This window comes from Mesorhizobium sp. C120A, assembly GCF_030323105.1.
GTDB lineage: Bacteria > Pseudomonadota > Alphaproteobacteria > Rhizobiales > Rhizobiaceae > Mesorhizobium.
In genome coordinates, this window is sequence record NZ_CP100476.1 from 2,162,725 (window position 1) to 2,217,864 (window position 55,140).

The window sequence follows — 55,140 nt, forward strand, 5'->3', positions numbered from 1 at the left end:
AGTCGCGTCGGCTCGAGCGTTTCGATGCCTGCGGCAGTTGCCGCGCCAACATCCAGCACGTCGACCGAGATACCGTCGAGATCAAGCACGATCGTATCATGCACGGTTACGATCCGGCCGCGGCCCGGTTCGTCGAGCGCGGCCCGCAGCTTGCTCAGGCACCAGCGAAGCTCACCCCTGGGATCATTTGGAACGTCCCACAGCAACTCGCAGAGCTTGCCACGTCCGACCGGATGGGGCGCCAGCGCCAGATAGGCCAGCAGCGCGCGCAGCTTGCGCGATGCCGGCAAGGCCACCGGAGCGGCGTCGCGCACAATCGCCAGCGGGCCGAAAAGCCGCAGAGACAGGCCTTTCCGGCTGCTTGCCTGGCTCGATTCCACGCCTGTTTCCACGCCTTTTCCCACGCTTGCCCACCGGACCTTGTTTTATCACCGAACGCGACAAAGTGCACACCCGGCTCGCAGATTGTGTGCCGAATGTGGTGCTTTCCACATTGTGGCACTTCAAAGACCTGTAGTGCGGCAAGGTGTCGAAACCTCGTCGCCCAAACCGCCGGTGTGTAACCGGCCCGTGAGCAAGAACCAGGAGTTTACCCATGTTGCATCAGCAGAAAATCAGAACCACGGCAGGCCGCGGCCGCCTTTTCGACAGCATTCTCGACACGGTCGGCGACACGCCGGTCATCCGCGTCAACAATCTCGGCCCGGCGCATGCGACCATCTACGTCAAGGCCGAGTTCTTCAATCCGGCTGCGTCGGTGAAGGACCGGCTGGCGCTCAACATCATCGAGGAAGGTGAACGCACCGGCGCGCTCAAGCCGGGACAGACCATCGTCGAGGCGACCAGCGGCAACACGGGCATCGGTCTTGCCATGGTCTGTGCGCAGAAGGGCTACAAGCTGGTGGTGACGATGGCCGACAGTTTCTCGGTCGAGCGCCGCAAGCTGATGCGGATGCTGGGCGCCAAGGTGGTGCTGACGCCGCGCGCCGAGAAAGGCTTCGGCATGTACAAGAAGGCGGTGGAACTGGCCGAAGCCAATGGCTGGTTCCTGGCCCGCCAGTTCGAGACCAAGGCCAACGCCGACATCCATGAAGCAACCACGGGACGCGAGATCGTCAACGATTTCGCCGGCTCGCGGCTCGACTATTTCGTCACCGGCTACGGCACCGGCGGCACCGTCGCCGGCGTGGCGCGGGTGCTGCGCCGCGAGCGGCCTGAGACCCGGATCGTGCTCACCGAACCGGCCAACGCGCAGCTTGTCGGCAGCGGCAAGCCGCAGATGCGTGGCGCCGGCGGAGCGCCGGCCGCCAGCCATCCGTCCTTCGAACCGCACCCGATCCAGGGCTGGACGCCGGATTTCATCCCGCACGTCCTGCAGGAGGCCATCGATGGCAACTTCTATGACGAGGTGATGCCGATCGCCGGGCCGGAGGGCATGAAATGGGCCAAGGCGCTGGCGCAGCAGGAAGGCATCTTCACCGGCATTTCCGGCGGTTCGGCTTTTGCCGTGGCGCGCCAGATCGCCGGCACGGCACCGGCCGGATCGGTGATCCTGTGCATGCTTCCCGATACCGGTGAACGCTACATGACCACGCCTTTGTTCGACGGCATCGAGGCCGAGATGAATGCGGAAGAGCTTGCTCTCTCGCGCTCGACGCCCGGTTGCCAGTTCCCGGCATGATGACGCGGGAGCAAATTGCATGGACGCGATGCCTGGACACTCGGCTACCAGTGCCGAGGAAACGCTTGACCCCTCGGACTGGGCCGATGTGCAAAGCCTGTCGCATCGGATCGTTGACGATGCCGTCGCTTACCTGCGCGATGTCAGGCAACGGCCGGTGTGGCAGGAGATGCCTGGAGATGTGAGGGATTTCTTCACCGCCTCGCTGCCGCAATCGCCGACCCCGCTTGCCGACATCTATGGCGATGTCGTGGACAAGGTGATGCCCTATCCGATGGGCAACATCCATCCGCGCTTCTGGTCCTGGTATATGGGGTCGAGCAATTTTACCGGCGCGATCGGCGATTTCCTGGCGGCAATCCAGGGCTCCAATCTCGGCGGCGGCAACCATGCCGCCGCCCTGATGGACGGCCAGGTGGTCGACTGGTGCAAGCAGATGATGGGCATGCCGGCTTCGGCCAGCGGTACGCTGGTCAGCGGCGGCTCGATGGCCAACATCATCGGGCTCACCGTGGCGCGCAACACCAAGGCCGGCATCGACGTGCGCGAGCACGGCGTTGGAGCAATCGAAAAGCCTTTGCGTTTCTATGGCTCGGACCAGGTCCATTCCTGTCACCGCAAGGGGATGGAAGCGCTCGGTCTCGGCAACAAGGCGCTGCGCCGCATTGCCAGCGACACCGGCCTGCGCATCGACATTGAAGGTTTGAGGACTGCGATATCGGAAGATCGCGCGGCCGGGTTCAAGCCGGCCTGCATCATCGGCAATGCCGGCACTGTCAACACCGGCGCCATCGACGATCTGCAGGCACTGGCCAAGCTGGCGCATGAGGAGGATCTCTGGTTCCATGTCGACGGCTGCATCGGCGCGCTGATCGCGATCGCGCCCGAGAATGCGCGTCGTGTCGCCGGCATCGAATGGGCCGATTCCATCGCGCTCGACCCCCACAAATGGCTGCACGCTCCGTTCGAGGCAGGCTGCGCGCTGGTCAGGGATGCCTCGGCGCATCGCAAGACCTTCGCGGTGACGCCGGAATATCTGGAATCGACACCGCGCGGCCTCGCCTCCGGCCAATGGCTGCACGATTATGGCCTGCAGACGTCACGCGGCTTCAAGGCACTCAAAGTGTGGATGGCGTTGCGAGAACACGGCGTCGAAAAATTCGGCCGCCTGATCGACCAGAACATTGCGCAGGGGCACTATCTCTCGGGCCTGATCGCGGCCGATCCAGCGCTCGAACTGACGGCGCCGACCAGCATCAATATCGTCTGCTTCCGCTATCGCGCGGATGGTCTCGATAGCGAGCGCGCGAAGGCGCTCAACACCGAGATCATGCTGACGCTGCAGGAAGAGGGCATCGCCGCCATTTCCGATACCACGGTGCAAGGCCAGCATTGCCTGAGGGTGGCGATCAACAACCACCGGACCCGGCGCGAGGACCTCGACCTTCTGGTCGCCGAAACGGTTCGCCTGGGCAACGAGATCGCTTCTGCCTGACCGGCCATGGGGTAGTTCTCAGCCGCTGGCGGCCTCCTTTAAATCGCCCTCCGTAGCGGGAAACGTCACGCCGGGAAGGTAAAATGTGATCGGCCGGATTTCGTAGACTGCCGAGGGATTCACGCGGCGCAAGTCGCGCGCAGCCGCAATCGCCGCCTCCTGCGTGGCGCAGTCGAGGACATAAAGACCCAGCAATTGTTCCTTGGTCTCGGCAAACGGCCCGTCGATGACGATGCCGTCTCCCGGACCACGCAGCGTGACGGCGTCGGCGGTCGCGCCCAGTCTTGCCGCCGGCCCGAGCTTGCCTTCGCGGGTCAATCTGGCATTGACCTCGAGCAGGTCGTGCATCAGCGCCGCATCCTGCTGCGGCGTCAGGGACTGGATGGTCTGTTCGACGTGATAGGCCAGGATGGCGTAAAACATGCGGCGATCTCCTCCTGTTCGAGCGGCCGCACTATTGCAAGGGCAGGTTGGTTGATCCACCCCCGGTGCCCAGCGAGACGCTAGTCTGCTGCCTTATGCCGCCAGCGGCAGGCTGAGCTCCGTCAGGAGGCCGCCGCGAGGATGGTTGGACAGGTTGACATCGCCGCCGGCGGCACGCGCAATGTTGCGGGCAATGGTCAGGCCTAGCCCGAGACCGCCGGTCTGGCGGTTGCGCGATTGCTCCAGCCGCACGAAGGAACCGAACACCTGGTCGAGCTGCGCCTGCGGTATGCCCGGCCCCTCGTCGCGGATAACCAGCGTGACCGTGCCGTCCGACTGCCGCAGGCTGACATGGGCTTTCTTGCCGTAGGTCACGGCATTCTGGACCAGATTGTTGACGCAGCGCTTGAGCGCCACCGGCCGCGCCATGCAGATCATGCCACGCGGCCTGGCGCCGTCATGGTCGAACGTGACGTCCTCGAAACTGTCGGCGATCGATTCCACCAGCGACCAGAAATCGATCCGCTCGCTCTTCTCCTCGGTGACTTCGAAGGTGGCGAAGTCGATGACGGAGCTGGCGATGCTCTCGATGTCGGCGAGGTCGTGGGCGAGCGCCTCGCGCGCCGTCGATCTGCGCAACAGTTCCAGGCGCAGCCGCATGCGGGTCAGCGGCGTGCGCAGATCGTGGGCGAGCGCGGCGGCCAGATGTTCGCGGTCCTCGACATAGTCGCGCAGCCTCACCTGCATGGCGTTGACGGCTTTGGCCGCGGCGCGGATTTCGCGGCTGCCGGTCTCGGCGATCGGCGGGCTCTTCAGGTCCGTGCCGATCCGGTTGACCGCCGTTTCCATCATCCGATAGGGCGCCGTCAGCCGGCGCAGCGACCAGATCGACATGATCACCACCAGGGCCGCGATCAGCGAATAGAGCGGCAGGCTGTCGAAGCTCAATATCGGTCCGACCGGCGTGTTGGGCTCGGTGAAATTCAGCCATTGGCCGTCGGCGAAGCGGACAGAGGCCGTCAGCTTGTCGCTTTGGGCGAAGCTGGCCGCCAGCGATAACAGGTCGCGCTCCACCGCGCCAACATCCTTGGTCACGGCCACACCGCCAGGCGCGTTGGCTGCCTGGGTTGCCGGATCGCGCCGGACGCGGGCGTCGGTGATGCCGAATTTCGACAGCCGCCCGACCAGAATGTCCTCGAGCTCGGCCAGTTCGTCGTCGCCGGCGATCGACGAGGTGACCGCGGGCGTGTCCGAAACAGTGAGCGCATAGGTGGCGTTGAACAGACCGGAGGCCGTCAGCTTGCGCTGCTCCGGCGTGTCGTCATGCATCAGCTGCACCAGCGAATAGGCGCGGTCGTTAAGCCGGTAGAGATCGACCTCGTCATTGGCGACGGCACGATCGCGCGAGACGATGTAGAGCGTGGCGACCTGGCTGATCAGCAGGCCGGCAATGACGATGAGCAAAACCCAGACCGGCAGGGTTTGCGGCAGGAAACGTCTCATTCGGAGGTGGTCTCGGGCAGGAACTGGTAGCCGCCGCTGCGCACAGTCAGGATCAGTTTCGGCGTCTTGGGGTCGTCTTCCATCTTGCGCCTGAGACGGCTGACCAGGATGTCGATGCTGCGGTCGAAGGAATAGTCGCTGTCACCGCCGGAAAGCTCGATGAGCTGGTCACGGGTGAGGACGCGCTGCGCGCTTTTGACGAAGGTCTGCAACAGGTTGAACTCCGCCATCGTCAGCTCGACCCTGACGTCGCCCGGCGCCATCAGCCGGCGGCGCGAGCAGTCCATCGTCCAGCCGGCGAAATGATAGATCTGCTTGGTGGTGGCCCGCTTCGGCTCGGCAGCACCATTGCGCCTCAAAACGGCGCGGATACGGGCCAGCAGCTCGCGCGGATCGAAGGGTTTGGGCACATAGTCGTCGGCGCCCATTTCCAGGCCGACGACGCGGTCGGTGGTCTCGGTCACCGCCGTCAGCATGATGATCGGCGTCGAGTAGCTGGCCCGCAGGTCGCGGCAGAGCTCCAGCCCGCTCTTTCCTGGCAGCATCACATCAAGCACGATCAGGTCTACCTGCGTGCGGCGCAGTATGTCTTCCATCTCGACGCCGTCGGCGGCAACCGTGGTGCGCAGGCCGCGCTTCTGGAAGAATTCCTGAAGCAGGTCGCGAATGCCCTTGTCGTCGTCGACGATCAGTATGTGCGCATCGGATTTCACGGCTATCCTGTCATTGCTGGCGGCCGGTCGGCGGCTGCCTTCTGAGTCTGCTTCTGTGGCGTCACCCACACGATAGAATTCTGGCCACATGTTGGCCAGCGGCGATGATCGCCCGCAAAGCCGATTTGCCAGAAACAATCCAGAAACAAAATTCTATAGTCCGGAAAAACTCCCGAAAAAAATCAAGGGCATAAAGGGTGTCGTGGCGGTCAGGACATCGGCTGCGACGCGAAGTCTCCGGAGTAACGGACATTACCGATGCACAGGTTCACGATCAGCTTGATGGGTGCGCTGCTCAGCATTCCGCTCGTCACAGCCGCGATCGGAGCCACAACCGCAAAGGTGACGCCGATCACAAGGAGCGAGCGCTGCATCGATCTCAATCGCCAGGTAGACGAAGCCCTCGACACCCATGCCGCGGCAACGCAGGTCACCGCGGCGAAAGCACTGCAAAGAAAGGGAAACCGGTTCTGCGCCAACAAGAAACAGGCACAGGGTATCCGGATGCTCGCGAACGCTTTGAAGCTGCTTGGAGTGACACCGATCGACCCGGTTCAGTGACACTCGAAACTCGACCCGCACAAAGAAGGAAATGAAGCCATGAAAAAGTCCATCCTCTCCGCCACCGGTCTCGCCGTCGCTCTCGCTTTCGCAATGCCGGCTCTGGGCAATGCCGCTGCCACCACGACCGCTGCTCCGGCTGCTTCCACGACCACCGCTCCGGCGACCACGACCGCCAAGCCCCCGGTGAAGAAGGTCGTCGCCAAGAAGCCCGTCAAGAAGCACAAGAAGGCGAAGAAGGTCGTCAAGACGGACGCCCCGAAGGCCTGATCCAGACAGCCAACAGGCTTGTCTGTAACAAGGCCGCTCCAGCACCCCCCGGCTGGAGCGGCCTTGTCGTGTGAGAGCATGATTACCCGTTGATGGGTGCCGGCCACCCAGGACTTTAACCCGTTTGCAATGCCGGTCCGGTAGGACAGCCCGCATGAAGAAGCGGCTTTCATCCATTCTGCGCTCGATGGCCATCGGCGGCCTTGTCGCCTCGGCAATGGTCAGGGTGCTGGTCCAGTTTACCGCCAGCCCGGTGCCCGATCCGGTGAGCGGGCGCACGGAGCCGTCGCTGTTTGCACCGGCAATCTCCAGCAGCTGGCAATACATCACACCATGGCAAAGCCTACTGCTTACCGTGATCACCGGCGCGGCGCTGGCCTGCTTCTTCGGCTGGCTCGCGGTCGCCGGGGTCGAATACAAGGCGGCCGGATCAAGGCCGGATGCGGCATCCAGCGCACGGCAATTCCAGGCTCGTCGCGTCGCCAATCGCCAGGGCCGTTGAACCGCAGCATACACTTCCTAAATTTGTGAACGGCAGCACTTCCGGGAAGCCGGTTTGGCGCGCCGATCAAAATGGACGACGGCTTTCCCCCATGACAAAGTGAGAGCGACCCCTCGCGCGATACCGGTTCCCGATGCCTGAAATCAGTTCCAAACCCCGCACCAAGACCAAGCCGCAGACCGAGCGGCCGAAGCTCTACAAGGTCATCCTCATCAATGACGATTTTACGCCGCGCGAATTCGTGGTGACGGTGCTGAAGGGCGAGTTCAAGCTCAGCGAAGACCAGGCTAACCGGGTGATGATCACCGCGCACCGGCTCGGCGTTTGCGTCGTTGCCGTCTTCACCAGGGATGTCGCCGAGACCAAGGCGACACGGGCCGTCGACGCGGCCAAGGCCAAGGGGTACCCGCTGCTGTTTACGACGGAGCCGGAGGAGTAGGTTGAGCGTCTTTCTCCCCGTATAGTGACGGGCAGAAGGGATCCTTACCTTCCCTCTCTGTACCACATCGCGCCCATGGCCAGCAGCAGCAGGCAAAGGCCGAGGAAGCCGCCGAACAGGGGTACGCGCGAGACGGCTTTGAGCACGCTGTCGTCGGTGCTGCGCAGGCCGATCCAATCTGCGCCCGAGGCCGCACCGGAGGCGCGGACCGGGACGATGGAGGGCAGGGTGACGCTGCCGGTGAGCTGGCCAAGGGTGGAGGAGGCCGCCAGCCGGCGCACGCTGCCGCCGGTGGCCTCAGTCGGAGCCTTCAACCGGTCCTCGGTAGAGACGACGTCGGAGAATTCCGGCGCGTTGACCGGGCCGACATGGGCGAGTGCGGTCAGGTCACCATTGCCGATCTGGTAGAGGCCGATCTCCTTGGTCTCGATGCTGCCCAGGAAAACGCCGGGTTCGGACTTCTCCAGCTTGATGATCAGCGCCTTGCCCGAAGGGGTGATCACCTGCGCCGGGCCGGGATCGTCGCTCATCGTCTGGCGGCGGATTTCCAGCATCATGCCGCGGCCGTCGGCGGTCAGCCGCTCTTCCTCGAGTTCAGGTTCCTTCATCAGCCAGTGGGCGATGCGGCGGTAAAGCTGGACATGCGGCCCGCCACCCTCGAAGCCGCGCGCCCATAGCCAGCCCTGATCGGACAGAAGCATGCCGACGCGGCCTTCGCCCTTATGATCGAGCAGAAGCAGCGGGCGGTTGTCGGCGCCCTTCATCACCACTTCGCCTTCGGGGTTCTGCACGCCGATGGTGCGGAACCAGCGGCTCCAGCGCGGCGGCTCGGTCGCCGAGCCGTCGAGGCCGCGCGTCACCGGATGGCGCTGGCCGAGATCGGTGAGGCGCGGATAGAAGGCCTTGTCGATGACTTCGCCGGTCGGCATTGCCGGCAGCGACGACATTAGCGGGGTGCGGGCGATCGAGGCGTCGCCGGCATATTCCGGCCCGGCGGCAATCAGCAGCGCGCCGCCCTTTTCGACATATTCGGAGATGTAGTCGTAATAGAGGATCGGCAGCACGTCGCGGTGCTGGTAGCGGTCGAAGATGATGAGATCGAAATCCTTGATCTTCTCGACGAACAACTCGCGGGTCGGGAAGGCGATCAGCGACAGTTCGTTGATCGGCGTGCCGTCCTGCTTTTCCGGCGGCCGCAAAATGGTGAAATGGACGAGATCGACCGAGGCGTCGGATTTCAGCAGATTGCGCCACGTGCGCTCGCCGGCATGCGGTTCGCCGGAAACCAAAAGCACGCGCAAGTTCTCGCGGATGCCGTCGATCAGCGCGATGGCGCGGTTGTTGGCGTCGGTCAGTTCGCCCGGCTCGCGGTCGATGGAGAGTTCAACGATGTTCCGGCCGGCGCCGGGGATGGTCACCTGCAGCGGCATCGCCTGGCCGATGGTCGCCTCTTCGACCGCGACCTGCTCGCCATTGACCGAGACGCGGACATCGACCGGGCCGGTTTCGCCGTCGGTGGCGATGACGCGGTAGGTCATGTCGAGCGGCTTGCCGACGAGGCCGAAGCGCGGCGCGTTCTCGAAGCGGATGCGGCGGTCCTTCTCGTGCTCGTTGCCGGTGATCAGCGCGTGCAGCGGCGCATTGAAGTCGGGGGCGGCCGGTGCGTCATGCACCTCGCCATCGGTGATCATGATGGCGCCACCGATGCGCGAGGGCGGCACGTCGCGGAAGGCGCCTTCAAGCGCTGCAAAAAGCTTGGTCTCGGTGCGCTCGTCGGCGGCTTCCGACTTGCCGGCCTCGACGACGCGGACGTCGAACTGCTTGAAGCGGCCAAGGCGCTGCTGCAAACCGGCAAGCGCTTCGTCGGTCTGTTTGGTCCGGTCGCCGATATCCTGGCTCTGGCTGCGGTCGACGATGACGGCAACGACGCTCTTCAGCGCCTCGCGCTCCTCATCGAGGAAGACCGGATTGAGGAGTGCTGCGCCCAGCGCAATCAGCGCCGCGAAGCGGAAGATCGCGCCGCGCTGGCGAAACCACAAGCCGACAGCCGCCAGCACCAGCAGCGGTGCGAGCACCAAAGCCAGCAAGGGCCAGGACAGCAGCGGTTCGAAGGAAATCGACCAGTTCATAGGCTTACTGCCCCAGCCGTTCGAGCAGGATCGGCACGTGCACCTGGTCGGATTTGTAGTTGCCGGTCAGCATGTACATCATGATGTTGACGCCGGCGCGCAGCGCATAGATGCGCTGCATCGGATCCGATGGCACGGTCGGCAAAAGCGGGTCACCATTCTCGTCGACGGCCCAGGCGCCGGCAAAATCATTGGCGGTGATCAGGATCGGCGAGACGCCGTCGCCGACGCGTACCGGCCGATTCTCGGCATTGCTGGCCTCCAGCGAGGCTTCCACCCAGAGCGGGCTGCCGGAGAAGCGGCCGGGAAATTCGGGCAGGATGAAGAAGGATTTGGTCAGCACATGGTCGGCGGGCACCGGCTCCAGCGGCGGCACGTTGAGATTGCCGAGAATGTCGCGCAACCGTTCCGTCGCCGGGCTCGCCGAATCCGCACCGATGCCGTTGGCGAACTGGTCGCGCGTGTCGAACAGCACCGTGCCGCCCTGCTGCATATAGGCGTCGATGCGGGCGATCGCGGCTTGGCTCGGCATCGGCGCGGAAGGATCGATCGGCCAGTAGATCAGCGGATAGAAGGAAAGCTCGTCCTTCGAGATATCGACGCCCGCCGGCGCGCCCGGCTCGAGCGCGGTCTTCTCGATCAGGAAGCGGGTCAGGCCTTCGAGCCCGGCGCGGCTGATCGAATCGTCACCGGGCACACCGGTCAGCACATAGGCGATGCGGGTCTTGGCAATATCCTCGATAGCCGCGGCATCGCCGGGCTTGGCATCGTCGGCGCGGGCGAGGTCGGCATGGCCAAACAGCATGCCGAGGCCAAGCAGCAGCGCAGCCGTCGTTGCCGCAGCCGAGCGGGCGCGGCGCGGCCGGCGCGACATCAGCCCGCCCATCCAGAACACCGCCAGCGTGTCGAGTAGCATAAGCACAAGTGCCGCTGTGACCAGCGATCCCTTGAGGTCGCGCGATTCATCGAAAGCGTACTGGATATTGGTCACCGGCACTGTGAATTGCGGGCGCACCAGCGGCGCGAAGGCGGTGGCCGGGTCGAGCAGATTGTGGGCGAAAACGCCGGTTTCCGAGCCATAGAGGCCGGGCGGGTTCTCGAACGTCACCGGCAGCGAGCCGGCGCCGGGGACCAGCGGTCGTGCGTCCGGCGTCGGCGGCACCAAAGTGCCGTCGGCGGCTATCATGCGATAAGGCGCCAGCGACGTAGCAGCGGCTTCAGCGTTGGCGACCGCCGCACCCTGGTTGCGCGACAGCTGCACGATGCGCCGCAGCATCTCGACGAAGCTGCCGGAGATCGGCAGCGTCGACCATGTCGCTTCCGGGGTGATGTGGAACAGAACCAGCGTGCCCTTGCCCTTCTTCAACCCGGTCACCAGCGGGGTGCCATCGGCAAGGGTTGCCCAGGTGCGTTCGACGATGTCCGGGGTCGGTTCGGCCAACACCTGCCGGCTCACCGTGACCTCGGCCGGCGGTGCGAGGTCGGCGAACGGGCCGTTCTTCGGGAATTCGGTCACCGCTTGCGGCGTTGTCCATGACAGCGCGCCGCCAAGCGAGCGCTCGCCGGTGCGCAGCCTGACCGGCAACAGATCATCGTCATTGCCGGCGGCGGCCAGCCGCGAACCGGCAAAGCGCACCAGCGTGCCGCCATTGTCGACCCAGTCGACCAGCCGCTGATGGACCTGCGGCGGAATGGTACCGATATCGGCCATGACGATCATCGCCGGTTTCTGGTCGAGAAGCTGCGGGATGGCGTCGGCGAGATCGACGCTCGACGGTTCGACCAGATCGGCGAAAGGCTGCAGCGCGCGCCTGATGTAATAGAGCGGCGACAGAAGCGGCTGCGCCTGGTCGGCCTCGGCCTGCGATAAAAGTCCGACGCGGCGGCGCTTGGAGCTTTCGTCGAGCACGCGCACCGCACCTGCCTGGCGTTCGCCGTCGAGCGCGATCGAGGCGAACTCGTTGCGCAGTTCGAACGGCACCGCCATCGTGCCGGTGGCGGTGGTCTCACCCGGCGCGAAGGTCAGCGTCGCGTCGGCGATGCGGCGGCCCTTGTCGTCGAAGGCGCCGGCTGTGACTTGTGCCGGCGCCGGATCGCCGGGCGCGCGAATGGCGGTCAGGGCGAAGCCGTCGACCTCGTTCTCGGCGCCGGTGAGCCCAGTCAGCGCCAGCCGGTCGGAATTGGCCCAGACGACACGGGCGGCATTTTTCGACAGCAGTGTGTTGAAGGCGGCCTCGTCGCCCTTTGCCGCAAGGCCGTCGGCGAGAACGGCAACGCTGGCGCCGGGCAAGGCTTCCAGCACGCCGGCGACGCGGGCATAGACAGCGGGTCGGTCGGTCGGGATCGGCCTCGGCTTGGCGGCGCGCAGCCGGTCGAGGGCAGCCGCCGCATCGAAGGGGCCGATCTCGGCGTTCGGCTTTTCGGCGGTGAAGGCGATGACGACCGGTACGCCGTTCGAACCGGCATCGGCGATCAGCCGCTGGGCGGTGGCGACGCGCTTGCCCCAGTCGGCGGCACTCGCCCAGTCATTGTCGATGACCAGCGCCAGGGCGGCGCCCTCGGCCGGCAATTTTTCGCGCGGATTGAAGACGGGTTCGGCCAAAGCGGCGACGACAAGGGCTGCCATCAGCAGCCGCAGCAGCGTCAGCCACCACGGGCTCTGCTGCGGCGTTTCCTCGCGCTTCAGCACGCGAGCGAGGATCTTCAGCGGCGGAAAGATTTCGGACTGCGGCTTGGGCGGCGTGAGCCTGAGCAGCCACCAGATCACCGGCAGCGCCAGCAGGCCCCACAACACGATGGGAGCGCCAAAGGAGAGCGGCAGCCAGCTCATGCGCCGGCCCTTCCCACGAATGCGCCATCGGCGGTCATCGCCATGTGGATGCGCACCAGCGCCTCGGAAGCGAGGCGGTCGGTGTGGTTGACGGTATAGCTCCAGCCGAGGCGCTTGCACCAGCTGGCCAGCTCCTGGCGGCGGGCGGTGTAGAGCAGGCGATATTCGTCGCCGAGCATTTCGGCGCGGCCGGCGGTCAGCTTGTCGCCGGTCTCGGGATCGGTGAATTCGGTGCGGCCGGCATAGGGAAAGGTCTCCTCCGCCGGATCGGCAACCTCGATCAGATGCGCACGCACGCCATGCCGCGCCAGCACATCGAGCCATTCCATGGTCTCCTCGACCGGGTCGAGGAAATCGCTGACGACGACGATGTCGCAGAAGCGGCGGACGGCGGACAGGTCAGGCTTTGCCGGCGGGTCGGCGGCGTGCATCAATTGCGCCGCGATGCGCTCGGCGCCGTTGCGGGCGGTGAACGGATCGGTCAGGCCGGGCCACGCGATGCGCTCGCCGCTGCGCGACAAAAGTTCGGCCATGGCCAGTGCCAGCACCAGCGCGCGCGATTCCTTGGAAACGCTGGCGCCAGTCGATTTGTAGAGCATGGAGGGCGATGGGTCGGCCCAAAGCCACACCGTGTGGGCTGCTTCCCATTCGCGGTCGCGCACATAGGTGTGGTCGTCGCGGGCCGAACGGCGCCAGTCGATGCGCGAGGAATCGCCTTCGACATAGGGGCGGAACTGCCAGAAATTCTCGCCGATGCCGCGCTTGCGGCGGCCATGCCAGCCGGCAATTACCGTATTGACGATACGGCGTGCCTCGACCAGCAGGTCCGGCACCAGCGAAGCCCGCAACCGGCCCCTGGCGAGCGCGTCGCGCGTCGCTGCCGGTGCCTGGACTTCGCCGATACGCGCCATCAGATTCCTTTGGCCAGTTTCGCTACCACGTCGCGCACGGTCGTGCCCTCGGCGCGGGCGGCAAAGGTCAGCGCCATGCGGTGCTGCAGCACCGGTTCGGCCAGCGCGCGGATATCGTCCACCGACGGCGCCAGCCGCCCGTCATAAAGCGCGCGCGCACGGGCGCACAGCGTCAGCGCCTGGCTGGCGCGCGGGCCGGGACCCCAGGCGACATGCTTGTCGGTCTCGGCATTGCCCTGGCCGGGACGCGCCGAACGCACCAGTTTGAGGATGGCGTCGACGACGCTTTCGGGCACCGGCATACGGCGGATCAGCGTCTGGATTTCCCTCAGCCGCGCCGGCTGCAGGACGTTTTGCGCCTTGGCGTCCTCGATGCCGGTGGTTTCGAGCAGGATGCGCCGCTCGGCCTCGATTTCAGGATAAAGGATATCGACCTGCATCAGGAAGCGGTCGAGTTGCGCTTCGGGCAGGGGGTAGGTGCCTTCCTGCTCCAGCGGGTTTTGCGTCGCCAGCACATGGAAGGGCGCGGGCAGGTCGTGGCGAATGCCGGCGATGGTGACGTGATATTCCTGCATCGCCTGCAGCAGCGCCGACTGGGTGCGCGGCGAGGCGCGGTTGATCTCGTCGGCCATCAGCAATTGCGCGAAGATCGGGCCGGAGATGAAGCGGAAGGAGCGCCGGCCGGCCTCGTCCTGCTCCATCACCTCTGAGCCGAGAATGTCCGACGGCATCAGGTCGGGTGTGAACTGGATGCGGCGCGAATCGAGGCCGAGCACGACACCGAGCGTTTCGACCAGCTTGGTCTTGGCAAGGCCGGGCACGCCGACCAGCAGCGCATGGCCGCCGGCAAGCAGCGCCACCAGCGTGCGCTCGACCACCACTTCCTGGCCGAAAATGACGCGGCCGACGCCGTCGCGCACCCTGGAAATATCGGCCAGCGCCGTCTCGGCCTGGGCGATCATGTCCTTTTCGCTGATTGGGCTTTCCTTGACCATTACGCTCATGCCGCATCGATCCTTGTGCTGGAAGTACCGGCTTGCACTGTAGTGCCTTAGAATGCCGCGATTCGGCTTCGCCTGGCGCCTACGAATGAATTTAAATCACAGCCTTAGGCTGACAAGCGGAACAACAGTGACTATTTCGTGACCATGACGGAACGCTCCGAACATCGCGAGCACAGCCTTACTGCCGCAACCGAGGCGCGCGGTCTCGAAGCGTTGATCTCGCGTGCGGCTCGCGCCGGCAAGGGCGCGGCGCCGGTGGAGCGCTGGAATCCCGACTTTTGCGGCGATCTAGACATGGAGATCAAACAGGACGGAACGTGGTTCTATCTCGGCACGCCGATCGGCCGCATGCCGCTGGTGCAGCTGTTTTCCAGCGTGCTGCGCAAGGACGAGGATGGCAGGACCTATCTGGTGACGCCGGTCGAACGGGTCGGCATCCGCGTCGTGGACGCGCCTTTCATCGCGGTTGAAATGGATGTTTCCGGCGCCGGCGCCGAGCAGACCATCACTTTCCGCACCAATGTCGGCGATGTCGTCGAGGCCGGACCTGGCCATCCGCTGCGCTTCGTCGACGAGAACGAGACCGGCGGGCTAAAACCCTATGTGCTTGTGCGCGGGCGGCTGGAAGCGCTGGTGGCGCGGCCGGTGATGTACGAACTGGTCGAGCATGGCGAGGAGATCGATATCGGCGGCAAGACGATGTTTGCCGTGCGCTCGAAAGGCGAAATCTATCCGATCATGCCGGCGGAAAAACTGAAGCGGCTGAGCGCATGATGGATCAGGTGAGGCCGCCGCCGTTTTCCACAGCGGATTTTCGCGCGCGGGTCGCGGCGCAAGCTGAAGTCCATGCCGGCGACGATTATGGCGATCATCGCTTCAACCCCGGCCATCCACGGTTGACGCAGCTCAAAGCGCTGCGCGACGCCGCGGTGCTGATCCCGGTCGTCGATCATGGACGCGATGCGACCGTGCTTTTGACCAAGCGGGCGGAAAAACTGCGCAGCCATTCCGGGCAGGTGGCTTTTCCTGGCGGCACCATTGATCCCACCGATGCGACCCCGGAAGCAGCGGCCTTGCGCGAGACCTTCGAGGAGATCGGCCTCGGCCATGACCGCATCGAGATCATCGGCCGCATGCCCGATTATGTCGCCGGCAGCGGCTATCGCATCGCGCCGGTGCTGGCGATCGTCGAGCCCGGTTTTACGCTGTCGCTCAATTCCGACGAGGTCGACGCCGCCTTCGAAGTACCGCTTTCGTTCCTGATGGATCCGGCCAACCACACCAGGGACAGCCGCATGTGGAACGACCTGGAATGGTTCTTCTACGATATGCCCTATGGCGGCCAGCGCATCTGGGGCGTCACCGCCGGCATCATCCGCACGCTCTATGAAAGGCTCTATGCTTGAGTGATCCGGTATCGCTGGCGGGCAGAGCCGACTGGCTGGGTGAAAAGCATCTGCAGCGGCTGCTTGCCGTGCTGGCGCAAGGCGGCGAGGAAGCCCGCATCGCGGGCGGTGCGGTGCGCAATGCACTGATTGGGCAGCCGGTCGCCGATATCGACGTTGCTACCACTTGCCTGCCCGAGGAAACCGTTCGCCGCGCCGAGGCGGCGGGCTTCAAGGCGGTGCCGACCGGCATCGAGCACGGCACGATCACGGTGATTGCCGGCGGCGCGCCCTATGAGGTCACCACGCTGCGCGCCGACATCGAGACCGATGGCCGCCGCGCCAAAGTGTCGTTCGGCCGCGACTGGAAGGCCGACGCCGAACGGCGCGATTTCACCATCAACGCGCTCTATGCGGAGGCTGACGGGACGGTCGTCGACCTGGTCGGCGGCGTCGGCGATATCGAGGCACGAAGGCTGCGCTTCATTGGCGATGCCGAGCAGCGGATCCGCGAAGACTATCTGCGCATCCTGCGTTTCTTCCGCTTTTTCGCCTGGTACGGCGAGGGTCGGCCCGATGCCGAGGGATTGAAGGCCTGCGCCCGGCTCAAGGACGGTCTCGCCCATCTCTCGGCCGAACGCATCTGGTCCGAGCTGAAGAAGTTGTTATCGGCCCCAGATCCGTCGCGCGCCTTGCTGTGGATGCGCCAGGCCGGCGGGCTCACCAGCGCCCTGCCGGAAAGCGAGAAATGGGGCATCGATGCCATTCATGGGCTGATCAAGACAGAAAAGGATCTGGGCTGGGCGCCGGACCCGCTGCTCAGGCTGGAGGCGATCGTGCCGCCCGATGCGGCGAGGATGAAGACACTGGCCGAGCGGCTGAAACTTTCGACCACTGAGGCGGAGCGCCTGCGCCACTGGGCGCTGACGGCTGCCGTCGAGCCCAAGACAAGCGAAGCGGAACTGGCCAAGAAACTCTATTCCGGCGAGCGCCAGGGTTTTCTCGATCGCCTGCGGCTGTCGCTGGCGTCGGCGCGAGCGCGGGCTCTCGAGGACAATGACGCGCTGGTTCAGGCCGGCGGGTTTTCGCGCCTGCTCGCTTTTGCGCTGAAATGGGAAAAACCGGTGTTCCCAGTCAAGGGCGGCGATCTGACGGCGCTTGGCGCGTCGCCGGGGCCAATGCTCGGTGCGATTCTGAAAAACCTGGAAAAGGAATGGATCGGGTCCGGCTTTGCGCTCGATCGCGACGCGCTGCTGGAGCGCGCCGCGGAAGCCTTGAAGGCCAGATAGGACTGCTCAGGCCGCGTCGCGAACTTTCTCGATGCGCGAGCGGATCGCCTCGATCATCGTCTCGCGAATGACCGTTTCGCCATGTGTCTCGCGCATATGGTCGACGGCGCGGCGCATGACCTCGGCTTCCTCACCGGCACGCGTGTGCCACTCACAGCCGGGAACCAGCGAGCCGCAATGGAATTCCTTCATGGGATTTTCTCCTTTTCCTCCTTGGAGCCTGTGCCTCTCATGGGCACACGAAGCTCCGCCATCTCTGTTCCGCGCCCTGTCACAGCAGTCGGTTTCGGGGGCGCGCACGGGGGAGTTAGCATAACACGGTTCCACGAGTTTGGTTGCCGTGGGGGCGAAAAAGGCGGAGCAGCGCTGCTCCGCCCCCTCTTGCCAGGCTAAGCCAAGGCGAGAACGTTCGGTCTTGTCCCGATCACTTCTCGATCTTGACGGACTCGGCAACCTTGTTCTTGCCGCTCATGTCCCAGGAAACGCGGACCTTTTCGCCTGCCTTCAGGCCAGGATCCTTGAAGGTCTTGGGCAGCGTAAAGGTCGATCCATCGTCCAGAACGAGGCTCATGGCCGTGCCATCATAGGTCTTGACCGTGCCCGTGGTGTGCTTGACCGCGGCAAAGGCAATCGAGCCGGAAGCGAGAAGGGCAGCGGCGGCTGCCGAAACAATGAGCTTTCGCATGTAATACTCCTGGAAATGCGGGCATCCGTTTGGAAAATGCTCCGCCTTGTTCAGGGCCGTCCGGTAGCGTCGTGTCGCGGTTCGGGACTGAACCGCCGGCGCTTCCCGGCCCGAAACGACAAATAGTCGTTTTATTTCAATTGCCTATTAGACGAAAAAGATAATGGCGATGCCACATTGGCTGCCCAGATTCGGCGAATGGGACGTCAATGCGGCTCACGTTTCGCTCACCGATTTTTTACGGCCACCTGACCTCCGGCGGCAGGCTGGACAGGATCGAAGCGACATTGCCGCCGGTCTTCAGGCCGAAAATGGTGCCGCGATCGTGAAGCAAGTTGAATTCTACGTAACGGCCGCGGCGAATGAGCTGCTCGTCGCGGTCGTCGTCGGTCCAGTTCTCGTTGAAATGGGCGCGAACCAGGTGTCCGTAGACGACAAGGAAAGAACGCCCTACATCCTGGACGAAGTTCAAATCGGCATTCCAGCCGCCTTTCTCCTCCCCCGAATGCAGCCAGTCGAAAAAGATGCCGCCGACGCCGCGCGGCTCGTGGCGATGCGGCAGATAGAAATACTCGTCGCACCAGGCCTTGAATTTGGGGTGGTCGGCGATCGCAGCGTTCTTCTCGCAGGCGAACTGCATGGCTCGATGGAAGGCGACCGTGTCGGGGTGATCTTCCGTGCGGTTGCGGTCGAGCACCGGCGTCAGATCGGCGCCGCCGCCAAACCAGTGGCGCGACGTCACGACCATGCGGGTGTTCATGTGCACGGCCGGCACGTTGGGGTTCCAGGGATGCGCGATCAACGAAATGCCTGATGCCCAGAAGCTCGGGTCTTCCTCGGCGCCGGGCATCTGCTTCCTGAATTCGGGCGAGAATTCGCCATAGACGGTCGAAGTATGGACGCCGACCTTCTCGAAGACGCGGCCGCGCATCATCGCCATGGCGCCGCCGCCGCCCTTTCCATTGTCGCGTTCCCACGGCGTCTTCTCGAAGCTGCCGGGCGACCATTCGGCCAGTGGTCCCTGCAGTTCCTGTTCGATCTGCTCGAAGGTTGTGCAAATGCGCTCGCGCAGCGTCTCGAACCAGAGCCTAGCCTTCATTTTCTTCTGTTCGATGTCGGGTGGCAGGCCTGCCGGTATTTCTGGTCGTTCCAAAATGCTGTCTCCGGTCGCGGCCGACAAAGGACCTAGTGGAGTGAATTTGACATTTGCACACAGCGTGGCGCAGGGCACGATGCAAATGTCAAATTCGAAAACTCCACCAGAAACATAAACTTGCTAGTGGTCCTTGTGATTCCAACATTCGCAACGGCGCCTGGGGATTAGGGAGGCGAATGTTGGAATCGGACCACTAGCCTTTTCCGGGCGCGATCCCTAATCTCTTAGGGGCAAGGGTCAAGTGTCATCTGGTTCGGCCCAGGAGTTCTTTCATGCGCACGCCGGCAAGACCGCCGCTGCATGGCCTGAAGAAAAGGCTCGATCGTTCACGCGCCGAGCGCGAGCGCATGCCGCGTGACGGGTTTTTGCGCGAGACCTTCGTCCTGCCGCGCCCGGATGCGCGGCTCAAGGCCAAGGAATGGTTCGAGCGTTTTCCCAAGCAGGCCTACTGGACCGAGATCGAAAGCTGGTTCGAGCGGCCGGGCGACGTAATCGAATTCACCATACGGCGGCTGCCCGCGGCGGATTAGGATTCCACAAGCAGTCGCCTTGCGCCCGGCCCTTGCGCACTCAAGCGATCTTCCCTGTTTCGCAGCGGGCATTTGTCGATCGACATGCAGCCGCAGCCGATGCAGTCGGTAAGGCCGTCGCGCAGCTTCTTTAGCTGAGTGATCTTGCGATCGAGGTCGTCGCGCCAGCCGGTCGACAACAGGTTCCAGTCCTCGCGCGTCGGGGTACGGCCTTCTGGCAGCGATTCAAGTGCGGCGCCGATCTCGGCCAGCGAGATGCCGACCTCCTGGGCGATCCGGATGATCGCCACCCGCCGCAGCACGTCGCGGCCATAGCGCCGCTGGTTGCCCGACGTGCGGTGGCTGCGGATCAGCCCGCGCGCCTCGTAGAAATGCAGCGCCGACACCGCCACGCCGCTGCGCATGGCCAACTGGCCGACCGTCAATTCCTTTACCGGAGCCATCTCGATTTTCCGCTTGACCTCAACTTAAGTTGAGCTTGTAGCCAGGAAATGTCGATAGGGCAATTGAGGAGAAGGCGATGTGCGCCTGGGTGAGAATGATGCAAGACGCAAGGGCCGTTGGCGATGACGACAACGCGTTGAAGGTTCTAGCCGAGTTGCCGGATGGCTTCACCGGCGACCATGGCGACGGACAGCGCGACGTTGATGCTGCGCGTGCCCGGCTGCATCGGGATCGTCAGCCGCGCATCCGCCGCCTGATGGACAGGATCCGGCACGCCGGCGGATTCGCGGCCGAACAGCAGGATGTCGCCTTGGGCGAAGCTGAAGCCCGTATAGGGGGTCGCGGCTTTGGTGGTGAGCAGCACCAGCCGGCAGGCTTGGCCCTTGCGCCAATCCTCGAAGGCGTTCCAGTCGACATGCCGGGTCAGGGCAGCCATTTCGAGGTAGTCCATCCCGGCGCGCTTGAGCGCTTTGTCGGAGAGCGGAAAGCCGGCTGGTTCGATAATGTCGACGCCAAGGCCGAGGCAGGCGGCGAAGCGCAGGATTGTTCCGGTGTTGCCGGCGATGTCAGGCTGGTAGAGGGCGATGCGGAGACGGTGGTTCATTTCCGCGTCTTTCTAATAAGTGGCAGATCGGCCACAGCGGGTGGCTGGTTTTGGAAATTGCTGGACCTGCGGGTGGCCATTTTCTGCGAAGTCGATTATACCGCACGCATTGTCAACCCGAACCGATGGAGGGGTATTTCATGATGACCATGCACATCCAGCGCCCCTCCCGTGGGCTTACCTGCCTGCTGGCGGTTTCGGTACGACGATTTACCTGATTTCTTAGATCTGATCGCACCGATTCCCGCCGAACCCAATTTTCGGCTCTCGAAGGAATCCTGCGATGTTTTTCAAACGGTCAAAGGGGCCAAGCGCCCCAGCTGAGCATGTCGCGACCGAGGCCTATCCTCGTGTCCCGACGGATGCAATCCGTGCCTCCGGCCGAAGGCCGGCGCACGACATTGCTTCGCCTTTTTATGTCTATTTTCACACGGAGGACGGACCGATGTTCGATCCCTATAAGATACCTGGTTCAAGAAGCCTGCACGAACGCAAGACGGCGACCTGGGCGTTGCTAGTCGGCGAGACCTATTCGTCGGCGGTTCATGCCGAGACGCGCCGGCGTCCGCATCGCGGCATGTTGCCGGATGTCGATTTCTCGCGTGCGGTTCCCGACCACAGCCGGCCGTCGCTGGTGCGCCGGATCATCCGGCTGATCCGGCCGGGCGCGAAAAACCGGACTGGCGGCGGCGTGCCGTCAGCTCAGTCGAAGGCTTCTGTCGGTGAAAAGCCCGCAAGTCCCTATATTGCGCGAAGCAGGACCGATGGCCCGGGTGATTCCGGGCCGTCAGTCCCCGCCGACGTACGGTCTGGGGACGCGGAGCGCCCCGGGGATTTTTCCCGCGCCGCATGAGCGGACAACAGTTTTGTGAGCATCACTATGTTTAGCTGGTTTGAAAGAAGGCTCGATCCGTTCCCCGCAGCGGAACCGGTCGAGCCGCCGAAGACGCTGGTTGCCTTCTGCGTGCATTATACGCGCGGCGCCTGGCCATACATCATCGTCGACGCGGTGCTGGTGACGGCGATTGCCATCGCGGAAGTGTGGATGTTCGGCTTCATGGGCCACATCGTCGACTGGCTGTCCGGGCAGAACCGCGAAACCTTCCTGCAGACCGAGAGCTGGAAGCTCGCCGGCATGGCCTTCGTCGTGCTGTTCGCGCTGCCAGGTACAGTATGGCTGCATTCTTTGCTCAACCAGCAGACGCTGATGGGTAACTACCCCATGCGCATCCGATGGCAGGTGCATCGTTATCTCTTGAAGCAGTCGATGAGCTTCTACCAGGACGAATTCGCCGGCCGCATCGCCACCAAGCTGATGCAGACGGCACTCGCCGTGCGCGAATGCGTCATCAAGGTGATCGAGGTGCTCAATTACGTCATCGTCTATTTCCTCGGCATGCTGTTCATCGTCGGCTCGGCCGACTTGCGGCTGGCGGCACCTCTCGGCGTCTGGCTGCTCGGCTATATCGGGTTGTTGCGCTATATCATCCCGAAGCTGGGCAAGGTCGGCGAGGCGCAGGCCAATGCGCGCTCGACGATGACCGGCCGCGTCGTCGACAGCTACACCAACATCCAGACGGTCAAGTTGTTTTCCCATGCACGGCGCGAAGCAACGTTCGCCAAAGAAGGCATGGCAGGCTTCCTCGACACGGTCTACCGGTCGATGCGGCTGGTGACGGTGCTTTACGGGCTGCTCTATATCCTCAACGCGCTGCTCCTGTTTTCGGTGACGGCGCTGGCGCTGTGGCTGTGGCTCGGCCAGGCGGTGACGATCGGTGCCGTCGCCGTGGTCATCGGCCTCGTGCTCCGTATGTGGGGCATGTCGCAGTGGATCATGTGGGAAATGTCGAGCCTGTTCGAGAACATCGGCACGGTGCAAGACGGCATCGCCTCGATCTCGCTGCCGCGCCTGGTCGAAGACCGGCCGGGGGCGAAGGACATTGCCGTCACCAAGGGCGAGATCCGCTTCGACGACATTCGTTTCCACTATGGCAAGCAGAAGGGCGTCATCGAGAACCTGTCGCTGACGGTGAAGCCCGGCGAGAAAGTCGGCATTGTCGGGCGCTCGGGTGCGGGCAAGTCGACGCTGGTCAATCTCCTGTTGCGGTTCTACGACCTCGAGAACGGCCGGATCCTGATCGACGGCCAGGAGATCGCTTCGGTGACGCAGGATTCGCTGCGCGCGCAGATCGGCTTGGTGACGCAGGACACTTCGCTGCTGCATCGTTCGGTGCGCGACAACATCCTTTACGGGCGGCCCGATGCGACGGAGGAAATGCTTGTCGAGGCAGCCGGGCGGGCCGAGGCGCTGGAGTTTATCGGCAGGCTTTCGGATCACACCGGACGTAAAGGGCTCGATGCTCATGTCGGCGACCGCGGCGTCAAATTGTCCGGCGGCCAGCGGCAACGCATCGCCATTGCTCGCGTTATGTTGAAGGACGCACCGATACTTATCCTTGACGAAGCGACGTCGGCGCTGGATTCCGAAGCCGAGGCCGCCATCCAGGAGAATCTCTACAAGCTCATGCAAGGCAAGACCGTCATCGCCATTGCGCACCGGCTGTCGACCATCGCGGCGATGGACAGGCTCGTCGTCCTCGACAAGGGCCGTGTCATCGAGGAAGGGTCGCACGAGGAACTCGTTGCCAGCGGCGGGCTCTACGCGCAGCTCTGGCAGCGCCAGTCGGGGGGTTCCTGCTCGACGACGGTCCGGTCGATGCCGCCAATGACGCCGTTGCCAACGACATCGGCGTGAAGGGTGAAGCCGCAGAGTGATGACGTCAGCATGATGACAGCCGTCTATCGCTGGTTCGAGGACTGGGTCTATCCGTTCAGGGAGCCGGCGGACCTTCGGCCACCGCCAAGCGTCGGCGGCTTCCTCTGGCACTATGTCGGCCAGGCGAAGTTCGCCTTCTTCGCCATGCTGGTCATCGGCGGCATCGCGCCGCTGATCGAGGCCGGGCTTTTCTACTTCGTCGGGCGGCTGGTCGATATTCTCGACCAGCTTCCCGGTGAACGCAGCTGGGACGCGCTGTGGACCGCCGCCGGGCCTGAGCTTGTTTTCATGATCGCAGTGGTGCTGGTCATCCGCACCGTCGTCGTCGGCCTGTCGGCGCTGGTCAACGAACAGACGATCACGCCGGGCTTCTACAATCTGGTGCGCTGGCAGGCGCACCGGCATGTGTCGCGGCAGTCCTACACCTTCTTCCAGAACGATTTCGCCGGCCGTATCGCGACAAAAGTCTGGCAGGCCGGGCAGGCGACCGGCGACCTGATGGAGAGCTTCATCGAGGTCATCTGGTTCATGCTCATCTATACGGTGACGACCTTGGCGCTGGTCGCCGGGCTGGATCTGCGCCTGGCCGTGCTGGTGGTGATCTGGATCCTCGCGTTCGCCTGGCTGGCCAAGCTCTATCTGCCCTCGATCCGCAGGCATGCCGAGGCCACGGCTGAAGCTGGCTCGATGATCAATGGGCGCATCATCGATTCCTATTCCAACGTGCAGACGCTGAAGCTATTCTCGGCCGACGGCGACGACCGCTACATCAAGAACGGCTTCGACATCTATCTCGATGCACTACGGCCCTTCACCCGCCGGCTGACCGGCGTGCGCATGGCGCTGACGACGCTGTCGGGCATCATGATCACCGCGATTGGCTGCTTTGCCGTCTATCTCTGGGTCGAAGGGTCGATCACCGTCGGCGCCGTCGCGTTCACGCTGTCGCTGGTCTTGCGGCTCAACATGCTGCTCGGGCGCGTGATGATGCAGCTCAACGGCATATTGCGAAATCTCGGCGTCCTGGAAAACTCCAAGGCGCTGATCTCGCAGCCGCTTGGCCTTGTCGATGCGCCGGATGCGAAAGAGCTTGTCGTCGCCGGCGGCCGCATCGAGGTGAAGAATGTCGAGTTCCACTACGGCAAGGGTTTTGGCGTGCTGAATGGCATCGACCTTGTGGTCAAGCCTGGCGAGAAGGTCGGGCTGGTCGGGCCGTCGGGCGCGGGCAAGACGACGCTCGCCAACCTCATCTTGCGCCTCTACGACCTCGAGAGCGGCAAAATCCTGATCGACGGGCAAGACGTCGCCGAGGTGACGCAGAACTCGCTGCGCGCCAATATCGGCGTGGTCAGCCAGGACACGGCGCTGTTCCACCGCTCGCTGCGCGACAACATCAAGCTCGGCATGCCGGACGCGACCGAGGCCGAGGTGATCGCGGCGGCGAAGAAGGCCGAGGCGCACGAGTTCATATTGGGCCTGCGCGACAACCGGGACCGTACCGGCTACGAGGCTTTTGTCGGCGAGCGCGGCGTGAAACTGTCGGGCGGCCAGCGCCAGCGCGTCGCGATCGCCCGCGTCTTCCTCAAGGATGCGCCGATCCTGATCCTCGACGAGGCGACCTCGGCGCTCGATTCCGACATCGAGGCGGCGATCCAGGAGAATCTGGCCAGGCTGATGGAGAACAAGACGGTCATCGCCATAGCGCACCGGCTGTCGACCATCGCCGCGCTCGACCGTCTTGTGGTGCTGGACGGAGGCCGCATCGTCGAACAGGGCACGCATGACGAGCTGGTGGCGCTCGACGGGCTCTATGCGCGGCTGTGGAAGCGGCAGTCCGGCGGCTTCCTCTACCACGAGGAAAGCGTGCTGGAAGAGACACGGCCGGCGGAGTAGGGCATGGCAGCGTCGCCTGATATCGGCTACGTCCTCAAGCGGCTACGGCCAACCGCGCCGGCCTTCGATGCGCTGAAGGAGGAGAGCCGGCTGGAAGGCTACTGGATGCTGGTGCGGCTGGCGGATGGCTGGGCGGGCGGCCGCAACAAGTTCCTGAAACGAGGCGAGGCGCTGTTTGGTGCATGGCATGGCCGAGAACTCGCTGGTGTGTGCGGGTTGAACATCGATCCTTATTTCGAAGGCAGGGACCACGGCCGGGTCAGGCACCTGTTCGTCAGCGCGCGTCATCGCCGCAGCGGCATTGGCCGCATGCTGGTCGAGACCGTCATTGACAGGGCACGTCAGCATTTTGCCGTGCTGAACACCCGCGCGCCACAAGAAGCCTTTGGGTTCTATGAACGGCTTGGCTTCCAGCCGGTGGTGGGCGAAGAATTCGTCACGCACCGCATGATGCTCTCTCAAGACAGAAAAGGAGGCTGAGATGTCACTGCGTCCGCCATCCCTAGGCGCCTCGGCTGCCGAAGCCGCGTTCGACGCCCTCGGCCATGAGATACTGGCTGAAAAGGCCGCAGCGCTCGGCCGTGCCGGCCAACGGGTCGAGGAAACGCTGGCCAAGCTCCGTCAGAACAACGACGACGAGGAGCAGCGACTGCGGCTGCTCAAGGAGGCTGCCGCAGCGGTGCACGCCTATTTCATCCAGCGTGAACTCTGCGGCCTGCGCCGGCATGAGTCGGTCATCCGCGAATACGATATCCCAAGGGCCGTGCTGGTCAGGCTCGGTGCAAGCTAGAGGTCATCAGCCGGCAACAATCATTCCAGCCATTCGGTGATGAAGCTGCCGTTTTCGTGGATGTCGGTCGTTTCGAGCGGGCCTGGGCCGAGATTGGTGAATTTGTGCGGCGTATCAGGCGGCACGATCAGGATCTGGCCGGCCGTGGCCTCGATCTGCTGGTCGCCGATCGTGAACAGGCCGGTGCCTTGCCGGATGATGAAGATTTCACAATAGGGATGCGTGTGCAGGCGCGGGCCGCCGCCAATCTCTTCCTGATAGTTGAAAATCAGGCAGGAGTTGGAGTCGTAGGCGCCGCATTGCAGTTCGCCCTGCCAGCGGCCGGGCGTCCTGGTCCAGGTCTCGCGGTCGATGATGTGTGCCATAGCCTCTAACCCTTCGTCGGTATCCAGGGGTTGAAAAGCTTCACGCCGGTGCCTTCAAAATCCTTGGTGTTGCGGGTCACGACTGTCAAGTTTTTGACGAGCGCGGTAGCGGCTATGAGGGCGTCGCGCTCCGGCTTTGGATCGGGAACGTGGAGGTTTGCGCAACGCACGACAACAGCCTTGTCTATGCTCAATATCCGGTCGTCAAACTGTGGAATGAGTGTCTGATCCAACCACTCACGGTACATGGTGGCCTGGCGAGTATCCTTCCTCGACAAGAGCAATGTTCCGATTTCGAGTTCCAGGATCGAAATGACCGACATGAAAAAGCTGGCGATGTCGTGGGTCTCTGACCAGGCCAAAACGTTGCGATCGGCCTTGTCCCGACGACGCAGATTCGAAACGACATTGGTGTCAAGAATGAACATCAGTCGAGTTCGGGAATCTTGAAAAACGGTCCTTCCAGGCGAGGTGGTTCCCAGTCGAAATCTGCTTCGGGGCGATCATCGGCAATCGCGTCCGCGAGGCTTCTCGGCTTCTTCTCTAAACGCTGATATTCCTCCATCGACATCAGCACATGGGAGGGCTTGCCGCGGTCGGTAATGATGACCGGCCCGTTCTTGGCTGCCCGTTTGGCATGCGCCGTGTCCTGGTTGAATTCACGGCTCGACATGATGGTTATCGTCTTCGTCGAGATATTCATATCAACACCTCCATCCGGAAGATGTAGACATATTGCTACATTCGGCCAAGCTCGTCAAATTTCTCTTCGTGCGGAACGCCCGCGACAATCTGCCCTTGTGGCCTCAGCCCGCTGGACAAAAACGGGCTTCACGCATAAACCGAAATCCAAATGCCGGAGGAATTCGCTAGCTTGTTCGCCATGCGCTGTCGGGCCGGCGCGATGGAGCGGGGACAAAGCTCGGCCGCCGGCTCGGAAGAGGCGAAAGGATCAGGCACCCGTGAGCGCAACCGACACCCAGGATCCCAACCGTCGTGATTTTCTCTACGTCGCCACCGGCATGGCCGCAGTGGTTGGCGCAGGCGCCGTTGCCTGGCCCTTCATCGACCAGATGCGCCCTGATGCCTCGACGCTGGCGCTGGCCTCGGTCGAGGTTGATGTCGCCTCGCTGACGCCTGGCATGTCGCTGATCGTCAAATGGCGCGGCAAGCCGGTCGTGGTGCGCAATCGCACCGAGCAGGAGATGAAGGACGGCGAAGCCGTGAACCTTGCCGATCTCAAGGATCCTATTGCCCGCAACGCCAATCTGCCCGCCGATGCGCCGGCGACCGATGCCAACCGCACCACGCCCGGCAAGGAAGCCTGGATGGTGATGGTGCAAGTCTGCACGCATCTGGGGTGCATTCCGCTTGGCCAGGAAGGCGATTTCGGCGGCTGGTTCTGCCCGTGCCACGGTTCGGTGTACGATACCGCCGGCCGCATCCGCAAAGGCCCGGCGCCGGAAAACATGGCCGTGCCGGTATTCAAGTTCATTTCCGATACCAAAATCCTTATCGGTTGAGGCAGGGGATAATTCGATGAGCGAGGGACACTCGACCTATACGCCCAAGACCGGTATCGAACGCTGGTTCGACGCCCGCATGCCGCTGCCGCGCATGATCTATGACAGCTTCATCGCTTATCCGGTGCCGCGCAACCTCAACTATGCGTGGACCTTCGGCGGCATCCTCACGATCATGCTGGTGGCGCAGATCCTGACCGGTATCGTGCTCGCCATGCACTATACCGCCGACACCAATCTCGCCTTCAATTCGGTCGAGAAGATCATGCGCGACGTCAATTCCGGTTGGCTGTTGCGCTACATGCATTCCAACGGCGCCTCGTTCTTCTTCGTCGCCGTCTACATCCACATCTTCCGCGGGCTTTATTACGGCTCCTACAAGGCGCCGCGCGAGCTGCTGTGGATCCTCGGCTGCATCATCTATCTGCTGATGATGGCGACCGGCTTCATGGGCTATGTGCTGCCCTGGGGTCAGATGAGCTTCTGGGGCGCCACCGTCATCACCGGCTTCTTCAGCGCCATTCCGCTGGTCGGAAACTGGATCCAGGAACTGCTGCTCGGCGGTTTCGCCGTCGACAACCCGACGCTCAACCGCTTCTTTGCGCTGCACTATTTGCTGCCGTTCATGATCGCCGGCGTCGTCGTGCTGCACGTCTGGGCGCTGCATGTGGTCGGCCAGTCGAACCCGACCGGCATCGAGGTGAAATCGAAAACCGACACCGTTGCCTTTACGCCCTATGCGACCATCAAGGATGCATTCGGCATGATCGTGTTCCTGTTCTTCTTCGCCTATTTCGTCTTCTACCTGCCGAACTTTCTCGGCCATCCGGACAATTACACGATCGCCAACCCGCTGAAGACGCCGGCCCACATCGTGCCGGAATGGTACTTCCTGCCGTTCTACGCGATCCTGCGCGCGATCACCTTCAACATCGGGCCGATCAACTCCAAGCTCGGTGGCGTGCTGTGCATGTTCGGCGCCATCGTCATGCTGTTCCTGGTGCCGTGGCTCGACACCTCCAAGGTGCGCTCGGCGGTCTACCGGCCCTGGTACAAGCTTTTCTTCTGGCTGTTCGTCGCCGACGCTGTCCTGCTTGGCTGGCTTGGCTCGCAGCCGGCGGAAGGTGGCGGTCTGTTGACCCTCCTGATAGGTGAGGTCTCGGGCAACTACGTTGGCTACGCTCAAGCGGCGACACTGTTCTACTTCGCCTTCTTCCTCGTCATCCTGCCGGTGCTTGGCCTGATCGAGACGCCACGCAGACTGCCGAATTCGATCACCGAGGCGGTGCTGGAGAAGAACAAGGGTGCCGGAGGGGGACATCCGGCCGGTGCGACCGCGGCGCCGGAAACCAAAGGCTGAGTGAGAATCTAAGGGGATTTGGCATGAAAAAGATTCTCACCTCGCTCGCCCTGCTAGGCGTGTTTGCCGCTGGCATCGGAGCCGTCGGCAGTGTGGCGATCGCCGCTGAAGAGGCGCACAACGCGGCGGCACCGACGCATTTCCCGATCCACGAGCCGAAGGAGATGGACTGGACTTTTGCCGGTCCGTTCGGCACCTACGACAAGGCGCAGCTGCAGCGTGGCTTGAAGGTCTACAAGGAAGTCTGCTCGGCCTGCCACTCGATGAATTTGGTGGCGTTCCGCACGCTAGAGGACCTCGGCTATTCGGAAGCGCAGATCAAGTCGCTGTCGGCTGAGTACACCATCCATGATGGACCCAACGATGCCGGCGACATGTTCGACCGCCCGGGCAAGCCGTCCGACCATTTCCCGGCGCCGTTCGCCAATGAGGAGGCGGCTGCCGCTTCCAACGGCGGCGCTGCCCCACCGGATATGTCGCTGCTGGCCAAGGCGCGCGGCGTCGAGCGCGGCTTCCCGCGCTTCGTCTTCGACATCTTCACGCAATATGCGCAGGGCGGCCCGGACTACATCCATTCGCTGCTGACCGGCTACGACGAGACGCCACCTGCCGGCATGGTGATCCCCGAAGGCACCCACTACAATCCATACTTCATGTCCGGCGTGTCGCTGAAGATGCCCAAGCCGCTCTCCGACGGCCAGGTCACCTACGATGACGGTTCGCCGCAGACGATCGACCAGTATTCGCGCGACGTCTCGGCGTTCCTGATGTGGGCGGCCGAGCCGCATATGGAAGACCGCAAGAAGACCGGCTTCCGCGTTCTGGTGTTTCTGCTTCTGTTCGGCGCGCTGATGTATCTGACCAAGCGCAAGGTGTGGGAAGGCGTGGCGCACTAAGCCGCATCTTATTCCTCGGAAATGGAAAGGGCGTCTTCGGACGCCCTTTTTGCTTGCCAAACCGGGCATGGTTCGCATCTTGGCGCAGCAGCCGTCCAGTAAGAAGTCCGTTGGCACGGCGCCATGCGATTGGTATTGCACGCGCGCCCGGCGGATCGCCGGCTAAAGGGGCATTTGGGATCGATGATGCGGCTACGCGACTGTCACAACTTTTCCGATTTCCGGCGCATGGCCCAGCAGCGGTTGCCGGGGCCAATCTTCAACTACATCGATGGCGCGGCCGACGACGAGGTCACCTACCGCCGCAACACCGAGAGCTTCGAGCGCTGCGACCTCGTTCCCAACGTGCTGCGCGGGGTAAGCGAGATCGACATGTCGGTGACGGTGATGGGCCAGAAGCTGGCCATGCCCGTCTATTGCTCGCCGACCGCCTTGCAGCGGCTGTTCCATCATCAAGGCGAGCGCGCGGTGGCCAAGGCTTCGGCCAAATTCGGCACGATGTTCGGCGTGTCCTCGCTCGGCACTGTCAGTCTTGAGGAAGCGCGCAAGATCAGCAGCAGCCCGCAGGTCTACCAGTTCTATTTCCACCGGGATCGCGGCCTCAACCGGGCGATGATGCAGCGGGCGAAAGCGGTTGGAGTCGAAGTGATGATGCTGACCGTCGACAGCATCACCGGAGGCAACCGCGAGCGCGACAAGCGCACCGGCTTTGCCATCCCCTTCAAGCTCAACCTTGCCGGCATGCTGCAGTTCGCGCTGAAGCCGGGCTGGGCGATCAACTATTTCACCCATGAGGGGTTCAAGCTGCCGCAGCTCGACGAGCATGTCGACATGGGCGGCGGCACGATGTCGATCAGCCGCTACTTCACCGAGATGCTCGATCCGTCGATGACCTGGGACGATGTTGCCGAGATGGTCAGACTGTGGGGAGGTCCGTTCTGTCTCAAGGGCGTCATGTCGGTGGAGGATGCCAAGCGCGCCGTCGAGATCGGCTGCAGCGGCATTGTGCTGTCCAACCACGGCGGCCGGCAGCTGGACGGCTCGCGGGCGGCGTTCGACCAACTGGCCGAGATCGTCGATGCCGTCGGCGACAGAATAGACATCATCATGGATGGCGGCGTGCAGCGCGGCACCCATGTGCTGAAGGCGCTGTCGCTCGGCGCCAAGGCTGTTGGCGTCGGCCGCTATTATCTGTTCCCCCTGGCGGCGGCCGGACAGCCGGGCGTCGAGCGGGCGCTGGAGCAGATGCGGATCGAGATCGAGCGCGGCATGAAGCTGATGGGCTGCAGTTCGATCGAACAATTGTCGCGCAACAACCTCCGTTTCAGGTAATCTCGACCCATGAAATCCTCGCTCGAAGACACGCTGCTCGCCGCGATCCGCACCATTCCGGACTACCCCAAGCCCGGCATCCTGTTTCGCGACATCACCACTTTGCTCGGCAATGCGCGCGCCTTCCGCCGGGCCATCGACGAGCTGGTGCATCCCTATGCCGGGCAGAAGATCGACAAGATCGCCGGCATTGAGGCACGCGGCTTCATCCTCGGCGGTGCGGTCGCGCACCAGCTTTCGGCCGGTTTCGTGCCGATCCGCAAGAAGGGCAAGCTGCCTTACGAGACGGTACGCGTCGCCTACAGCCTGGAATACGGGCTGGACGAGATGGAGATGCACAAGGACGGCGTTGCGCCGGGCGAGAAGGTGATCCTGGTTGACGACCTGATCGCGACCGGCGGCACGGCGGAGGCGGCGGTCAAGCTGCTGAGGCAGATCGGCGCCGATATTCTTGCCGCGTGCTTCGTCATCGACCTGCCGGATCTCGGCGGACGGGCGAAGCTCGAAGCGCTGGGCGTGCCGGTGCGGACGTTGATCGGGTTTGAGGGGCATTAGGGAGTAGGGAGTAGGGAGTAGGGAGTAGGGAGTAGGGAGTAGGGAGTAGGGAGTAGGGAGGGAAGCTCCGCATTCCGTGCAAGGAGCAGCACCCACTGCTGCCTAATCCCTACTGCCTAAAACCTACCCCTACCCAGCCTTCACCAGCACCGCGCTGTCGAACTCCAGCACCTTGTCGCCCGTAGAATCGAATCCTTCCGAGCGCAGCGCGAGCAGCCGCCAGCCGGGGCGGGTGGCGAGCGGGCGGTGGGACAGGGCCGTGCGCATGAAGGTGACGGTTTCTCCGGCATAGACCGGCTTTGGCCATTTCAGGTTCCTGAAGCCGGGGGAGGGGCCGAATTCTGGTACCGGGCCGGGTCCGGTCCATTGAGAAGCGTCCATAGGATTTTTGAGATTGAGCTTCATCCAGGTGGCCGCGGTGTGCCAGCCTGAGGCGCAGAGGCGGCCGAACACGCTTTTCTTTGCGGCCTCCTCGTCGACATGAAAGACCTGTGGATCGTATTTGCAGGCGAACGCCTTGATCGCCTCGGTTTCGAATGTGTGCGAACCGAGGTTGATGGTATCGCCGATGCGGAAGAACGCGTCGAGGCTCATGCGCCGGCCTCGCGGGTCAAGAACATGACAGTGTTCTCAAGTTCGAAGACGCTTTCACCGCGCTGGTTGAACAGTTCGCTGCGCAAGGTGACGAGGCCGAGCTGAGGCCTGGATTTCGACAGGCGCCTGGCAAGCACGCTGGTGCTGCCGGCCAGTGTGTCGCCGGCCAGCACCGGCTTCTTCCATTTGACCTGGTCGATGCCGGGCGCGCCTTGCGCGGTCGAGTCGAGCAGGAAGGCGTCGCACAGCATGCGCATGAAGATCGCGCAGGTGTGCCAGCCGGAGGCGGCCAAGCCGCCAAGGATGCTGGCCTTGCCGGCGGCTTCGTCGAGATGCATCGGCTGCGGGTCGAATTCGGTGGCGAATTCGATGATTTCGGCCGCACTCACCTGCTTGGCGCCGAGGTCGATCGATGCGCCCTCGGTGAAATCCTCGTAGGCCCAGCTTTTTGCGGTCATGATCCCAATCCGGTTGTACGATCACCGGGCATCCGGATGCCGTCCGGGCGGCGTTTGGTCAAGCGAATTCTATTGGGCCTACAACCAGCCGCGGCGGCGGAAATACCAGAACGGCAGGATCGCCGACAGGATCATCAGGCCGATGGCGAAGGGATAGCCGAGCTCCCATTTCAGCTCCGGGATGACGTCGAAATTCATGCCGTAGATCGAAGCCACCAGCGTCGGCGGCAGGAAGATGACGGCGGCGACCGAGAAGATCTTGATGATGGCGTTCTGCTCGATCGAGATCATGCCGAGCGTCGCGTCGAGCAGGAACGAGATCTTCTGCGACAGGAAGGTGGCATGGTCGGCGAGCGACAGCACGTCGCGCGATACTGTCTTGATGCGGGCGCGGACGTCCTTGCTCATCTTGATCTGGGTCGCGACGTGGGCAAGGAAGCCGGTGAGGCGCTGCAGCGAGATCAGGCTGTCGCGGATCGAGGAGGCAATGTCTTCCTTGCGGCCTATGGCCTTGAGCAGTTCCTGGAAATCGCGATTGCGCTTGTTCACCTTGGTCGACCGCGCCTCGAAAATGTCGCGCGAGATCGTCTCGATGTCACGGCCGGCGCGTTCGAGAATATCGGCTAGGCGATCGACGATCGCCTCCAGCAGGCCGATCAGGATGGTGTTGCCGGTGGTGCAGCCTGTCGCCACCTTCTCGGCGCGCAGCGGAAAGGTCTTGAACGCCTTCGGCTCATGATAGCGGATGGTGACCAGTCTCGGGCCGGCAAGCACAAAGGTAACCGGTGACATCAAGGGATCATCGATTTCGGTCTGCGCCGGCAAGGTCGCGGTCATGAAGTAGGCGCCGTCCTCGATGTAGAGGCGGCTCGAAATCTCGATCTCCTCCATCTCCTCGCGCGTCGGGATGGCAACACCGAGCCAAGTCTCGATCGTTGTTTCTTCTTCCTTGGTCGGGTTGAGAAGGTCGGCCCAGACGACCTGATCGCCATTGGCCACGAGATCGTCGGCGGGGCGCAGGCGGTCATTGTCGACGACGAAGGCCTTGATCATCGCCGCTCTCCATTGGTTGAGCCCAAGAGGTTCCGTTCGATAGCGATGGGTCTTGCACGCGCGGCAGTTCCCACGGCCACGGCCAATCGGATGCAGAGGGCCTTAGACCCGGTGCCAAGGGCAGTCAAGCGAAGCGGCAGGCTGGCTCCTCCACTTGACGCAGCTGTGATCGGCCGCGGTCAGCGCGCGAGCCGCGAGATGCCTCGGCGTCTCAGGTGTTGAACTTGAACAGCAGGACGTCGCCGTCCTGGACGACATATTCCTTGCCTTCGTCGCGCGCCTTGCCGGCTTCCTTGGCCGCTACTTCGCCGCCCAGTGTGATGTAGTCGTTGTAGGCGATGGTCTGGGCGCGGATGAAGCCGCGCTCGAAATCGGTGTGGATGACGCCGGCCGCCTGCGGGGCCTTGTCGCCCTTGTGGATCGTCCAGGCGCGCGTCTCCTTCGGCCCGGCGGTGAAATAGGTGATCAGATGCAACAGATCGTAGCCGGCGCGGATGACCTTGTTGAGGCCAGGCTCGTCGAGGCCGAGCGAGGACAGGAACTCCATCTCTTCCTCGTCGGAGAGCTGGGCGACTTCGGCCTCGATCGCGGCCGAGATCACCACGGTGCCGGCGCCTTGCGCGGTCGCCATCTTTTCCACGGCCTTGGTGTGCTCGTTGCCGGTGGCGGCGTCGGCTTCGGCGACGTTGCATACATAGAGCACGGGGTGCGAGGTCAAGAGGTTCAGTCCCTGCAGGATGCGCAGGTCTTCCGCTGAAATGCCGTTGAGCAGGATGCGGGTCGGCTTGCCGGCCTGGAGGAGCTCGAGTGCGGCCTCCATCATCGGCAGCACGGTGGTTGCTTCCTTGTCCTTGCTGCCAGCGCGCTTGCGGATCTGCACGATGCGGCGCTCGAGGCTGTCGAGGTCGGCGAGCATCAGCTCGGTCTCGACCGTATCGGCGTCGGCGACAGGGTCGATCTTGCCCTCGACATGGGTGATGTCGTCATCCTCGAAACAGCGCAGCACATGCACGATGGCGTCGACCTCACGGATGTTGGCGAGGAACTGGTTGCCCAGCCCTTCGCCCTTGGAGGCGCCGCGCACCAGGCCGGCGATGTCGACGAAGGAGATGCGGGTCGGGATGATCTCCTTAGACTTGGCGATCGCGGCGATCTTCTGCAGCCGCGGATCAGGCACCGCCACCTCGCCGGTGTTCGGTTCGATGGTGCAGAACGGATAGTTGGCGGCCTGCGCCGCCGCCGTCCTGGTCAACGCGTTGAAAAGCGTCGACTTGCCGACGTTGGGCAAGCCAACGATGCCGCATTTGAAACCCATGTGTCCGGTCCTATCGGGAAACTAGAAATTTGATGAGGGCTATGGGCGATAGGGGTGAGCAACGTCAAGCCCCGCGGTCCCGATCCTATCGACGCTCAGTCCTTCTTGCCGAACAGTTTCTTCAGCATGGCGGCCATAGGGCCGCTTTCCGGCAGCTTGGCCGGCGCCTGCTGTGGCCGTGCCTGGCGGATGTGGCTTTGAGCCTTTGGACCTTCAGCCTTCGGCGCCTTGGGCGGCGGCCGGTCGTCGTCGCTGGTCGGCACCAGCTTGTCACGCAGGGCCAGAGTAATGCGGTTCATGAAGGAACTATCGTCGCCCTTGGCCAGCAGCCCGGCATCGTCGGCGATGGTGTCGAGCAGCACATCCAGCCACTCGCGATCGGCCTTGGCGAAGTCGCCGAGCACATGGCCATGCACCATTTCCCGGACGCCGGGATGGCCGACGCCGATGCGCACGCGGCGAAAGTTCTTGCCGACATGTTGGTCGAGCGAGCGGATGCCGTTGTGGCCGCCGGCGCCGCCGCCGACCTTGACCCGCAATTTGCCGGCCGGCAGGTCGATCTCGTCATAGAAGACGGTCAGCGCCTCGGGGCCGAGCTTGTAGAAGCGCAAGGCTTCGCCGACCGCCTGTCCCGACAGGTTCATGAAGGTCTGCGGCTTGATCAGCAGAATCTTCTCGCCGGCAATCGTGCCTTCGGCGATCAGGCCCTGGAACTTCTTCGACCAGGGCGAAAACGAATGGCGGCGGGCAATTGCGTCCGCCGCCATGAAGCCGACATTGTGCCGGTTATCAGCGTATTTCGCGCCCGGATTGCCGAGGCCTGCAAAGACAAGCATCGTGAACTCCAGGCCCGAAAATTACTTCTCTTCGGCAGCAGGAGCCGCCGCTTCGGGGGCTGCCGCTTCCGCCGTCTCTTCCGTCTCCGGCTTCATCGCCGAGGAGCCGGCAATGGTCGCGATGGTGAAGTCGCGATCGGAGATCACCGGCTTGACGCCGGCCGGCAAGGTAACCGCCGAGATGTGGATCGAATCGCCAATGTCGGCGCCGGTGAGATCGACGGTGATGAATTCCGGGATCGCATTGGCCGGGCAGTGGAACTCGACTTCGTGACGCACGATGTTGAGCACGCCGCCGCGCTTGATGCCGGGCGACTTGTCTTCATTGATGAAGTGGACAGGCACGTCGACGTTGACCTCGGTGTCCTTGCCGATGCGCAGGAAGTCGACATGGACCGGGAAATCCTTGACGGGGTCGAGCTGGAAATCCTTGGGCAGAACCTGGATTTTCTTGCCGTCGACATCGATCGTGGCGATCGTGGTCAAAAACCCGCCGCCATGGATTTTGTAGAAGACGTCCTTATAGTTCAGCGCAATCGCCAGGGGAGGCTGTCTGTCGCCGTAGATAACTGCAGGCACTTTACCGTTGCGGCGAACTGCACGGGCGGACCCCTTACCGACCTGTTCGCGCGCTTCGGCCTTGAGCTCGTAAGTATCGTGGCTCATGGCATTTCCTTTCGCGTTTTATGGAGCGTTTGCGGTGCAGTGTGCCTGGACCGTAAACGTCGAAAGCCGCCAGGCCTGGATGTCCGAATGCCAGAAACCGCATACGCGGAGCTTTGTTCGGGATCACAAGGGAAGGCAGCCTTCCGCCGCGTTGCCTCCAAGGGTGTCTACGCGGGTGGCGGCTCTATAGCGGAAGGCGGGCAGGCGTGCAAGCCATGGCGGGCAAGGGCGGCCGATGCCTGCGTTGGGCGCCGCATTGCGCTCAGGCCGGCAGGTCGGTGGGCGGATTTGATCCGTTTCCCTTGGCGCCACCGAGCGTGGACAGAGCGCTCAGCAGTTTCGTCCGGTCCTTGCCGATCATGAGCACGCCGCTGTCGGGCGCCAGCAGCGCCGAGAACGGCAGCATGGCGGCGCCGATCGAGGACGCTTCGGGGCCGAATTGCCCCGGCACGATCTCCGGCGCCACGATGCCGATGGCGCTGGCCTGGTTGAACTGGGCCTGCACCCTTGCCAGCAGTTCGAGATGGATCGGCCTGGGCAGGATCGAGTCGAGAACGATGGCCTCGATATCGATGATGGAGGTGATGGCGATGATCGCCTCGACCAGCGCGCTCGCGCAATCGTCGATCCATTCGAACAAGGGCGCGCGCGCCTCGGGCGGCAACGGATCGAGCTCTCGCACGCGGTTGATCACCACGCCGCGCGACCTCAGGTGATTGACCAGCACATAGATCGAGGCGCGATGCAGCAGGCTCTGGTAGCGCGCCGGTTTGGCCGCGACCGAATCGAGGCTCGAGGGCGAGACCGGCAAGGGCCCGAGTGCTGCGGTGTTGCCATGCGGGCCGGTATGGACCCTGCCGCCTTGCACCAGGCCGCCGCCGACGAAGGTGTCGATCGAGATGTGCATGAAATCGCGGAAGCGGGCGCCGGCGCCCTGGACAAGTTCGGCCAGCGCCGCCGACGTGGCGTCGTTTTCCACGAACACCGGCGTCTTTGCCGGCGTGGCAAAGCATGTCGTCAGGTCGATCGCTTCCCAGCGGCTGCCGAGATCGTCGGGAAAGCCGAGTTCCTCGCTCCAGCCGCCGAGGAAATAGGGGGAGGCAATGCCGACGCCGACGATGCTTGCATCGCCAAGTCCGTCGACGAGTTTCTCGAACGTGGCCAGCGCCATGTTGCCGGCCTTCAGCACCAGATCAGGATCGGGGAAGCGGTATTCGTGCGACTCTCTTGCGCGGATTTCACCGGCGAAGTCGACCAGAACGGCTTCCAGCGCACGCCGGCCGATCTTGATGCCGACGCTGTAGATGCGTTCTGGTGTCAGCCGGTAAAGCGTGGAGGGCGATCCGCGTTGCCCGAACCTTTTCCCCACTTGCTTTACGAAACCGGAGGATTCGAGGCCGTCGACGATGGCAGCGACCGCCGCCGGCGTCAGGCTTGCCGCGCGCGCCAGATCGGACTTGGACGCTTCCTTGAGGCGGCGGATGGCGTCGAGCACGAAACGCTCATTATAGTGCCGAACTTTGACAGAATTGCTGCCTCTCCCTGACAAAACCCGCACTCCCCAAATGTCCCGTTCCCGGCGCGAAGCCCGCAAACCACCTGCGGCCGAGCGCACCCTGCGGTGCCTATGTTGGCGGCGACAGTGCGCGTCGGAACCATGGAAGTCAATTTTGCCGTTGCGCCTTTGCGCTATTTAATATAGCAAATTGAAAAAATAACTAGTCAGGGAGGAGACGTGCTGCACTCGGGCACACAAAGCGAAGCCGACGCTGCGGTGGTGCGGGCTGTTCCCATTGCCCTGGTTCAGGCGACGAAGGCTTTCGGCGGCACGATTGCGCTCAAGGACGCCTCCTTCGAATTGCGCTCCGGCGAGGTGCTGGCGCTGCTTGGCGAAAACGGCGCCGGCAAGAGCACCTGCGTGAAGCTTCTGGCCGGCGTGCATTCCCCCACCAGCGGTCACGTCGAGGTCGACGGCAAGCCAGCAGCTTTCCATTCGCCGCACGACGCGCAGGCGGCCGGCATTGCGGTCATGCACCAGCATCCTGGCCTGTTTCCCGATCTTTCGGTGGCGGAAAACATCTATCTCGGCCACATGCCGCGCGACCGCTTCGGCGGCATCGACAATGCCGCCATGCTGGCCGGCGCCCGCAAGGTGCTGGCTACCGTCGGGCTCGACGTGCCGGCGGCAACGCGGCTGGGGACACTGCGTACCTCTGAACAACAACTGGTCGAGATCGCCCGCGCGCTGTCGCTGGATGCCCGCGTGCTGATCATGGACGAGCCCACGGCGGCGCTGTCACAGCGCGAGGTCGAGCGGCTGTTTTCCGTCGTTGCCGATCTCAGGCTGCATGGCGTGGCGATGATGTTCGTCGGCCACCGCATGGATGAAATCTTCCGCATCGCCGACCGCATCGCCGTGCTGCGTGACGGGCGCCTGATCGGCGTCAAGCCGAAGGCCGAGCTTGGCCGCGCTGCCGCCATCAGCATGATGGTCGGGCGCGAAGTCACCGACCTCTATCCCGAACGGCGCCATGCCTCAGGCGCGCTGGTGCTGGAGGCGAAGGGACTTTCGCGCGCCGGCGGGTTTGCCGGTATCGACCTCAAGCTTCACGCCGGCGAGGTGCTGGGGCTTGGCGGCCTGGTCGGCAGCGGACGCACCGAGATTGCGCGCGTGCTGTTCGGCATCGACCGGCCCGACGCCGGCGAAATCCTGATCGACGGCAAGCCCGTGCAGTTCGCCTCGGCGCGCGACGCCATGGATGCGCGCATCGCCTATGTGTCGGAAGATCGCATGGGCCAGAGCCTGGTGATGGATTTCTCCATCCTCGACAATGCGGTGCTACCTGTTCTCGACAAGGCCGCACAACGCGGTCTCTACGGCACCGACCGCGCCATCGGTCTGGTGGCGGACTGGCTGAAGCGCATGAAGCTGCGCTTTTCCGGCTACGGGCAGCCGGTGAAAGAGTTATCCGGCGGCAACCAGCAGAAGGTGGTGCTGGCCAAATGGCTGCGCACCGAGCCGCGCGTGCTCATCCTCGACGAGCCGACGCAAGGCATCGATGTCGGTACCAAGGCGGAAGTGCATGCAATGATCGCTGACCTTGCCGCGCAAGGCATGGCGATCCTGCTGATCTCGTCAGAGATGCCCGAGCTGATCGGCATGTGCGACCGCATTATCGTGCTGCGCGAAGGCCGCCAGACTGCTGAGTTTTCGCGCGGACAAGCCACGCAGGAAAAGGTACTGGAAGCGGCGACCAGGACCGATGAACGTGCCGGCCAGGCAGCGCAGATAGAACGCGCCGCCGAGGAGGAAAAGGCAAAAGGACCGTTCGATTTTCTGAAGCGGCGGGAATTCGGCCTGCTTGCGGCGATGCTCGCCGTCGCCATTCCGGTCACCATCATCAACCCGCGCATGGTGAGCGCGGCGAACCTCACCGCTGTGTCGATGGACGCGGCCTTGCTGATTGTCGCCGCACTGGCGCAGATGCTGGTGCTGATCACCCGCAACATCGACCTGTCGATCGCAGCTGTGATCGGCCTCTCCGCCTATATGGCGGCCAGCATGGTTCAGGCCTATCCCGGATTGGACATCGACATCGGCCTGATCACCGCCTGCGCGGTCGGCGGCTTTGCCGGACTGCTCAACGGCCTTGTCGTTACCAGGGGAAAGATCCCGGCCATCGTCGTTACGCTGGCTTCGATGTCGATCTTCCGCGGTTTCAACTCGATCTGGGCGGCGGGCGACCAGGTCAGCGCCGACGAAGTCACGCAAGCCTGGCTCGACATGACCGGGCTGAAGATCGCAGGCGTGCCGCTGATCGTCATCATCGCTATTGTCATCCTGTGCGCCGGCTATGTGCTGCTCTATCGCACCGCAACCGGGCGCGAGCTGTTTGCCACCGGTTCCAACCCGGACGGCGCAAGGCTGATCGGCATTCCGGTCGACCGGCGCATTCTGCTGGCCTTCGGCATGGCCGGCCTGCTCGGCGGTCTGTGCGGGGCGCTGTGGGCATCGCGCTATGCCACCATCGATGCCCGCGTCGCGCTCGGCTTCGAACTCACGGTGATCGCCTCTGCAGTGGTCGGCGGCGTCGCCATCCGCGGCGGCTCGGGCACGCTGCTCGGCATCATCCTTGGCGCGCTCACTCTCTTGGTCATCAAGAACGGGCTGACGCTGGTGCGTGTCGACCCGCTCTGGCTGCAGGGCGTCTATGGCCTGGTGATCCTGGTTGCCATCGGCATCGACACCTTCATCGTGCGGCGTGCCGAACAGGCAAGACAGGCGAGGGCGAGATGAGAAAGTTTATCCGCTCGATCGACTTCTGGGATCTGCTGCTGGCGACCGCCTGCCTCGCCGTCTTCATCTATGCGGCGGTCTTCGTGCCGAATTTCGTCTCCGGCTTCAACCTCTCGCAATTGGCCGCAAGCGCCTCGGAAAAGGCGTTGCTGATCCTGCCGATGACGCTGCTCATCATCACCCGCGAGATCGACCTGTCGATCGCCTCGGTGCTGGCGTTGACATCCGTGATTTTTGGCCTGCTTGTCCAGGCCGGCGTGCCGACGCTGGCCGCCATTCCGCTGACGCTCGTCTTCGGCGGCCTGCTCGGCGCCTTCAACGGCTATCTGGTGTCGGGCCTCGGGTTGCAGTCGCTGGTGGTGACGCTCGGCACCATGGCGCTGTATCGGGGCATTGGCTACATCCTGCTCGGCACCGGTTCGGTCAACATATTGCCGCCGGCGGTTGTCGATTTCGGCATCAGCAATCTGCCGGGCACACAAATCCCGTGGACCATCGTGCCGTTCCTGCTGCTGGCGCCGATCTTCGCGGTGGTGCTGCAGAAGACGCCGACCGGCAAGCGCATCTATGCGCTTGGCGGCAGCCCCGAAGTGGCGCGCTATTCCGGCATTGACACGCGCCAAATGGTGCTGAAGCTTTTCGTCGTTTCGGGCCTCGTCGCGGCCATCGCCGGCATCGTCTACACCGCGCGCCTCTCCAACGCCCGCGCCAACAATGCGCTCGGCATGGAGCTCGATGTCATCACCATCGTGCTGCTCGGCGGCGTCAGCGTCTTCGGTGGTAAGGGGCGGCTCACGGGGGTCATGCTGGCGCTGCTGTTGATCGCCATCATCCGAAATGTGCTGGCGCTCAACCAGATCGGCGGCGACGCTCAAGGCATGATCATCGGCCTGCTTCTGATCGGCTCGCTGCTGGTCGGCAATTACTGGCGCTCCCTGGAGGAGCGGCTGTCAAGATCGCGCGTCCTGCGCGAAACCAAGGGGTGATCTCGGGCCCCTTTCTTCAAGCCCGAATTCTGACGGAGGAGACACAATGAAAGCGTTTAGAATAGCCCTGCTCACATCCGCGGTTCTGCTTGCGCCGGCCTCGCTGGCATACAGCCAGGAATGCGCCAAGGAACCTGTAACGGTCGGCTTCCTGCCCAAGCTCGACACCGATCCCTACTTCAAGGTGGCTTTCGGCGGCGCCGAGGAGGCTGCGAAGGAAATTGGCGGCACCGCCACCCAGGTCGCCCCGTCGCAGGCGACGGCCGAGGCACAGATCGAATTCATCAACAGCCTTGTGTCGCAGAAGGTCGGGGTCATCGCTATCGCCGGCAACGACGCCAATGCGGTTGCGCCTGCGCTGAAGCGCGCCGTTCAGCAAGGCGTCCGGGTGATATCGTACGATTCCGACGTCGCGGCCGATGCGCGCGCGGTGTTCGTGAACCAGGTGAAGGGCGACAGTCTGGCCGAAATGATGCTGGAAAGCGCATTCAACCTCAGCGGCGGCGAAGGCGAGTTCGCCATCCTGTCGTCGACGCCGACGGCGACCAACCAGAACGCCTGGATCGACTTCATGAAGGCGAAGATGGCGGCAGAGCCGAAATACGCCAAGATGAAACTGGTGCAGGTCGCCTATGGCGAGGAGAGCGAGCAGGTCAACCAGCAGCAGGCCTTGGCGCTGGTGCAGGCGTTTCCGGATCTCAAGGTGATCATCGTGCCGGCAGGCATTGGCCTTCCGGCGGCCGCGCGCGCACTCGAGGAAGCCGGCATGATCGGCAAGGTCAAGCTGACCGGCCTTGCGCCGGCCACTTTGATTTCGAAATACATCAAGGATGGCGCTGCCCAGGATATCTGGTGGAATGTCACCGATCTCGGCTACCTGACCTATCAGGCGGCCCAGGCGCTAGCGCAGTGCAAGATCACCGGCAAGGAAGGTGAGAAGTTCACGGCGGGCAGGCTCGGCGAATACACGATCGGGGCCAGCGGCGAACTGATCCTTGGCCCGGCCAAGATCGTGACGCCGGAAAACCTGGCCGAGTTCAAGTTCTAAGCCTCCCAAGGCCCGGCGGGCGCCGGTTCAAGCCGGCGCCCGCTCGTTCAATTGTCAGTCGAAAAGCGTGAGGGCGACGATGAAACTCTTGCTGGCAGGCGAGACCTTCGCGGCGACGACGTCGGTCGCTGCCGGCGGCGACGTTCTGACAAGTGCGACATGGGTGAATGGCGCGACGGCCTTCAATGCCGCCCTTGCCGCAGAGGGCATAGCGGTGACGCAGATCGGTGGCGATCGCTGTGCGGCCGAATTTCCGTATGACCTCGACGCGCTGGCCGAATACCAGGCGGTGGTGATCTCCGATGTCGGCGCGCTGACCTTGCTGGTCACGCCGGAGGCCCGCGCCGGGCGCATCGGCGTCAACCGACTCGACGTCCTCAAGGCCTATGTCGAAGGCGGCGGCGGGCTGATGCTGGCCGGAGGCTATATGGGATTCCAGGGTATGTTCGGCACGGCGCGTTTCCACGACACGCCGGTGGAGGACGTGCTGCCCGTGCGCTGCCTGCCATTCTCGGATGGGTTGGAAGTGCCGCAAGGCCTGCAGCCGTCGATCCTTCAGGCGTCGCATCCAATCCTTGCCGGTGTCGCGGGCCCGTTGCCGCCGATCCTCGGCATGAACAAACTCGATTTCAGGCGCGACGGCTCGTCCCAGCTTCTGGCGACCTGCCAGTATCGCGGCACCGACTGGCCGCTGCTGGCGGTTCGTGAGCATGGCCGTGGCCGCACCGTCGCGTGGGCGACAGACATCGGCCCGCACTGGCTGTCGCAGGATTTTTTGGGATGGCCGCTCTACGGCATATTGATGGCCAACATCATGCGCTGGCTGGCCGGCAAGGATTAAGCCTGGCGTGTTTGTAGGGCAGCTAGTCCGGCTTGCTGCTCAACGCTTCGCGCAGCGCCTGGATCCGCCGATTCAAGGCATCGAGATCAGCCATCGTCATGCCCGAGCGTTCGATCAGGGTTTCGTTGAGGCAGTTGCACTGGACGAGCAGCGCGCGGCCGGCAGGCGTCAGGTCGACCTGCACTTGGCGCTCGTCCGTCTGGCTGCGCTGGCGGGTGACGAGACCGGCCTGTTCCATGCGCTTCAACAGCGGCGTGATGGTGCTCGATTCCAAAGCGAGCCTGTGCGCAATCGAGCCGACCGACATCCCGCCGGCTTCGGCAAGTGCGTTCAGCACGAGATATTGCGGATAGGTGATGCCCATCTCGTCCAGCATGGGCTTGTAGGTGCGATTGATTGCCATGCTGGTGGCGTAAAGCGTGAAGCAGAGCTGGTTGTCCAACGGGAGAGGCACGAGGCATTCCTTTGCCGACTGAGCACATCAATATGTACCACGAAAAATGATATCGCGATATATTTTTCTGTAGACAAGGATTTGGACCTGCGCTAGTCTTATGGTTATCGCGATATTGATTATCGCGGAAGCAATCAATGGAGAGCGAGATGACCAAGCCCGGCAGCAGCACGATCACCACCAAGGACGGCACCGAAATTTTCTACAAGGATTGGGGAACGGGACAACCCATCGTCTTCCATCACGGCTGGCCGCTGAGCAGCGACGACTGGGACGCCCAGATGCTGTTCTTCCTGTCCAAGGGCTACCGCGTCATTGCCCATGACCGGCGCGGCCATGGCCGCTCGACCCAGACCGATACCGGCAACGAGATGGATACGTATGCCGCCGATGTCGCGGAACTTGCGGCGCATCTCGACCTCAGAGACGCCATCCATGTCGGCCATTCCACCGGTGGCGGCGAAGTGGCCCGTTATGTCGCGAAGTACGGCTCCGGTGGCCGTGTCGCCAAGGCCGCATTGCTCGGCGCGGTGCCGCCGATCATGCTGAAGACGGCGGCCAATCCGGGTGGCCTGCCGATCGAGGTGTTCGATGGTTTCCGCTCCGCCCAGGCAGCCAACCGCGCCCAGTTTTTCCACGATGTTGCGGCCGGCCCGTTCTACGGCTTCAACCGCCCCGGCGCCCAGGTGTCGCAGGCTGTCGTCGAGAATTGGTGGCGCCAGGGCATGATGGGCGGCACCAAGGCGCATTACGATTGCATCAAGGCGTTCTCGGAAACCGACTTCACCGACGATCTGAAGGCCATCGAGGTGCCGGTGCTGGTGATGCATGGCGACGACGACCAGATCGTTCCGATCGCCGACTCCGCGCTGCTGGCTGTCAAGCTGCTCAAAAAGGGCGAGCTCAAGGTCTACAAGGGCTTCCCGCACGGCATGGCGACGACCCATGCCGATGTCATCAATGCCGACCTGCTGGCGTTCTTCAAGGCGTAGAATCGTTCAGTTGAATAGACATCGTCCAGTTGGATAGGCAAGGCACCCGCCGCCGGGCGGGTGCATTTGCTTTCGTCGAAATGTCAGCGGGACAGTGCCTATTTATCGAGAAAACCAGTGATCAGTTTGACGGTGTCGTCGGGGTTTTCCTCCATGATCCAGTGTCCGGAAGCGGGCACGATGCCGCCCGTGACATCGGTCGCAACAAGCCGCAGGAGATCGGCCTGCGTGGTGCCGGCGGATTTTTCACCGCCGACAGCCAGCACCGGCATGGTCAGTTTGCCGCCGGCGGCAAGCATCGCCTGGTTGTCGATCGCGTCCTGGTCAAACGCCTTGAACTGCTCGAAAGCGTCATGCATCGCATGCGGGCGGGCATAGAGTCTGGCGTAGTGCTTGCGCGTGGCCTCGTCGATCTTCTTGGGGTCTGCCGACAGTTCGTTGTAGAAGCGATCGAGATAGATGCGCTCGCGCCCTGCGACCAGCCGCTCCATATCCGGGCCGCGGAAGTTGAAGTGCCAAAGCAGCGGGCTTTGCTTGATCTTTTCCCAATCGCCGATGCCGGGCAGCGGCGCATCGATGATGACCCATTTGGTGATGCGCTTGGGATACTGAGCGGCGAGCGCATAGCCGACCATGTTGCCGATGTCGTGGGTGACGAGATCTGCCTTGTCGATCTTCAGGGCATCCAACACGCCGGCGATGTCGACGGCCTGGTTCTTCTTGGCGTAGCCCGCTTCCGGGTGGGCCGACAGACCCATGCCGCGCAGGTCCGGCACGATGACGGTGTGGTCCCTTGCGAGGGCGATGGCCGCGGCGCCCCACATGTCTCCGGTATCGGCAAAGCCGTGCAGCAGCACGACAGCGGGACCCTTGCCGCCAACGCGCACATAGAGTTTGGTGCCGTTGGTTCCGACGGACTGCGTCTTGAAACCCGGCGGAAAGGGAACGATGCGTGCCGTCGCCGGCAAGGTAACAAGAAGCACACCCAATACGGCCAATACGATCTTGCGCATGTCATCCCCCAGAGACGTCGAAGGCCCCAAGCCTTCGTTGATGACTATCTCTAGCAGGCTTTTCAACCAGCGCATGGTGAAAGAATCACAGAGGGCGCAGCAATGCCGCGCCCTGCGTCAAATCCGCAAAATCGACCGGTTTTATCTGGCCGCCGCTTGCGCCTTCCTGGCTTCCTTCATGTTGGGCAGGAACACCGTCAGCAGGCCGAGCAGCGGCAGATACGAGCAGATCTGGAAGACGAAATCGATGCCCTTCATGTCGGCGACGACGCCGAGCACGGCGGCTGCAATGCCGCCCATGCCGAAGGCGAAGCCGAAGAAGATCCCGGCGATGGTGCCGACACGTCCCGGCACCAACTCCTGCGCAAACACGACGATGTTGGAGAAGGCCGAGGACAGGATCAGGCCGATCAGCACCGTCAGCACCATCGTCCATTCGAAATTGGCGTAGGGCAGCGCCAGCGTGAACGGCAGCACGCCGACGATCGAGAACCAGATCATCGCCTTCTGGCCGTAGCGGTCGCCGAACGGTCCGCCGAGCAGGATGCCCAGCGCCGAGGCGCCGAGGAACAGGAACAGCATGACCTGGCTCATCTGCACCGACACGCCGAACTTATGGATGGAATAAAAGGTGTAGTAGCTGGAGAGCGAGGCGATGTAGGCGTTCTTGGTCAGCACCAGCAGCGTCAGCACCGCCAGCGCTCCCATCACCTTCTTGCGCGGGAAGGGGGAGACGAAGCTTGCCGCCTTGCGATTGCCCTGCGCGGCGCGCATCCGGCTGTACCAGCCGCCGACCCGCGACAAAACGATGATGCCGATCAGAGACCCGACGGCGAACCATGAAATGCTGGTCTGGCCGAAGGGCACAACGATGAAGGCAGCGAGCAGCGGCCCCATCGACTGGCCGAAATTGCCGCCGACCTGGAACAAAGATTGCGCCAGGCCAAAGCGGCCGCCGGAGGCAAAGCGGGCAATGCGCGAGGATTCCGGATGGAAGATCGCCGAGCCGATTCCGATCAGCGAGGCGCCGACCAGAAGCAGCGCATAGTGGCCGGCATAGGCCAGAACGATCAGGCCAATCAGCGAGGACGCCATGCCGTAGGGCAGCGAATAGGGCATTGGCCGCTTGTCGGTGATCATGCCGATGACCGGCTGCAGCAGCGACGCCGTGACCTGGAAGGTGAAGGTCAGAAGACCGATCTGCCAGAAATCGAGACCGTAATTCTCTTTCAGCAGCGGATAGATCGCCGGCAGCAGCGATTGCATGATGTCGTTGATGCCGTGGCAAAAGCTCACCGCCAGAATGACGGTGAAGGCGGTCGCCTGGGCTGAAGGGAGGCTGGCGCTTGGCTGCGGTGCAATGCTGGTGGCTGTCGTATCGGTCAAGGCAGGCTCCGAGGTCTTTTTTGGCGGGTGTTTGCCCGCGGGCAGGCTTGGCGGCCGCTCCCGCGGACCGCCTTAAGGACGCTCGTCTGAAGCGCTTGGGCGACGCCCCTGCGGAGCGCCTTGGGGATGGCTGCCTTATAAGCCGCTTGCGAGGCGACTTCTTTCGTGGTTTGGTCCAATAGTTTCGCAAGTGGGCCATAGCCGATGCCACATGGCAGGGACATCTTCCGCGCCGGCAATGCCGATCTCGGCCGATTGCACGAAAGCCGCTGGCAGTGGCTGGAGGAGGTTTCCGGGCCGGCGGTGGCTTTGCCGACCGAATATCCCGACGGTTACCTCGTGCCGCAACACCGCCACAGCCGCAGCCAGCTGCTGCATGCGCTGGTCGGTGTCGTGCTGGTGACGACCAGGTACGGGCGCTGGATGGTGCCGCCCGACCACGCAATGTGGATACCGGCCGGCACCGAGCATTCTGTCGAAATGCTGGGCGATGTCTCGATGCGCTCGGTCTATGTCATGCCGGGCGCTATCCCCGGCCTGCCGGAAGGTTTGCGCGTCGTCGGCATCACCGAGCTGATGCACAGCCTGATCGTCGAATCGGAAAAGCTGCCGCAAGGCGGCGAACTGGAAGGCCGCGGCGGGCTGATCATGAACCTGTTGCTGCACGAGATCCCGACCTTGCCGGAACGGCCGCTCGGGCTGCCGTTCCCGTCCGACCCGAAGCTGGCGGCGCTCTGCCGACGCTTTGTCGCGGCACCTTCGCCGCACGCCACGATCGACGAGTGGGCGGATGCCGCAGGCATGAGCCGCCGTTCGTTCACCCGCGCCTTCCAGCGCCAGACCGGACTGTCCTTGTCGACTTGGCGCCAGCAGGCCTGCCTGTTTGCGGCCCTGCCCAGGCTCGCCGATGGCGAGCCGATCACCAGGGTGGCGCTCGACCTCGGTTATGACAGCGTGCCGGCATTCATAACCATGTTCAAGCGCATGCTCGGCGCCTCGCCGCGCGGCTATATGCGCGGCGCCCGCGACGAAGGCATTCGGCGGGCTCAGCCTCGACTTGAGGCCCCGGCGCCGTAGCGCCAGGAAAAGCCCGCAGTACTTTGCCGTAGGCCCTAGTCCAGCTGAACGCCGCTGGCCTTGACGATCGGTTCCCATTTGGCGAGTTCGGCCTTCACATGCACTCCAAGCTCTTCCGGGGTGGAGGCCACGATCGAGGCGCTGAACTGGGCCATGCGGGCGATCACATCAGGGTCTTTCAGGGCTTCAACTGCCGCCTTCTGAAGAACGGCGACGACCTCCGGCGGCGTGCCTGCGGGCGCGAACAGAGCGTTCCAGCTGTAGGTTTCATAGCCGGGAATGGTTTCGGCAATGGCCGGTATGTCGGGGAAGGAGGGAACGCGCTCCTTGGTGGTGACGCCAAGCGCTCTCAGCGTCCCGCTCTTGATATGGCCCGATGAAGAGGGGAGGTTGTCGAACATCATCGGCACCTGATTGCCGATAACGTCGTTCAAGGCCGGTCCGGCGCCCTTGTAGGGAATGTGCTGCATACTGACGCCGGCCATCGTCTTGAAAAGCTCGCCGGAGAGATGCAGCGGGGTGCCATTGCCTGATGAGGCGTAGGCATATTTGTCCGGGTCCTTCTTCAGCATCTCGATCAGTTCCTTGACGTCCTTGGCGGGGAATTCAGGGTTTACGACCAGGACGTTTGGCACCAGCACGAGCAACGATATCGGCGCAAAATCCTTCTCCGCGTCGTAGGGCTTTGTCTTCAGGATCAGCGGGTTGAGCGCGTGGGTTGCGACCGTGCCCATCAGGATCGTGTAGCCGTCCGGTTCGGCTCGGGCGACCTGGGCAGCGCCGATGCTGCCCCCGGCGCCGCCGACATTTTCGACGACAATCTGCTGGCCCAGCTTTTCGGACATCTTGTTGGCGACCAGGCGCGCGACCAGATCCGTCGAGCCACCGGCGGAAAAGGGGACAACCATGGTGATGGTCCGGTCCGGAAAATCGGCGGCCCAGGCCGCCGGTACTGAAAGGGTGGCTGCGATGGAAACCGCGAGCCCGAGCAAAGTCCTACGCCGCATCTGCTACTCCTCCGTTGATTGGAGGGCAGTATGGCCATGGTGAACTCCTCGCACAATGCAACCATGGACTGACTGCCCGCCTCAGGAGATCGGGCTTGACACCGATGCTTCGGTTGGCGTGCGCGAGAACGCCTCACCCCTCAGTTCAATCAGCCTTGGTCCAGCTGAAAACAAGCCATTTGTATCGTGACGTCTCTTCAGGCTCGGCCGTGTAGGTCATCTGCATGTCGCCGCCCTCGGTGTAGATGTCGAGCCTGGGTGCCGTGTCCAGTTCGAGCCACACGGAATCGTTCTTGAACGACCATGTCCCGCACCAGACGCAAGGCCCCGATGCCGGGTCACCCGGTTGGTGAAAATTGTAGCGGCCGTCCGCCGTGATCTCCAGATAGTCGAAGGCGCCATAAAAGGCGGTCACAGTCTGCTGAAATTCGGTCGCAGCCGCTTCCTGGTCGGGCTTCGCCGGCTCTTTCAGATCACGTGGTGGCCGGATTGCCGACCCTGCGATGCTCCATTTGCCGATGAAATCCTTTTCGGTGGGAAGATATTCCGTCTGCGCCTGCGCGGTCGAAACCGGAGCGATTGTCGGCGCATAGGCCGCGCTGGCGATGCCGATTGCGAGAAGCATTCCTGCGATGCCTGCAGCCTTGATTCGATTGCGCATCAGCTGCGCTCCTTTCACGACGGTTTGGGGCAGATTCCAAAAACGAGATTACCCCCGAGCCAGGCCCGGGGGCACGCTTTTGGGCAACATGGATTAATCGAACAGGCTCGACACGGACTCTTCGGTCGCTGTGCGCGAAATCGCCTCGCCCATCAGGTCGGCGATGGAGATGACGCGGATATTCGGGGCGTCGAGCACGCCTTGCGTCGGCTGGATGGAATCGGTGATCACCAGTTCCTGCAGCTTCGAGCCGCTGATCCTGGCGACCGCACCGCCCGACAGCACGCCGTGGGTGATATAGGCGGTGACGCTGGTAGCGCCGTTGGCGAGCAGCGCATCGGCGGCATTGCACAGCGTGCCGCCGGAATCGACGATGTCGTCGATCAGCAGGCAATCCTTGCCGGCGACCGCGCCGATGATGTTCATCACTTCGGATTCACCGGGACGTTCGCGGCGCTTGTCGACGATGGCCAGTTGTGCGTCGAAGCGTTTGGCGAGCGCGCGGGCGCGCACCACGCCGCCGATGTCGGGCGAGACGACGACGACATTGGCAAGCTGTTTGTATTTTGCCTTCACGTCACGGGCCATCACCGGCACCGAGAACAGATTGTCGGTCGGAATGTCGAAAAAACCCTGGATCTGGCCGGCATGGAGGTCGAGCGTCAAGACGCGGTCCACGCCGGCGCGGGTGATCATGTTGGCGACCAGCTTCGCCGAGATCGGTGTGCGGCCCGAGGCCCGGCGATCCTGCCTGGCGTAACCGAAATAGGGGATGACCGCGGTGATGCGCTTGGCCGAGGAGCGCATGAAGGCATCGATCATGATGAGCAGTTCCATCAGATGATCGTTGGTCGGGAACGAGGTCGACTGCAGGATGAAGACATCCTCGCCGCGCACGTTTTCCTGGATTTCGACGAAGATTTCCTGATCGGCGAAGCGTCTGACGCTGGCCTTGCCCAGCGGGACATTGAGATAGCGGGCGACCGCTTCGGCCAGCACCCGGTTGGAATTGCCCGCGAAAAGCTTCATGCACCGTTCCTGGCGAAGGATGGGGAGGTCCTCTTAATCGGGCTTGTAGCGAGCCGTGCCGGTATTGCAAGCCTCGTTGACGGGAATCCGCCGGCTAATCTCAAAAACGTCAATAGTGAACGGAAGCCGGTAACAGGCGGATCAGCCGGCGCTGCCGCCGAGCCAGGCCGCGAACTGGTCGATCGTCTGGTCGGCGATCGCCTGCATGGTAGCGGGTGCAACCGCGGGCCAGCCTTCGGCGGCGTTGACCGAGGGCGCCTTCTGCTGGCCATTGATGCGGTGTAGCCGGTTGCCAGCGGGGTCATAGACGTCCCAGACATAGATAACGGTGGTATCCTTGCCTTCCGTCATCGTCGAGAAGTAGCCCTTCAGCACATGGGTGGCGGCCTGGTCGGCGCTGCCGGCAAGGGTGATGCCGCGCTGCTTGGCGCGTGTCTGCAGTTCGGCCGTCAGCGGCGTTGCCGCTTCCACGGAGGCGCCGACGATCGGCGCGATCTGCAGCCGGGTCTTCGACAAAGCGGCGGCGCTCTGCGCGGGGTTGGCGGGTGTCGTGGCGCCGACGGCCGGCGCTGGTGTGGCGGCGGGCGCGATGCCCGGGGCAGCCAAGGGCTGAGCCGGTTGGGCCGAGGCTGCCGGCGGCGTGATGGCGGACGGCTCAAGGACGTCCTTGGCATTGGTGCAAGCGGCCAGCACAAGCGCTGCGAGCAATGACACGGTCGTCACATGCGATCGTCTCATCTGCCCGAAAACTCCTTAGTCGCGAACCCCCCGCGTGGACCAACCATTATGGATTCACTGTACGATCAAGTCGAGATCATGGCGTGAAAGCGGCTTCGGCTGGGATTCGGTGGTCAGGTAGGTGCGGCCAAGCGTCATCGCCGTCTCGGTTTCGGAGTCCATGATGATCATGTGCGCGAACAATGTCATGTTGGGCGCGATCGGCTCGGGATTGCCCTGGTAGAACATCGGCATATCCATCCAGGACGGGGTGAAGCGGGCGCCGACGGAATAGCCGCAGGCGTTCAACCGATGCTTGGTCAGGCTGTGCGCCTCCAGCGTGCGGGCATGCGCGTCGAAGACGTCGCCGAAGGTGTTGCCGGGCGTCATCGCCTTCTCGACCGCCAGAAGAGCCGCGCGGGCGGCGTCGAACAGCTCCTGATGGCGCTTCGACGCCTTGCCGGTCAGCACGGTGCGCATCATCGGCGCGTGATAGTGATGGAACACGCCGGCCCATTCGAGCGTCAGCTGATCGTTCTTGGTCAGCTTGCGGCGCCCGGCCTTGTAGCGGCAGAGCAGCGCGTCGATGCCCGAGCCGATGATGAATTCATTGGCCGGATAGTCGCCGCCGCCGGCAAACACCGCGCCCTGCATGGCGGCAAGGATCAGCGCTTCGTCGCCGCCCTGCTTGATCAGCGGCAGGGCCGCGTCGAGCGCGTCGTCGGAAAGGTTGGCGGCCTTTTCGGCCTTGGCGATTTCAGCCGGGCTCTTGAACAGGCGCAGACGGCCGACAATACCGGAGGCGTCGGCGATCTGGCCGAAGGTCTGCAGCTGCTCGTCGACGCGGCGGCCATTGAAGGCGGTCAGGCCATGGGTGTCGTATTCGACGCCGATGCGGGCGCCGAGGAGATTGAGGTCGTTGAGCAGGTTGCGCAGGTCGACCGCCGGGTTGGCGCCGTCGCGGTCGGTCCACAGCACGATGTTGTCGATGATCGATGTGTGGCGCGCCTGGCGCAAATCGGCCGAGCGGGTGAGCAGCACCATCGAGCCGTCAGCCTTCACAACCAGGCACTGGAAGAAACAGAAGCCGAACGTGTCGTAGCCGGTTAGCCAGTACATGCTCTCCTGGGCGAAAAGCAGTACAGCATCGAGCCTCTTTTCCGTCATCTCGATCATCAACCGGTCACGCCGGGCGTCAAATTCCGACCGTTCGAAATGCAGCGCCATTATCCGTTCTCCAAAACAATTGCCGAAACCTGCCGACCGTAGTCCGGTTCCTTGCGATGCGTCGCGCGCCGGTAGGAAAAGAAGAGATCCTCCTCGGCATAGGTGCAGCGGCCAAGCCCCTGCGCGGTCACGCCAGCCTTCTTCAGCCGGTCGACCGTATAGAGGTTGAGACCGAACATTGCATGCGCCGGATTGGCCGAAGGCGCGAAATAGCCGATGTTTTCGGCATCGGCTTCGACGAAACGGGCGACGAATTCCGGCCCGACCTCGTAATTGTCGGGGCCGATCGAAGGACCGAGAACCGCAATGATGCGCTCACGGCGGGCGCCGAGGCTTTCCATCGCGGCAATGGTGTTTTCAAGCACACCGGTGAAAGCGCCCTTCCAGCCGGCGTGTGCAGCGCCAATGATGCGCGCTTGCGCATCGGCGAACAGCACGGGGCCGCAATCGGCCGTCGAGGCGCCGATGGCGATGCCCGGCCGGTCGGTGACGATGGCGTCGGCCTTGGGCCGCGGGCCGGGAAAGGGTTCCCTGGCAATAACGACATCGGGCGAGTGGACCTGATGCGCGGTCAGGAGATGGCTGGCCGGCACACCCATCCAGGCAGCGACGCGGCGGCGGTTCTCGGCGACCAGCATCTGATCGTCATCCGAGCCGGTGCCGATGTTAAGTCCCTGATAGATGCCGCCGGAGACGCCGCCGATACGGGTGAAATAGCCATGGCGGATACCTCGCGGCTTGGCCGCTTCCAGCAGCGGCGAGCGAACAGGATCCGGTTTGGTCTGATTCAGCATGGATGGGTTTGTTGTCCGCGCCGGCGTTTTCGTCAAGGCGAAGTTCGGCCGAGTGATTGCGACAGTGCTGCCGCGTCGACTTTGCATTGGCCAAAAGCAGGCATGCGACCACAAGCGACATGGCGAGACGGCTTGTAACGATCTCTGAGGGTCAGACTGGCTGATGCGGCAGGATTTTCAGGATTTTGAACAGCGTGCCCATGCCGTCGGGGCCGGCCAGGCGCTCGACGGCATCGGCAATGGTTTGTCGTGCCTCTTGGCTTGCCTGGCTGCCCAACTGGCCAGCTCGCTCAAGCAATCCCGTGCCAAGCAGAAAGTCGCCCTGCGTCGCCAATTCCACATCGAGGCCATGCGCCCGCACGACGGCGGCCAGTGCCGCGAAGTCGACATGGGCGGTGAGATCGGCTTCGCCGGGATTGGCCAGCACATCTTCGGGGGCGTGCCTGCGCACGGCCTGCAATGTGTCGCCGAAACCGGGCTGGAGATGGCCGTAATCGGGGAACAGCCCGGCGCCGCCGTGGTCGGCTATGCGTTCGGCAATGGTCGCCATCAGTGCCGCGCGGGCCGGTGCTATTTCGAAAATAGAGCCTTGTGGCGCCTCGGCGGCGTCTTCCGGCAGCAGCGTCGCCTCGACCGAGCCGGCGC

The 55,140-nt window shown here is 63.4% G+C and carries 58 protein-coding genes and 1 pseudogene (2 of these 59 cut by a window edge); 26 read left to right on the forward strand and 33 right to left on the reverse strand.

The annotated features are described in order from the left end of the window. Nucleotides 1–380 carry the start of a transcriptional regulator gene (locus NL532_RS10580; RefSeq protein ID WP_031202626.1) on the reverse strand. It extends 1,636 nt beyond the left edge of the window, so only the first 380 of its 2,016 coding nucleotides appear in the window; its start codon is at nucleotides 378–380; the stop codon falls past the left edge of the window. A gap of 215 nt (nucleotides 381–595) precedes the next feature. On the opposite strand from NL532_RS10580, the gene NL532_RS10585 reads away from it, so the two are divergent. Further along, nucleotides 596–1,681, forward strand: coding sequence for a PLP-dependent cysteine synthase family protein (locus tag NL532_RS10585; RefSeq protein ID WP_023691604.1), 1,086 nt, complete (start codon nucleotides 596–598; stop codon nucleotides 1,679–1,681). 19 nt (nucleotides 1,682–1,700) lie between these two features. After that, nucleotides 1,701–3,176, forward strand: a complete 1,476-nt coding sequence (locus NL532_RS10590; RefSeq protein WP_023828131.1) for a pyridoxal phosphate-dependent decarboxylase family protein — start codon at nucleotides 1,701–1,703, stop codon at nucleotides 3,174–3,176. Nucleotides 3,177–3,194: 18 nt separating this feature from the next. Here NL532_RS10590 and NL532_RS10595 read toward each other — a convergent pair whose 3' ends face one another. The 3 genes from NL532_RS10595 to NL532_RS10605 all read right to left on the reverse strand — a co-directional run bounded on the left by NL532_RS10595 (nucleotide 3,195) and on the right by NL532_RS10605 (nucleotide 5,815). Next, a complete protein-coding gene (locus tag NL532_RS10595; RefSeq protein WP_023828130.1) occupies nucleotides 3,195–3,599 on the reverse strand; it encodes a YciI family protein in 405 nt (134 codons plus the stop codon). A 93-nt stretch (nucleotides 3,600–3,692) separates the two neighbouring features. Then, the gene (locus tag NL532_RS10600; RefSeq protein WP_023670001.1) at nucleotides 3,693–5,102 is read right to left on the reverse strand and encodes an ATP-binding protein; all 1,410 of its coding nucleotides are present in this window, start codon (nucleotides 5,100–5,102) and stop codon (nucleotides 3,693–3,695) included. Next, nucleotides 5,099–5,815: a response regulator gene (locus tag NL532_RS10605; RefSeq protein ID WP_023670002.1), complete on the reverse strand. Its 717-nt coding sequence runs from the start codon at nucleotides 5,813–5,815 to the stop codon at nucleotides 5,099–5,101. Before NL532_RS10605 ends, NL532_RS10600 begins: the two co-directional genes overlap by 4 nt. Before the next feature lie 258 nt (nucleotides 5,816–6,073). Between NL532_RS10605 and NL532_RS10610 the strand changes: the two genes are divergently transcribed. The 4 genes from NL532_RS10610 to clpS all read left to right on the forward strand — a co-directional run bounded on the left by NL532_RS10610 (nucleotide 6,074) and on the right by clpS (nucleotide 7,587). After that, a complete protein-coding gene (locus NL532_RS10610; protein WP_023828129.1) occupies nucleotides 6,074–6,376 on the forward strand; it encodes a hypothetical protein in 303 nt (100 codons plus the stop codon). Nucleotides 6,377–6,415: 39 nt separating this feature from the next. After that, a complete protein-coding gene (locus NL532_RS10615) occupies nucleotides 6,416–6,646 on the forward strand; it encodes a hypothetical protein (protein WP_023670004.1) in 231 nt (76 codons plus the stop codon). 154 nt (nucleotides 6,647–6,800) lie between these two features. Next, a complete protein-coding gene (locus NL532_RS10620; RefSeq protein WP_023828128.1) occupies nucleotides 6,801–7,148 on the forward strand; it encodes a hypothetical protein in 348 nt (115 codons plus the stop codon). Nucleotides 7,149–7,281: 133 nt separating this feature from the next. Further along, nucleotides 7,282–7,587, forward strand: coding sequence for an ATP-dependent Clp protease adapter ClpS (clpS, locus tag NL532_RS10625; protein WP_023734979.1), 306 nt, complete (start codon nucleotides 7,282–7,284; stop codon nucleotides 7,585–7,587). A gap of 44 nt (nucleotides 7,588–7,631) precedes the next feature. Here the strand turns inward: clpS and NL532_RS10630 are convergent, their stop codons facing one another. Genes NL532_RS10630 through NL532_RS10645 form a run of 4 tightly spaced genes read right to left on the reverse strand, consistent with a single transcriptional unit; the run spans nucleotide 7,632 to nucleotide 14,461 of the window. Next, on the reverse strand, nucleotides 7,632–9,716 hold the full coding sequence (locus tag NL532_RS10630) for a membrane protein (RefSeq protein ID WP_023828127.1): 2,085 nt from the start codon (nucleotides 9,714–9,716) through the stop codon (nucleotides 7,632–7,634). 4 nt (nucleotides 9,717–9,720) lie between these two features. Then, a complete protein-coding gene (locus tag NL532_RS10635; RefSeq protein ID WP_023828126.1) occupies nucleotides 9,721–12,546 on the reverse strand; it encodes a DUF4159 domain-containing protein in 2,826 nt (941 codons plus the stop codon). Further along, nucleotides 12,543–13,457, reverse strand: a complete 915-nt coding sequence (locus NL532_RS10640; RefSeq protein ID WP_023823398.1) for a DUF58 domain-containing protein — start codon at nucleotides 13,455–13,457, stop codon at nucleotides 12,543–12,545. Before NL532_RS10640 ends, NL532_RS10635 begins: the two co-directional genes overlap by 4 nt. Continuing rightward, entirely contained in the window at nucleotides 13,457–14,461 is a 1,005-nt protein-coding gene (locus NL532_RS10645) for an AAA family ATPase (RefSeq protein ID WP_023705921.1), read from the reverse strand. The genes NL532_RS10640 and NL532_RS10645 overlap by 1 nt, the downstream gene beginning before the upstream one ends. Before the next feature lie 144 nt (nucleotides 14,462–14,605). On the opposite strand from NL532_RS10645, the gene NL532_RS10650 reads away from it, so the two are divergent. Genes NL532_RS10650 through NL532_RS10660 form a run of 3 tightly spaced genes read left to right on the forward strand, consistent with a single transcriptional unit; the run spans nucleotide 14,606 to nucleotide 17,135 of the window. Further along, on the forward strand, nucleotides 14,606–15,235 hold the full coding sequence (locus NL532_RS10650) for a DUF1285 domain-containing protein (RefSeq protein ID WP_023686147.1): 630 nt from the start codon (nucleotides 14,606–14,608) through the stop codon (nucleotides 15,233–15,235). After that, nucleotides 15,235–15,867: a CoA pyrophosphatase gene (locus NL532_RS10655; RefSeq protein ID WP_023686146.1), complete on the forward strand. Its 633-nt coding sequence runs from the start codon at nucleotides 15,235–15,237 to the stop codon at nucleotides 15,865–15,867. The genes NL532_RS10650 and NL532_RS10655 overlap by 1 nt, the downstream gene beginning before the upstream one ends. After that, nucleotides 15,864–17,135 carry a CCA tRNA nucleotidyltransferase gene (locus NL532_RS10660; protein WP_023686145.1) on the forward strand — a complete coding sequence of 424 codons (1,272 nt, stop codon included), beginning with the start codon at nucleotides 15,864–15,866 and terminating at the stop codon, nucleotides 17,133–17,135. The genes NL532_RS10655 and NL532_RS10660 overlap by 4 nt, the downstream gene beginning before the upstream one ends. Nucleotides 17,136–17,141: 6 nt before the next feature. Here the strand turns inward: NL532_RS10660 and NL532_RS10665 are convergent, their stop codons facing one another. The 3 genes from NL532_RS10665 to hemF form a co-directional block, all read right to left on the reverse strand. Further along, the gene (locus tag NL532_RS10665) at nucleotides 17,142–17,327 is read right to left on the reverse strand and encodes a DUF1059 domain-containing protein (protein WP_023670013.1); all 186 of its coding nucleotides are present in this window, start codon (nucleotides 17,325–17,327) and stop codon (nucleotides 17,142–17,144) included. Nucleotides 17,328–17,559: 232 nt separating this feature from the next. After that, on the reverse strand, nucleotides 17,560–17,820 hold the full coding sequence (locus tag NL532_RS10670) for a DUF1344 domain-containing protein (protein ID WP_023686144.1): 261 nt from the start codon (nucleotides 17,818–17,820) through the stop codon (nucleotides 17,560–17,562). Nucleotides 17,821–18,058: 238 nt separating this feature from the next. Then, nucleotides 18,059–18,973, reverse strand: coding sequence for an oxygen-dependent coproporphyrinogen oxidase (gene hemF, locus NL532_RS10675; RefSeq protein WP_023695814.1), 915 nt, complete (start codon nucleotides 18,971–18,973; stop codon nucleotides 18,059–18,061). Nucleotides 18,974–19,248: 275 nt separating this feature from the next. Between hemF and NL532_RS10680 the strand changes: the two genes are divergently transcribed. Next, on the forward strand, nucleotides 19,249–19,506 hold the full coding sequence (locus NL532_RS10680; protein ID WP_023683688.1) for a hypothetical protein: 258 nt from the start codon (nucleotides 19,249–19,251) through the stop codon (nucleotides 19,504–19,506). On the opposite strand, the gene soxR is transcribed toward NL532_RS10680, so the two are convergent. Together soxR and NL532_RS10690 are read right to left on the reverse strand one after the other, a co-directional pair. Next, complete coding sequence (gene soxR / locus NL532_RS10685; RefSeq protein ID WP_023691595.1) at nucleotides 19,503–19,949, reverse strand: redox-sensitive transcriptional activator SoxR; 447 nt, start codon at nucleotides 19,947–19,949, stop codon at nucleotides 19,503–19,505. The two genes, NL532_RS10680 and soxR, sit on opposite strands and share 4 nt — an antisense overlap. Nucleotides 19,950–20,095: 146 nt before the next feature. After that, complete coding sequence (locus tag NL532_RS10690; protein WP_023670018.1) at nucleotides 20,096–20,554, reverse strand: tRNA (cytidine(34)-2'-O)-methyltransferase; 459 nt, start codon at nucleotides 20,552–20,554, stop codon at nucleotides 20,096–20,098. A gap of 445 nt (nucleotides 20,555–20,999) precedes the next feature. Here NL532_RS10690 and NL532_RS10695 point away from each other — a divergent pair, with 445 nt between their 5' ends. From NL532_RS10695 to NL532_RS10715, 5 genes and pseudogenes are all read left to right on the forward strand, one after another. Then, nucleotides 21,000–21,407 carry a hypothetical protein gene (locus tag NL532_RS10695; protein WP_023705916.1) on the forward strand — a complete coding sequence of 136 codons (408 nt, stop codon included), beginning with the start codon at nucleotides 21,000–21,002 and terminating at the stop codon, nucleotides 21,405–21,407. Nucleotides 21,408–21,428: 21 nt separating this feature from the next. Then, nucleotides 21,429–23,329: pseudogene (locus tag NL532_RS10700) on the forward strand (ABC transporter ATP-binding protein). A gap of 10 nt (nucleotides 23,330–23,339) precedes the next feature. Beyond that, a complete protein-coding gene (locus NL532_RS10705; RefSeq protein WP_023705914.1) occupies nucleotides 23,340–25,223 on the forward strand; it encodes an ABC transporter ATP-binding protein in 1,884 nt (627 codons plus the stop codon). A 3-nt stretch (nucleotides 25,224–25,226) separates the two neighbouring features. Next, complete coding sequence (locus tag NL532_RS10710) at nucleotides 25,227–25,703, forward strand: GNAT family N-acetyltransferase (protein ID WP_023691590.1); 477 nt, start codon at nucleotides 25,227–25,229, stop codon at nucleotides 25,701–25,703. A 1-nt stretch (nucleotide 25,704) separates the two neighbouring features. Continuing rightward, nucleotides 25,705–26,013, forward strand: coding sequence for a DUF6665 family protein (locus NL532_RS10715; RefSeq protein ID WP_023691589.1), 309 nt, complete (start codon nucleotides 25,705–25,707; stop codon nucleotides 26,011–26,013). Nucleotides 26,014–26,033: 20 nt separating this feature from the next. Here NL532_RS10715 and NL532_RS10720 read toward each other — a convergent pair whose 3' ends face one another. Genes NL532_RS10720 through NL532_RS10730 form a run of 3 tightly spaced genes read right to left on the reverse strand, consistent with a single transcriptional unit; the run spans nucleotide 26,034 to nucleotide 27,081 of the window. After that, nucleotides 26,034–26,378 (reverse strand): cupin domain-containing protein, encoded by a 345-nt coding sequence (locus NL532_RS10720; protein ID WP_023683696.1) that lies wholly within the window; start codon nucleotides 26,376–26,378, stop codon nucleotides 26,034–26,036. 5 nt (nucleotides 26,379–26,383) lie between these two features. Continuing rightward, a complete protein-coding gene (locus NL532_RS10725) occupies nucleotides 26,384–26,806 on the reverse strand; it encodes a type II toxin-antitoxin system VapC family toxin (RefSeq protein WP_023691588.1) in 423 nt (140 codons plus the stop codon). Beyond that, a complete protein-coding gene (locus tag NL532_RS10730) occupies nucleotides 26,806–27,081 on the reverse strand; it encodes a type II toxin-antitoxin system Phd/YefM family antitoxin (RefSeq protein ID WP_023701566.1) in 276 nt (91 codons plus the stop codon). The genes NL532_RS10725 and NL532_RS10730 overlap by 1 nt, the downstream gene beginning before the upstream one ends. Nucleotides 27,082–27,340: 259 nt before the next feature. Between NL532_RS10730 and petA the strand changes: the two genes are divergently transcribed. The 5 genes from petA (at nucleotide 27,341) to NL532_RS10755 (ending at nucleotide 32,044) form a co-directional block, all read left to right on the forward strand. Continuing rightward, nucleotides 27,341–27,901 carry a ubiquinol-cytochrome c reductase iron-sulfur subunit gene (petA, locus tag NL532_RS10735; protein WP_023670027.1) on the forward strand — a complete coding sequence of 187 codons (561 nt, stop codon included), beginning with the start codon at nucleotides 27,341–27,343 and terminating at the stop codon, nucleotides 27,899–27,901. 16 nt (nucleotides 27,902–27,917) lie between these two features. Then, nucleotides 27,918–29,261 (forward strand): cytochrome b, encoded by a 1,344-nt coding sequence (locus NL532_RS10740; RefSeq protein ID WP_023683697.1) that lies wholly within the window; start codon nucleotides 27,918–27,920, stop codon nucleotides 29,259–29,261. A 23-nt stretch (nucleotides 29,262–29,284) separates the two neighbouring features. Next, nucleotides 29,285–30,157 carry a cytochrome c1 gene (locus NL532_RS10745; protein WP_023670029.1) on the forward strand — a complete coding sequence of 291 codons (873 nt, stop codon included), beginning with the start codon at nucleotides 29,285–29,287 and terminating at the stop codon, nucleotides 30,155–30,157. Between the two features lie 186 nt (nucleotides 30,158–30,343). Continuing rightward, complete coding sequence (locus tag NL532_RS10750) at nucleotides 30,344–31,489, forward strand: alpha-hydroxy acid oxidase (protein ID WP_023686136.1); 1,146 nt, start codon at nucleotides 30,344–30,346, stop codon at nucleotides 31,487–31,489. Nucleotides 31,490–31,498: 9 nt separating this feature from the next. Beyond that, a complete protein-coding gene (locus tag NL532_RS10755; RefSeq protein ID WP_013529989.1) occupies nucleotides 31,499–32,044 on the forward strand; it encodes an adenine phosphoribosyltransferase in 546 nt (181 codons plus the stop codon). A 129-nt stretch (nucleotides 32,045–32,173) separates the two neighbouring features. On the opposite strand, the gene NL532_RS10760 is transcribed toward NL532_RS10755, so the two are convergent. From NL532_RS10760 to NL532_RS10790, 7 genes are all read right to left on the reverse strand, one after another. Next, entirely contained in the window at nucleotides 32,174–32,638 is a 465-nt protein-coding gene (locus tag NL532_RS10760; RefSeq protein WP_023828124.1) for a MaoC family dehydratase, read from the reverse strand. Next, on the reverse strand, nucleotides 32,635–33,096 hold the full coding sequence (locus NL532_RS10765; RefSeq protein ID WP_023670033.1) for a MaoC family dehydratase: 462 nt from the start codon (nucleotides 33,094–33,096) through the stop codon (nucleotides 32,635–32,637). Before NL532_RS10765 ends, NL532_RS10760 begins: the two co-directional genes overlap by 4 nt. A 78-nt stretch (nucleotides 33,097–33,174) precedes the next feature. After that, on the reverse strand, nucleotides 33,175–34,149 hold the full coding sequence (gene corA, locus NL532_RS10770) for a magnesium/cobalt transporter CorA (RefSeq protein WP_023686134.1): 975 nt from the start codon (nucleotides 34,147–34,149) through the stop codon (nucleotides 33,175–33,177). A gap of 211 nt (nucleotides 34,150–34,360) precedes the next feature. Continuing rightward, nucleotides 34,361–35,464: a redox-regulated ATPase YchF gene (gene ychF, locus NL532_RS10775; protein WP_023701570.1), complete on the reverse strand. Its 1,104-nt coding sequence runs from the start codon at nucleotides 35,462–35,464 to the stop codon at nucleotides 34,361–34,363. Nucleotides 35,465–35,559: 95 nt separating this feature from the next. After that, nucleotides 35,560–36,300, reverse strand: coding sequence for an aminoacyl-tRNA hydrolase (pth, locus tag NL532_RS10780; protein ID WP_023737808.1), 741 nt, complete (start codon nucleotides 36,298–36,300; stop codon nucleotides 35,560–35,562). A gap of 21 nt (nucleotides 36,301–36,321) precedes the next feature. Continuing rightward, entirely contained in the window at nucleotides 36,322–36,966 is a 645-nt protein-coding gene (locus NL532_RS10785) for a 50S ribosomal protein L25/general stress protein Ctc (protein WP_023686131.1), read from the reverse strand. 262 nt (nucleotides 36,967–37,228) lie between these two features. Beyond that, nucleotides 37,229–38,461: an ROK family transcriptional regulator gene (locus tag NL532_RS10790; RefSeq protein WP_245260363.1), complete on the reverse strand. Its 1,233-nt coding sequence runs from the start codon at nucleotides 38,459–38,461 to the stop codon at nucleotides 37,229–37,231. A 240-nt stretch (nucleotides 38,462–38,701) separates the two neighbouring features. Between NL532_RS10790 and NL532_RS10795 the strand changes: the two genes are divergently transcribed. The 4 genes from NL532_RS10795 (at nucleotide 38,702) to NL532_RS10810 (ending at nucleotide 44,138) form a co-directional block, all read left to right on the forward strand. Next, nucleotides 38,702–41,263, forward strand: a complete 2,562-nt coding sequence (locus NL532_RS10795) for an ATP-binding cassette domain-containing protein (RefSeq protein ID WP_081730894.1) — start codon at nucleotides 38,702–38,704, stop codon at nucleotides 41,261–41,263. Then, nucleotides 41,260–42,249: an ABC transporter permease gene (locus NL532_RS10800; RefSeq protein ID WP_023686128.1), complete on the forward strand. Its 990-nt coding sequence runs from the start codon at nucleotides 41,260–41,262 to the stop codon at nucleotides 42,247–42,249. The genes NL532_RS10795 and NL532_RS10800 overlap by 4 nt, the downstream gene beginning before the upstream one ends. Before the next feature lie 46 nt (nucleotides 42,250–42,295). Then, complete coding sequence (locus NL532_RS10805; RefSeq protein WP_023828121.1) at nucleotides 42,296–43,297, forward strand: rhamnose ABC transporter substrate-binding protein; 1,002 nt, start codon at nucleotides 42,296–42,298, stop codon at nucleotides 43,295–43,297. Between the two features lie 79 nt (nucleotides 43,298–43,376). Beyond that, the gene (locus NL532_RS10810; RefSeq protein ID WP_023828120.1) at nucleotides 43,377–44,138 is read left to right on the forward strand and encodes a glutamine amidotransferase; all 762 of its coding nucleotides are present in this window, start codon (nucleotides 43,377–43,379) and stop codon (nucleotides 44,136–44,138) included. A 22-nt stretch (nucleotides 44,139–44,160) separates the two neighbouring features. Here the strand turns inward: NL532_RS10810 and NL532_RS10815 are convergent, their stop codons facing one another. Next, nucleotides 44,161–44,592: a MarR family winged helix-turn-helix transcriptional regulator gene (locus NL532_RS10815; protein WP_023828119.1), complete on the reverse strand. Its 432-nt coding sequence runs from the start codon at nucleotides 44,590–44,592 to the stop codon at nucleotides 44,161–44,163. Nucleotides 44,593–44,741: 149 nt separating this feature from the next. Between NL532_RS10815 and NL532_RS10820 the strand changes: the two genes are divergently transcribed. Continuing rightward, nucleotides 44,742–45,584, forward strand: coding sequence for an alpha/beta fold hydrolase (locus NL532_RS10820; RefSeq protein WP_155923731.1), 843 nt, complete (start codon nucleotides 44,742–44,744; stop codon nucleotides 45,582–45,584). Between the two features lie 98 nt (nucleotides 45,585–45,682). Here the strand turns inward: NL532_RS10820 and NL532_RS10825 are convergent, their stop codons facing one another. Beyond that, a complete protein-coding gene (locus NL532_RS10825; protein ID WP_023828117.1) occupies nucleotides 45,683–46,597 on the reverse strand; it encodes an alpha/beta fold hydrolase in 915 nt (304 codons plus the stop codon). A gap of 141 nt (nucleotides 46,598–46,738) precedes the next feature. Then, the gene (locus tag NL532_RS10830; protein WP_023670046.1) at nucleotides 46,739–47,983 is read right to left on the reverse strand and encodes an MFS transporter; all 1,245 of its coding nucleotides are present in this window, start codon (nucleotides 47,981–47,983) and stop codon (nucleotides 46,739–46,741) included. Between the two features lie 204 nt (nucleotides 47,984–48,187). On the opposite strand from NL532_RS10830, the gene NL532_RS10835 reads away from it, so the two are divergent. Beyond that, nucleotides 48,188–49,060, forward strand: a complete 873-nt coding sequence (locus NL532_RS10835) for an AraC family transcriptional regulator (RefSeq protein WP_023670047.1) — start codon at nucleotides 48,188–48,190, stop codon at nucleotides 49,058–49,060. A 35-nt stretch (nucleotides 49,061–49,095) separates the two neighbouring features. Here NL532_RS10835 and NL532_RS10840 read toward each other — a convergent pair whose 3' ends face one another. The 7 genes from NL532_RS10840 to NL532_RS10870 all read right to left on the reverse strand — a co-directional run. Then, on the reverse strand, nucleotides 49,096–50,067 hold the full coding sequence (locus NL532_RS10840) for a Bug family tripartite tricarboxylate transporter substrate binding protein (protein ID WP_023670048.1): 972 nt from the start codon (nucleotides 50,065–50,067) through the stop codon (nucleotides 49,096–49,098). Between the two features lie 145 nt (nucleotides 50,068–50,212). Beyond that, the gene (locus NL532_RS10845; protein WP_023670049.1) at nucleotides 50,213–50,728 is read right to left on the reverse strand and encodes a hypothetical protein; all 516 of its coding nucleotides are present in this window, start codon (nucleotides 50,726–50,728) and stop codon (nucleotides 50,213–50,215) included. Nucleotides 50,729–50,821: 93 nt separating this feature from the next. After that, complete coding sequence (locus NL532_RS10850) at nucleotides 50,822–51,757, reverse strand: ribose-phosphate pyrophosphokinase (protein ID WP_023686119.1); 936 nt, start codon at nucleotides 51,755–51,757, stop codon at nucleotides 50,822–50,824. Nucleotides 51,758–51,898: 141 nt separating this feature from the next. Next, nucleotides 51,899–52,495, reverse strand: coding sequence for a hypothetical protein (locus NL532_RS10855; RefSeq protein WP_023686118.1), 597 nt, complete (start codon nucleotides 52,493–52,495; stop codon nucleotides 51,899–51,901). Nucleotides 52,496–52,549: 54 nt separating this feature from the next. Further along, entirely contained in the window at nucleotides 52,550–53,701 is a 1,152-nt protein-coding gene (locus NL532_RS10860) for a M24 family metallopeptidase (protein WP_286488110.1), read from the reverse strand. Continuing rightward, entirely contained in the window at nucleotides 53,701–54,495 is a 795-nt protein-coding gene (pgeF, locus tag NL532_RS10865; RefSeq protein ID WP_023828115.1) for a peptidoglycan editing factor PgeF, read from the reverse strand. The genes NL532_RS10860 and pgeF overlap by 1 nt, the downstream gene beginning before the upstream one ends. 151 nt (nucleotides 54,496–54,646) lie before the next feature. Then, nucleotides 54,647–55,140 carry the end of a class I SAM-dependent methyltransferase gene (locus NL532_RS10870; protein WP_023683719.1) on the reverse strand. Its footprint extends 571 nt past the window's final position, so 494 of the gene's 1,065 nt are visible here — the last part of the coding sequence; the start codon falls outside the window, past its right edge — the gene reads right to left on this strand; its stop codon occupies nucleotides 54,647–54,649.

Coding starts and splice junctions, on each gene's coding strand:
- NL532_RS10585 (WP_023691604.1), top strand. CDS start 596: ATGTTGCATCAGCAGAAAATCAGAACCACGGCAGGCCGCGGCCGCCTT.
- NL532_RS10590 (WP_023828131.1), top strand. CDS start 1,701: ATGGACGCGATGCCTGGACACTCGGCTACCAGTGCCGAGGAAACGCTT.
- NL532_RS10595 (WP_023828130.1), bottom strand. CDS start 3,599: ATGTTTTACGCCATCCTGGCCTATCACGTCGAACAGACCATCCAGTCC.
- NL532_RS10600 (WP_023670001.1), bottom strand. CDS start 5,102: ATGAGACGTTTCCTGCCGCAAACCCTGCCGGTCTGGGTTTTGCTCATC.
- NL532_RS10610 (WP_023828129.1), top strand. CDS start 6,074: ATGCACAGGTTCACGATCAGCTTGATGGGTGCGCTGCTCAGCATTCCG.
- NL532_RS10615 (WP_023670004.1), top strand. CDS start 6,416: ATGAAAAAGTCCATCCTCTCCGCCACCGGTCTCGCCGTCGCTCTCGCT.
- NL532_RS10620 (WP_023828128.1), top strand. CDS start 6,801: ATGAAGAAGCGGCTTTCATCCATTCTGCGCTCGATGGCCATCGGCGGC.
- clpS (WP_023734979.1), top strand. CDS start 7,282: ATGCCTGAAATCAGTTCCAAACCCCGCACCAAGACCAAGCCGCAGACC.
- NL532_RS10630 (WP_023828127.1), bottom strand. CDS start 9,716: ATGAACTGGTCGATTTCCTTCGAACCGCTGCTGTCCTGGCCCTTGCTG.
- NL532_RS10635 (WP_023828126.1), bottom strand. CDS start 12,546: ATGAGCTGGCTGCCGCTCTCCTTTGGCGCTCCCATCGTGTTGTGGGGC.
- NL532_RS10640 (WP_023823398.1), bottom strand. CDS start 13,457: ATGGCGCGTATCGGCGAAGTCCAGGCACCGGCAGCGACGCGCGACGCG.
- NL532_RS10645 (WP_023705921.1), bottom strand. CDS start 14,461: ATGAGCGTAATGGTCAAGGAAAGCCCAATCAGCGAAAAGGACATGATC.
- NL532_RS10650 (WP_023686147.1), top strand. CDS start 14,606: ATGACGGAACGCTCCGAACATCGCGAGCACAGCCTTACTGCCGCAACC.
- NL532_RS10655 (WP_023686146.1), top strand. CDS start 15,235: ATGGATCAGGTGAGGCCGCCGCCGTTTTCCACAGCGGATTTTCGCGCG.
- NL532_RS10665 (WP_023670013.1), bottom strand. CDS start 17,327: ATGAAGGAATTCCATTGCGGCTCGCTGGTTCCCGGCTGTGAGTGGCAC.
- NL532_RS10670 (WP_023686144.1), bottom strand. CDS start 17,820: ATGCGAAAGCTCATTGTTTCGGCAGCCGCCGCTGCCCTTCTCGCTTCC.
- NL532_RS10680 (WP_023683688.1), top strand. CDS start 19,249: ATGCGCACGCCGGCAAGACCGCCGCTGCATGGCCTGAAGAAAAGGCTC.
- soxR (WP_023691595.1), bottom strand. CDS start 19,949: ATGGCTCCGGTAAAGGAATTGACGGTCGGCCAGTTGGCCATGCGCAGC.
- NL532_RS10690 (WP_023670018.1), bottom strand. CDS start 20,554: ATGAACCACCGTCTCCGCATCGCCCTCTACCAGCCTGACATCGCCGGC.
- NL532_RS10695 (WP_023705916.1), top strand. CDS start 21,000: ATGTTCGATCCCTATAAGATACCTGGTTCAAGAAGCCTGCACGAACGC.
- NL532_RS10705 (WP_023705914.1), top strand. CDS start 23,340: ATGATGACAGCCGTCTATCGCTGGTTCGAGGACTGGGTCTATCCGTTC.
- NL532_RS10710 (WP_023691590.1), top strand. CDS start 25,227: ATGGCAGCGTCGCCTGATATCGGCTACGTCCTCAAGCGGCTACGGCCA.
- NL532_RS10715 (WP_023691589.1), top strand. CDS start 25,705: ATGTCACTGCGTCCGCCATCCCTAGGCGCCTCGGCTGCCGAAGCCGCG.
- NL532_RS10720 (WP_023683696.1), bottom strand. CDS start 26,378: ATGGCACACATCATCGACCGCGAGACCTGGACCAGGACGCCCGGCCGC.
- NL532_RS10725 (WP_023691588.1), bottom strand. CDS start 26,806: ATGTTCATTCTTGACACCAATGTCGTTTCGAATCTGCGTCGTCGGGAC.
- NL532_RS10730 (WP_023701566.1), bottom strand. CDS start 27,081: ATGAATATCTCGACGAAGACGATAACCATCATGTCGAGCCGTGAATTC.
- NL532_RS10740 (WP_023683697.1), top strand. CDS start 27,918: ATGAGCGAGGGACACTCGACCTATACGCCCAAGACCGGTATCGAACGC.
- NL532_RS10745 (WP_023670029.1), top strand. CDS start 29,285: ATGAAAAAGATTCTCACCTCGCTCGCCCTGCTAGGCGTGTTTGCCGCT.
- NL532_RS10750 (WP_023686136.1), top strand. CDS start 30,344: ATGCGGCTACGCGACTGTCACAACTTTTCCGATTTCCGGCGCATGGCC.
- NL532_RS10755 (WP_013529989.1), top strand. CDS start 31,499: ATGAAATCCTCGCTCGAAGACACGCTGCTCGCCGCGATCCGCACCATT.
- NL532_RS10760 (WP_023828124.1), bottom strand. CDS start 32,638: ATGAGCCTCGACGCGTTCTTCCGCATCGGCGATACCATCAACCTCGGT.
- NL532_RS10765 (WP_023670033.1), bottom strand. CDS start 33,096: ATGACCGCAAAAAGCTGGGCCTACGAGGATTTCACCGAGGGCGCATCG.
- corA (WP_023686134.1), bottom strand. CDS start 34,149: ATGATCAAGGCCTTCGTCGTCGACAATGACCGCCTGCGCCCCGCCGAC.
- ychF (WP_023701570.1), bottom strand. CDS start 35,464: ATGGGTTTCAAATGCGGCATCGTTGGCTTGCCCAACGTCGGCAAGTCG.
- pth (WP_023737808.1), bottom strand. CDS start 36,300: ATGCTTGTCTTTGCAGGCCTCGGCAATCCGGGCGCGAAATACGCTGAT.
- NL532_RS10785 (WP_023686131.1), bottom strand. CDS start 36,966: ATGAGCCACGATACTTACGAGCTCAAGGCCGAAGCGCGCGAACAGGTC.
- NL532_RS10800 (WP_023686128.1), top strand. CDS start 41,260: ATGAGAAAGTTTATCCGCTCGATCGACTTCTGGGATCTGCTGCTGGCG.
- NL532_RS10805 (WP_023828121.1), top strand. CDS start 42,296: ATGAAAGCGTTTAGAATAGCCCTGCTCACATCCGCGGTTCTGCTTGCG.
- NL532_RS10810 (WP_023828120.1), top strand. CDS start 43,377: ATGAAACTCTTGCTGGCAGGCGAGACCTTCGCGGCGACGACGTCGGTC.
- NL532_RS10820 (WP_155923731.1), top strand. CDS start 44,742: ATGACCAAGCCCGGCAGCAGCACGATCACCACCAAGGACGGCACCGAA.
- NL532_RS10825 (WP_023828117.1), bottom strand. CDS start 46,597: ATGCGCAAGATCGTATTGGCCGTATTGGGTGTGCTTCTTGTTACCTTG.
- NL532_RS10835 (WP_023670047.1), top strand. CDS start 48,188: ATGCCACATGGCAGGGACATCTTCCGCGCCGGCAATGCCGATCTCGGC.
- NL532_RS10840 (WP_023670048.1), bottom strand. CDS start 50,067: ATGCGGCGTAGGACTTTGCTCGGGCTCGCGGTTTCCATCGCAGCCACC.
- NL532_RS10845 (WP_023670049.1), bottom strand. CDS start 50,728: ATGCGCAATCGAATCAAGGCTGCAGGCATCGCAGGAATGCTTCTCGCA.
- NL532_RS10850 (WP_023686119.1), bottom strand. CDS start 51,757: ATGAAGCTTTTCGCGGGCAATTCCAACCGGGTGCTGGCCGAAGCGGTC.
- NL532_RS10855 (WP_023686118.1), bottom strand. CDS start 52,495: ATGAGACGATCGCATGTGACGACCGTGTCATTGCTCGCAGCGCTTGTG.
- NL532_RS10860 (WP_286488110.1), bottom strand. CDS start 53,701: ATGGCGCTGCATTTCGAACGGTCGGAATTTGACGCCCGGCGTGACCGG.
- pgeF (WP_023828115.1), bottom strand. CDS start 54,495: ATGCTGAATCAGACCAAACCGGATCCTGTTCGCTCGCCGCTGCTGGAA.